Source organism: Roseateles sp. FW301-B2 (assembly GCF_058788955.1).
In genome coordinates, this window is sequence record NZ_JBYTBE010000043.1 from 1 (window position 1) to 41,403 (window position 41,403).

The 41,403-nt window shown below is 69.1% G+C and carries 36 protein-coding genes and 1 riboswitch; of the genes, 20 read left to right on the forward strand and 16 right to left on the reverse strand.

Annotated elements, in window-relative coordinates; genetic code table 11:
• Positions 1-184: 184 nt before the first annotated feature.
• The 3 genes from AC3WQY_RS21745 to AC3WQY_RS21755 all read right to left on the reverse strand — a co-directional run bounded on the left by AC3WQY_RS21745 (position 185) and on the right by AC3WQY_RS21755 (position 2,072).
• On the reverse strand, positions 185-490 hold the full coding sequence (locus AC3WQY_RS21745; protein WP_492710658.1) for a hypothetical protein: 306 nt from the start codon (positions 488-490) through the stop codon (positions 185-187).
• An 80-nt stretch (positions 491-570) separates the two neighbouring features.
• Positions 571-888 (reverse strand): contact-dependent growth inhibition system immunity protein, encoded by a 318-nt coding sequence (locus AC3WQY_RS21750; RefSeq protein ID WP_285235443.1) that lies wholly within the window; start codon positions 886-888, stop codon positions 571-573.
• 743 nt (positions 889-1,631) lie between these two features.
• On the reverse strand, positions 1,632-2,072 hold the full coding sequence (locus AC3WQY_RS21755) for a hypothetical protein (protein ID WP_492710660.1): 441 nt from the start codon (positions 2,070-2,072) through the stop codon (positions 1,632-1,634).
• A gap of 297 nt (positions 2,073-2,369) precedes the next feature.
• On the opposite strand from AC3WQY_RS21755, the gene udk reads away from it, so the two are divergent.
• The 8 genes from udk (at position 2,370) to AC3WQY_RS21795 (ending at position 12,506) form a co-directional block, all read left to right on the forward strand.
• Positions 2,370-3,011: a uridine kinase gene (gene udk / locus AC3WQY_RS21760; RefSeq protein ID WP_285235439.1), complete on the forward strand. Its 642-nt coding sequence runs from the start codon at positions 2,370-2,372 to the stop codon at positions 3,009-3,011.
• A gap of 191 nt (positions 3,012-3,202) precedes the next feature.
• Positions 3,203-3,580, forward strand: coding sequence for a hypothetical protein (locus tag AC3WQY_RS21765; protein WP_492710662.1), 378 nt, complete (start codon positions 3,203-3,205; stop codon positions 3,578-3,580).
• Between the two features lie 45 nt (positions 3,581-3,625).
• Positions 3,626-4,906 (forward strand): TolC family protein, encoded by a 1,281-nt coding sequence (locus tag AC3WQY_RS21770; protein ID WP_492710664.1) that lies wholly within the window; start codon positions 3,626-3,628, stop codon positions 4,904-4,906.
• 14 nt (positions 4,907-4,920) lie between these two features.
• Complete coding sequence (locus AC3WQY_RS21775; protein ID WP_492710666.1) at positions 4,921-6,216, forward strand: efflux RND transporter periplasmic adaptor subunit; 1,296 nt, start codon at positions 4,921-4,923, stop codon at positions 6,214-6,216.
• Between the two features lie 13 nt (positions 6,217-6,229).
• A complete protein-coding gene (locus tag AC3WQY_RS21780) occupies positions 6,230-9,403 on the forward strand; it encodes an efflux RND transporter permease subunit (RefSeq protein ID WP_492710667.1) in 3,174 nt (1,057 codons plus the stop codon).
• Entirely contained in the window at positions 9,400-10,338 is a 939-nt protein-coding gene (locus tag AC3WQY_RS21785; RefSeq protein WP_492710668.1) for an alpha/beta hydrolase, read from the forward strand. The genes AC3WQY_RS21780 and AC3WQY_RS21785 overlap by 4 nt, the downstream gene beginning before the upstream one ends.
• Before the next feature lie 78 nt (positions 10,339-10,416).
• On the forward strand, positions 10,417-11,718 hold the full coding sequence (locus AC3WQY_RS21790) for a hypothetical protein (protein ID WP_492710669.1): 1,302 nt from the start codon (positions 10,417-10,419) through the stop codon (positions 11,716-11,718).
• 41 nt (positions 11,719-11,759) lie between these two features.
• Positions 11,760-12,506: a substrate-binding periplasmic protein gene (locus tag AC3WQY_RS21795; RefSeq protein WP_492710670.1), complete on the forward strand. Its 747-nt coding sequence runs from the start codon at positions 11,760-11,762 to the stop codon at positions 12,504-12,506.
• 29 nt (positions 12,507-12,535) lie between these two features.
• Here the strand turns inward: AC3WQY_RS21795 and AC3WQY_RS21800 are convergent, their stop codons facing one another.
• The 3 genes from AC3WQY_RS21800 to AC3WQY_RS21810 all read right to left on the reverse strand — a co-directional run bounded on the left by AC3WQY_RS21800 (position 12,536) and on the right by AC3WQY_RS21810 (position 16,932).
• Positions 12,536-12,997, reverse strand: coding sequence for a chemotaxis protein CheW (locus tag AC3WQY_RS21800; RefSeq protein ID WP_492710672.1), 462 nt, complete (start codon positions 12,995-12,997; stop codon positions 12,536-12,538).
• Between the two features lie 31 nt (positions 12,998-13,028).
• Positions 13,029-14,573: a methyl-accepting chemotaxis protein gene (locus tag AC3WQY_RS21805; RefSeq protein ID WP_492710673.1), complete on the reverse strand. Its 1,545-nt coding sequence runs from the start codon at positions 14,571-14,573 to the stop codon at positions 13,029-13,031.
• Positions 14,574-14,758: 185 nt separating this feature from the next.
• Positions 14,759-14,854, reverse strand: a riboswitch (cyclic di-GMP riboswitch).
• Positions 14,855-14,958: 104 nt separating this feature from the next.
• Complete coding sequence (locus tag AC3WQY_RS21810) at positions 14,959-16,932, reverse strand: GumC family protein (protein ID WP_492710675.1); 1,974 nt, start codon at positions 16,930-16,932, stop codon at positions 14,959-14,961.
• A gap of 227 nt (positions 16,933-17,159) precedes the next feature.
• On the opposite strand from AC3WQY_RS21810, the gene AC3WQY_RS21815 reads away from it, so the two are divergent.
• On the forward strand, positions 17,160-18,212 hold the full coding sequence (locus AC3WQY_RS21815; protein ID WP_492710676.1) for an ethylbenzene dehydrogenase-related protein: 1,053 nt from the start codon (positions 17,160-17,162) through the stop codon (positions 18,210-18,212).
• A 39-nt stretch (positions 18,213-18,251) separates the two neighbouring features.
• Here the strand turns inward: AC3WQY_RS21815 and AC3WQY_RS21820 are convergent, their stop codons facing one another.
• On the reverse strand, positions 18,252-21,062 hold the full coding sequence (locus AC3WQY_RS21820) for a hypothetical protein (protein ID WP_492710677.1): 2,811 nt from the start codon (positions 21,060-21,062) through the stop codon (positions 18,252-18,254).
• Between the two features lie 172 nt (positions 21,063-21,234).
• Between AC3WQY_RS21820 and AC3WQY_RS21825 the strand changes: the two genes are divergently transcribed.
• From AC3WQY_RS21825 to AC3WQY_RS21850, 6 genes are all read left to right on the forward strand, one after another.
• The gene (locus tag AC3WQY_RS21825; RefSeq protein WP_285235427.1) at positions 21,235-21,828 is read left to right on the forward strand and encodes a 2-oxoacid:acceptor oxidoreductase family protein; all 594 of its coding nucleotides are present in this window, start codon (positions 21,235-21,237) and stop codon (positions 21,826-21,828) included.
• On the forward strand, positions 21,812-23,068 hold the full coding sequence (gene porA / locus AC3WQY_RS21830; protein WP_285235426.1) for a pyruvate ferredoxin oxidoreductase: 1,257 nt from the start codon (positions 21,812-21,814) through the stop codon (positions 23,066-23,068). Before AC3WQY_RS21825 ends, porA begins: the two co-directional genes overlap by 17 nt.
• Positions 23,069-24,100 (forward strand): thiamine pyrophosphate-dependent enzyme, encoded by a 1,032-nt coding sequence (locus AC3WQY_RS21835; RefSeq protein WP_492710678.1) that lies wholly within the window; start codon positions 23,069-23,071, stop codon positions 24,098-24,100.
• Positions 24,097-25,731, forward strand: a complete 1,635-nt coding sequence (locus AC3WQY_RS21840) for an NAD(P)-binding protein (RefSeq protein ID WP_492710679.1) — start codon at positions 24,097-24,099, stop codon at positions 25,729-25,731. Before AC3WQY_RS21835 ends, AC3WQY_RS21840 begins: the two co-directional genes overlap by 4 nt.
• A 331-nt stretch (positions 25,732-26,062) precedes the next feature.
• Positions 26,063-26,491: a PACE efflux transporter gene (locus AC3WQY_RS21845; protein WP_492710681.1), complete on the forward strand. Its 429-nt coding sequence runs from the start codon at positions 26,063-26,065 to the stop codon at positions 26,489-26,491.
• Between the two features lie 20 nt (positions 26,492-26,511).
• The gene (locus tag AC3WQY_RS21850; protein WP_492710682.1) at positions 26,512-27,588 is read left to right on the forward strand and encodes a tartrate dehydrogenase; all 1,077 of its coding nucleotides are present in this window, start codon (positions 26,512-26,514) and stop codon (positions 27,586-27,588) included.
• Here AC3WQY_RS21850 and AC3WQY_RS21855 read toward each other — a convergent pair.
• Complete coding sequence (locus AC3WQY_RS21855) at positions 27,585-28,097, reverse strand: Lcl C-terminal domain-containing protein (RefSeq protein ID WP_492710684.1); 513 nt, start codon at positions 28,095-28,097, stop codon at positions 27,585-27,587. The two genes, AC3WQY_RS21850 and AC3WQY_RS21855, sit on opposite strands and share 4 nt — an antisense overlap.
• A gap of 137 nt (positions 28,098-28,234) precedes the next feature.
• Between AC3WQY_RS21855 and AC3WQY_RS21860 the strand changes: the two genes are divergently transcribed.
• Positions 28,235-29,035 (forward strand): SDR family NAD(P)-dependent oxidoreductase, encoded by an 801-nt coding sequence (locus tag AC3WQY_RS21860; protein WP_492710685.1) that lies wholly within the window; start codon positions 28,235-28,237, stop codon positions 29,033-29,035.
• A gap of 4 nt (positions 29,036-29,039) precedes the next feature.
• Here the strand turns inward: AC3WQY_RS21860 and AC3WQY_RS21865 are convergent, their stop codons facing one another.
• The 7 genes from AC3WQY_RS21865 to rquA all read right to left on the reverse strand — a co-directional run bounded on the left by AC3WQY_RS21865 (position 29,040) and on the right by rquA (position 35,342).
• On the reverse strand, positions 29,040-30,191 hold the full coding sequence (locus AC3WQY_RS21865; protein WP_285235419.1) for an outer membrane protein assembly factor BamB family protein: 1,152 nt from the start codon (positions 30,189-30,191) through the stop codon (positions 29,040-29,042).
• A 454-nt stretch (positions 30,192-30,645) separates the two neighbouring features.
• Positions 30,646-31,281: a carbonic anhydrase family protein gene (locus AC3WQY_RS21870; RefSeq protein WP_285235580.1), complete on the reverse strand. Its 636-nt coding sequence runs from the start codon at positions 31,279-31,281 to the stop codon at positions 30,646-30,648.
• Between the two features lie 17 nt (positions 31,282-31,298).
• Positions 31,299-31,661 carry a fumarate reductase subunit FrdD gene (gene frdD / locus AC3WQY_RS21875; protein WP_285235418.1) on the reverse strand — a complete coding sequence of 121 codons (363 nt, stop codon included), beginning with the start codon at positions 31,659-31,661 and terminating at the stop codon, positions 31,299-31,301.
• Entirely contained in the window at positions 31,658-32,062 is a 405-nt protein-coding gene (locus tag AC3WQY_RS21880) for a fumarate reductase subunit C (RefSeq protein WP_285235417.1), read from the reverse strand. The genes frdD and AC3WQY_RS21880 overlap by 4 nt, the downstream gene beginning before the upstream one ends.
• Positions 32,059-32,826, reverse strand: a complete 768-nt coding sequence (locus AC3WQY_RS21885) for a succinate dehydrogenase/fumarate reductase iron-sulfur subunit (RefSeq protein ID WP_285235416.1) — start codon at positions 32,824-32,826, stop codon at positions 32,059-32,061. The genes AC3WQY_RS21880 and AC3WQY_RS21885 overlap by 4 nt, the downstream gene beginning before the upstream one ends.
• A complete protein-coding gene (frdA, locus tag AC3WQY_RS21890) occupies positions 32,819-34,600 on the reverse strand; it encodes a fumarate reductase (quinol) flavoprotein subunit (RefSeq protein ID WP_285235415.1) in 1,782 nt (593 codons plus the stop codon). Before frdA ends, AC3WQY_RS21885 begins: the two co-directional genes overlap by 8 nt.
• A 7-nt stretch (positions 34,601-34,607) precedes the next feature.
• The gene (rquA, locus tag AC3WQY_RS21895) at positions 34,608-35,342 is read right to left on the reverse strand and encodes a rhodoquinone biosynthesis methyltransferase RquA (protein WP_285235414.1); all 735 of its coding nucleotides are present in this window, start codon (positions 35,340-35,342) and stop codon (positions 34,608-34,610) included.
• Positions 35,343-35,483: 141 nt separating this feature from the next.
• Here rquA and AC3WQY_RS21900 point away from each other — a divergent pair, with 141 nt between their 5' ends.
• Positions 35,484-35,702, forward strand: a complete 219-nt coding sequence (locus AC3WQY_RS21900; RefSeq protein WP_285235413.1) for a SlyX family protein — start codon at positions 35,484-35,486, stop codon at positions 35,700-35,702.
• A gap of 4 nt (positions 35,703-35,706) precedes the next feature.
• On the opposite strand, the gene AC3WQY_RS21905 is transcribed toward AC3WQY_RS21900, so the two are convergent.
• A complete protein-coding gene (locus AC3WQY_RS21905; protein ID WP_285235412.1) occupies positions 35,707-36,837 on the reverse strand; it encodes a GGDEF domain-containing protein in 1,131 nt (376 codons plus the stop codon).
• Positions 36,838-36,929: 92 nt separating this feature from the next.
• On the opposite strand from AC3WQY_RS21905, the gene AC3WQY_RS21910 reads away from it, so the two are divergent.
• The 3 genes from AC3WQY_RS21910 to otnI all read left to right on the forward strand — a co-directional run.
• The gene (locus AC3WQY_RS21910) at positions 36,930-38,642 is read left to right on the forward strand and encodes an ABC transporter ATP-binding protein/permease (RefSeq protein WP_285235411.1); all 1,713 of its coding nucleotides are present in this window, start codon (positions 36,930-36,932) and stop codon (positions 38,640-38,642) included.
• A 14-nt stretch (positions 38,643-38,656) separates the two neighbouring features.
• The gene (locus AC3WQY_RS21915; protein ID WP_285235410.1) at positions 38,657-40,609 is read left to right on the forward strand and encodes an NAD(P)-binding protein; all 1,953 of its coding nucleotides are present in this window, start codon (positions 38,657-38,659) and stop codon (positions 40,607-40,609) included.
• A 3-nt stretch (positions 40,610-40,612) separates the two neighbouring features.
• A partial coding sequence (otnI, locus tag AC3WQY_RS21920; protein ID WP_492710688.1) for a 2-oxo-tetronate isomerase occupies positions 40,613-41,403 on the forward strand: 791 nt, incomplete at its 3' end.

Here is a 41,403-nt window from a genome sequence, read left to right on the forward strand (position 1 = left end):
CGCAAGACGCTCGGCTTCCAAACGCCCGCTGAGCGATTCAGCGAATGTGTTGCGATGACCGGTTGAATCCGCCAGCGGCAGCGGCCATACGACGGGACGAGATCGACGCCCGAAACCGGTCGCTCAACGTTGAACCTGAGCCGCGAGCGGCGGCTTGCCGACGCGAGTCGGCTCGAGCGACTGGTTAGGCGTCAGGCCTTGGAGAACTAGCATTTCTTGCGCCACGAATAGCTACAAAGACAGTACCGGCAAGGATAGCGGCACCAAGAAGCGCCGCTACAGCGCCGGCCACATATGCACTGGCAGCCTCGGAAATAAATGAGAATACAAAGGCAACGACATCCAGTTGCGGCGGCATGAAGCCTGGCCAACGTGCACCCGTAAAGGAGCAAAAGGCGCCGTACAACAAGTAGGCGCTGAACCCACAGCCAAGCAGCGCGCCACCAAGGCCGATTTCACCGTTCGACGAATGCTGAGGCTCCGCGCTCATGTGGGTTGACGCCTAACGTTAAAGATAAGCGGACGAGAAAGCGTAGCTGGCGCAGGTCCGCTCGAGCGCAGGGTTGGGCATCACTTCGCGGCTCCTTTGAAAAACCAAACCATCGACCCAAGAAACTCGCGAGCTTCGTGGGCATTGGCGAACCCGTGGCAGTGTGAGTTGGCATTCCAGAGTTCGAGAACCTCGTGGTCCTTCCTTGCGAGAAGTTCACTGATCTGAGCGGTAAGGCGATGCATTCCGTCTTCGCCTAGCCCTTCGACGATGCTCTGCCAGATGTCCTCGTCTGTCTCGAAGTCGAGGTAGGCGTCCTGGTGGTACCAGCCACCGATGGCGTTCTTGAGCGTAGCCAGTTCGCCCAAATCCGCGAGGTAACTAGGTTCTGCCTTCATGATGCCCAACGTTGAAGCTGAGCCGCGAGCGGCGGCTTGCCGACGCGAGTCGGCTCGAGCGACTGGTTAGGCGGCATTTTGCTTCCTCACTGCGGCCAGAACGCGGAGAAACGCAAGCCGGTGCTTGCATTTGGAGCAGTACGAATCCTTAGTGATTGCCAATGCTTCAGCGGGCCCAACCAAATGAAGCGGGTAGTCAGGCAACGTCCCCGCTGGCAGCCCCCAATGCCCCGGGAAGTAGGAGCCGAAGTCTGCATCGCAGAAGTCGCAAAGAACGAGCTCGTGACCCCAAAGCTCAAAGGAGTTGTATTCATGCTCGTCGCGCCTGAACTCATCCAACTCAGATTCGGAGTGGCCGCAGTCGAAACATGGTGCAACGTCACGTTCTGACAGTGACGTCGAGCAGATTGGGCAGAGAGTGGTGGCCATGACGCCTAACTAGGTTGTAGGGCGACAGATTTGCTGCATAACACCGGAACCTGTCTGCATAACATCGGACGCCTCCCCGGCCTGCATGCCGCGCCATTGCTGGATTATGACCAATGGGCCGTCAATTCACACTGCATGAACAGACCGATGAAACCGGCACGTGGTCAGCTCCATTTGAATCGCCCCGCACTCGGTTGGTACTGGTGATCGAATGGGCTGCCGCGGCACGATCTATGCCGCTTTGTCGGCCTGAAAGCGGTAATCGTTGAACGCCTGCCCTCAGCCTGATCCTGAAGTCCTCCGGGTTCGGCCGCTCATACCTTGGCGAGGAAAGCCGCCGCATCACCAGCTTCGCACTTCCAGTCTGCGAAGACCCCGACCAGATTGCATTCCACGCAGTGGCAAGCGACGTAGTACCAGCGCACGTCATGCGTGCCCTCGTACACGGAGACGCCGGACATCAGCTCGAACACCTCGTTCTCGCACACGCACTCGTGCGTCTCGGGCGCGGCTTCTTCAACGTAGTCTGCGCTGTCGCCCATCAGGTGTTCCTGCCCGCAGTCGGTGCAGGTGCGGATTGCCACACCGGCTTCTTCATCAGTCTGCAGCGCGAAGGTCCGGCACCCGCAATCACATTTGGACGCGGCAAACCTGACGGCCTCATGGCGATTCGCAATGCTGTAGCTGCGCAGTTCGGCTTGGGTGTCGCCGGACGTCGTCCCGTACCAGAACTCGCCCTTCTTCGTCAGTGCCATTGATGCTGCTCCATTCTTCAAGGTGGGCTTCCCGGCAGGCCTGATGCCAGGCTCGCCCCGATCATCTGGATTTTGCCTGCAGGCCCGGCGATCGTCGTCAAGGGCCCGGGTCGGGGTGGTGGCCGACAAGGGCTGCAGACATCCTTAATTAATTGCCGATCTTGGAGATCGCAGCCATCCGGTGGCCTCTCCGATTCGAACGGCTCCTATCAGCCTGATGCGGCCCCCGAGGCCGCTCAACATCTGCCCGCCAGCTTGTACATTTCCAGGCATCGCCCTAGCACGCACCACTTCCTCATGCCCAAAACCCCTCAAAAGCCTTTCGTCATCGGTGTCGCAGGGGGCAGCGGCAGCGGCAAATCGACGGTGACGCGCCAGGTGTTGGCCGCCATCGGGCCGGAGAAGGTGGCGGTGGTGATGCAGGATGACTACTACCGGGACCAGTCCCACATGCCGCCTGAGGACCGGCGCAAGCAGAACTACGACCATCCCGATGCCTTTGACTGGCCGCTGATGGCGCAGCATCTGGCCGCGCTGCGCAAGGGTGAGGCGATCGAGATGCCGGTGTATGACTTCTCGGCCGACAACCGCTCCAGCGAAACCATTACCGTGAAGCCCGCACCGGTGATCGTGGTCGAGGGCCTGTTCGCCTTGTACGACACCAAGCTGCGCAACATGATGTCGCTGAAGATTTATGTGGACACGGCCTCGGACGTGCGGTTCATCCGTCGGCTGCAGCGCGATATTTCGGAGCGTGGCCGCAGCACCGAGTCTGTGGTGCAGCAGTACCTGGAAACCGTGCGCCCCATGCACAAGCAGTTCATTGAGCCGACCAAGCGCAACGCCGACGTGATCCTGCCGCACGGTGCCAACGGTCCGGCGGTGGACATCATCACCACCAAGGTGATGAGCTTGTTGCACGATGACGAGCGTGGCTGAGCCCAGGCGCCCGTCGCTGCGGTGTCCTAGAGGCCGCCGCCGTGGGAGCAAGTAAGAAGTGAAAGCGCTGATCCTCCGCTTGAAAGCCGAAACGGGCTGAGTCACCCAGCACCAGCCACGCCTTGTCGCTCCCCTGCGCGCCGCTTGACACACATCAACCTTCACCGAGCTGCCCGCGCTAAGCTGCGTCCATGGCAATCTCAAAAGGCTTGCGGCGCTGGCTCAGCGGCGCCCTGATGGTGGCGATGCTGTTCATGCAGCTGGCCACCGCTGCCTATGCCTGCCCACAGCTGCAGGAAAGAAAAGACATGCCCGACTGCCAGGGCATGGCCGCCATGGCCGACCCCGCACAGCCCCAGCTCTGCAAGGCCCATTGCACCCAGGCGGCCCAGGCCAGCGCGGCGCATGCCCTGCCGGACCTGCAATGCAACCCCGCCGGCCTGCTGCTGGTGCAACCGCTGCCGGCCGCGCCGGCGCCGGGCTTGCAACTGCTGCAGCGCGCCGCGCCCCCGGCCAGCCACCCGGGTGACCCACCGCTCTACCTTGCGCTCCTGATCCTGCGGAATTGATCGGCGGCAGCGCTGCCTGCCGTTACGCATCAACCGAGGATCACCATGCCTGATGAAGAACTCTGCTTTCTTTTTTCCCTGAAGGCGCCGCGCTCTTGCCTGGCCATCGCCCTGCTGGCCTGCGGCCTGGGCGCCGGGGCGCAGGAGCTGCCGGCCCTGCTGGCGCTGGCGCGCGCGCAAAGCCCCGAAGTCGCGGCCATGCGGCTGGAGGCCGATGCCGCGGCCCAGCGCGTGCAGCCCGCCGGTGCCCTGCCCGACCCGGTGCTGCGCGTCGAGCTGATGGACGTCAACAACTATGGCAGCGAGCGCAGCCCCAACCTGCTGCCCTGGAAGGTCGGCGAGACCAAGTACACCTTGATGCAGACCCTGCCCGGCTGGGGCAAGCGCGAGCTGCGGCGCGAGCAGGCCGACGCCCAGGCCCGCGAGGCCGAGGCGCGCGCCGCGGCCAGCTGGGCCGAGCTGGCGATGCGCGTCAAGAGCAGCTATGCGGAACTCGCCCGCGCCGCCGGCAGCGCAACACTGACGCGTGAATTGCTGGCCCTGGGCGTGCGGCTGGAGCAGGCGGCCCAGCTGCGCTACGCGCAAGGCCTCGCCGGCCAGCAGGATGCCCTGCGCGCCCAGCTGGAGCAGACCGCCATGCGCGGCGAGCTGCTGATGCTGGAGGCCGAGCAGCGCCAGCTGCTGGCCAGGCTCAACGGCCTGCTGGCGCGCCCCGCCGCTACGCCGCTGGCGGACCCGCCCGCCCTGGCCCCGCTGCCGGTGTTGAGCACCGCCGACGCCGCCGGCCTGGCCGAGCGCGCCCGCCTGAACAACCCGCTGCTGCGCGCCGAGCAGGCCCGCCTGGCCGCCGCACGCAAGGGCCAGGAGCTGGTGGACCGCAACCGCTATCCCGACCTCAACGTCGGCATCTCGCCCTCGCAGATGGGATCGCGCATCACCACCTGGGGCCTGATGCTGGAGCTGAATCTGCCGCTGCAGCAGGGTGCGCGGCGCAGCCAGGAGCGCGAGGCCGCGGCCATGGCCGAGGCGGCGCGCGCACGCAGCGAGGCGCTGACGAACCAGCTGCTGGGCGAGCTGGCCGGCCGGCTGGCGGCACTGGAGGCGGCGCGCCAGAGCGAACAGCTGATCGCCCAGCAGATGCTGCCGCAGGCGAATCTGGCCCTGCAATCGGCGCTGGCCGGCTACGAGAGCGGCAAGGCCGAGTTCGCGATGCTGCTGGAGGCCCAGGGCCAGATCCGGCGCAGCCGGCTGGCACTGCTGAAAACCCAGGTTGAGGCCCGCATGGCCCTGGCCGAGATCGAACGCCTGTTGGGAGAAGAGTTGTGAGCAACAACAAGAGCATGCTTTTTTTCCTCGCCGTCATCCTGCTGGCTCTTGCTGCTGCGGGTGGCGGCTACTGGCTCGGCACCCAGACGCAGCATGGCGGCAGCAGCGTTGCCGCCGCGCCGGCCACCTCCGCCGTCGCCCCGGTACGCAAGCCGCTCTACTACCGCAACCCGATGGGCCTGGCCGACACCTCGCCGGTGCCCAAGAAGGATGAGATGGGCATGGACTACATCCCCGTCTATGCCGACGAAGACGAGGCGCCCGCGAGCAGCAACAACGCCGCCACGCTCAAGATCAGCACCGAGAAGATTCAAAAGCTGGGCGTGCGCAGCGAGGCCGCGGCCCTGCGCGTGCTGGGCCGCGGCCTGCGCGCCGCCGGCCGGGTGGAGGCCGACGAGCGCCGCATCGCCGTGGTGGCGCCCAAGTTCGAAGGCTATGTGGAGCGCCTGCACGTCAGCGCCACCGGCCAGTTCGTGGCCAAGGGTCAGGTCTTGTTCGAGGCCTACAGCCCCGAGCTGCTGGCGGCCCAGCGCGAGGTCCTGCTGGCCGCGCAGGGCGCGCAGGCCATGCAACAGGCGGGCAGCGATGCCCAGCGCGGCCTGCAGCAGCTGGCCGAATCCGGCCTGGCCAGGTTGCGCAACTGGGATCTCTCGCCCGCCCAAGTGGCCGCCTTGCAGCAGACCGGCCAGGTGCAGCGCACGCTCAGCTTTGCCTCGCCGGTGTCGGGCATCGTCACCGAGAAGAAGGCCCAACAGGGCATGCGCTTCATGGCCGGCGAGACCCTCTACCAGATCACCGACCTGTCCAGCGTCTGGGTGATCGCCGAGGTGTTCGAGCAAGACCTGGCCCTGGTGAAGCCCGGCGCTGCGGCCACGGTGAGCCTGGACGCCTACCCGAGCCGGCGCTTCACCGGCCGCATCGGCTACATCTACCCCACCCTGAAGGCCGAGAACCGCACCGTGCCGGTACGGGTGGAGCTGGCCAACCCCGGCGGCCTGCTCAAGCCCGCCATGTTCGCCCAGGTCGAGCTGGCGGTGGGCAGCGCGGCGCCGGTGCTGGCGGTGCCCGAATCGGCGGTGCTCGATACCGGCTTGCGCAAGCTGGTGCTGGTGCAGCTCAAGGAGGGCCGCTTCGAGCCGCGCGAGGTCGAGCTGGGCGCGCATGCGCAGGATTATGTGGAGGTGCGCAAGGGCCTGCGGGCGGGCGAGCAGGTGGTGACCTCGGCCAACTTCCTGATCGATGCCGAGAGCAATCTCAAGGCCGCGGTGCAGGGCATGGCGCCGGCCTCGGCAGCCTCTGCGGCTCATTGAGGAGGGCCCAGCCATGCTTCTCACCAAACTGATTCAATGGTCGGGGCGCAACCCGGTGCTGGTGCTGCTGGCCACGCTCTTCATCGTCGTGGCCGGCGTGCTGGCGCTGGCGCGCACGCCGCTGGACGCCCTGCCCGATCTCTCCGACGTGCAGGTGATCGTCTACACCGAGTACCCCGGCCAGGCGCCGCAGGTGGTGGAGGACCAGGTCAGCTACCCCCTCACCACCGCGATGCTGGCGGTACCGCGCTCGAAGGTGGTGCGCGGCTTCTCCTTCTTCGGCGCCTCCTTCGTCTACGTGATCTTCGAGGACGGCACCGACATCTACTGGGCGCGCAGCCGCGTGCTGGAGTACCTGAACTTCGCCGCGAGCCGGCTGCCCAAGGGCGTCACGCCCACGCTGGGCCCCGACGCCACCGGCGTCGGCTGGGTCTACCAGTATGTGCTGCTGGCCAAGAACAAGACCCTGGCCGAGCTGCGCACCATCCAGGACTGGTACCTGCGCTACCAGCTCACCAAGGCGCCGGGCGTGGCCGAGGTGGCTTCGCTGGGCGGCTTTGTGCAGACCTACCAGGTCACCGTCGATCCGATGCGGCTGCGCAGCTACGGCATCCCGCTGGCCAAGGTGGCGCAGGCGATCCGCGACTCCAACCGCGACGTGGGCGGCCGCGTGGTCGAGATGGCCGAGACCGAGTACATGGTGCGCGGGCGCGGCTATCTGCGCGGCAAGGCCGATATCGAGATGCTGGCGCTGAAGAGCGAGGGTGGCGCGCCCGTGCTGATACGCGACGTGGCGCGCGTGGAGCTGGCGCCTGACGAGCGCCGCGGCCTGGCCGAGCTGAATGGCGAGGGCGAGGTGGTGTCGGGCATCGCGATGTCGCGCTACGGGCAGAACGCGCTGGAGGTGATCCACAACATCAAGGCCAAGGTGGCCGAGGTGGCGGCCGGCCTGCCCGAGGGCGTGAGCATCCAAGCCGTCTACGACCGCTCGGAGCTGATCGAGCGCGCCATCGCCACGCTCAAGCGCACCCTGGTGGAAGAGAGCCTGATCGTGGCGGCCGTCTGCGTGGTGTTCCTGATGCATCTGCGCTCGGCCCTGGTGGCCATGCTGATGCTGCCGGTGGGCGTGCTGATGGCCTTCATCGCCATGCACGCGCTGGGCATCAATGCCAACCTGATGAGCCTGGGCGGCATCGCCATCGCGATCGGCGCGATGGTGGATGCGGCCATCGTGATGATCGAGAACGCGCACAAGCACCTGGAACGCCTGCCGGCGGGCCACACGCTGAAGCAGCGCAGCGCCGCCATGCTGGCGGCCTGCCAGGAGGTGGGGCCGGCGCTGTTCTTCTCGCTGCTCATCATCACCGTCTCCTTCCTGCCGGTGTTCACGCTGGAGTCGCAGGAGGGGCGCCTGTTCGCACCGCTGGCCTATACCAAGACCTTCTCGATGGCGGGCGCGGCCCTGCTCTCGGTGACCCTGGTGCCGGTGCTGATGCTGCTGTTCATCCGCGGCCAGGTGATGCCGGAGGCGCGCAACCCGGTGAACCGCTTGCTGATCTGGCTCTACCGCCCGGTGATCGCCTGGGTGCTGCGCTGGCAGAAGCTCAGCATCGCGCTGGCGCTGCTGGTGCTGGGCTGCAGCTGGTGGCCGGCCTCGCAGCTGGGCAGCGAGTTCATGCCCACGCTCAACGAGGGCAGCCTGCTCTATATGCCGGCCTCGCTGCCGGGCATGTCCATCACCAAGGCGGCCGAGGTGATGCAGACCCAGGACAAGCTCATCAAGAGCTTCCCCGAGGTGGCCTCGGTGTTCGGCAAGGCCGGGCGCGCCAACAGCGCCACCGACCCCGCGCCGGTGGAGATGTTCGAGACCGTCATCAACCTCAAGCCCGAGAGCGAGTGGCGGACCGGCATGACGATGGACAAGCTGATCGCCGAGCTGGACGGCGCGCTGCAATTTCCCGGCATCTCGAATGCCTGGACCATGCCCATCAAAGCGCGCATCGACATGCTCTCCACCGGCATACGCACGCCCATCGGCATCAAGGTGTTCGGCCGCGACCTGGCCGAGATGGAGCGCCTGGCGCAGCAGATCGAGCGCGTCGTGAAGGCGGTGCCCGGCACCACCTCGGCCTTTGCCGAGCGCCTCACCGGCGGCAGCTATCTGAACATCGAACCCGACCGCGAGGCGCTGGCGCGGCTGGGCGTCTCGGTGGGCGAGCTGCAGGAGCTGATTGCCACGGCGCTGGGCGGCGAGATGGTCAGCACCGCGGTGGAGGGGCGCGAGCGCTTCGGCATCACGGTGCGCTACCCGCGCGCGCTGCGCAGCAGCCCCGAGCAGATCGCGGCCGAGGTGATGGTGCCGCTGATGAACGGCGGCGTGGTGCCGCTGGGCCAGGTGGCGCGCGTGCAGGTGGCGCGCGGCGCGCCCGGCATCCGCACCGAGAACGCGCTGCTCTCGGCCTATATCTTCGTGGACATCCGCGGCCGCGACATCGGCTCCTATGTGGCCGAGGCGCGCCGCGCGGTGGCCGAGCAGGTGCTGTTCCCGCCCGGCTACTACATCAGCTGGAGCGGCCAGTTCGAGTACATGGAGCGCGCCATCGCCAAGATGAAGGTGGTGGTGCCCATCACCCTGCTGACCATCTTCCTGCTGCTCTACCTGAACTTCCGGCGCCTCACCGAGACCCTGATCGTGATGCTCTCGGTGCCCTTCGCCCTGGTGGGCGGGGTGTGGCTGATGTGGTGGCTGGGTTACAACCTCTCGGTGGCGGTGGCGGTGGGCTTCATCGCCCTGGCCGGCGTGGCCGCCGAGACCGGGGTGGTGATGCTGATCTACCTCGACCATGCCTGGCGCGACGCCCAGGCGCGCTGCGCGGCCGCGGGGCGCGCCGCCGGCGCGTCGGAGCTCTATGCCGCGGTGATGGAGGGCGCGGTGGAGCGGGTGCGGCCCAAGATGATGACGGTGGTGGCCATCATGGCCGGCCTCTTGCCCATCATGTGGGGCAGCGGCGCCGGCTCGGAGGTGATGAGCCGCATCGCCGCGCCCATGGTGGGCGGCATGATCTCCTCCACCGTGCTGACGCTGGCGGTGATACCGGCGCTGTATGCGCTGCTCAAGCGCTGGGAGCTGCGGCGCGGCGCTGCTAAGGTGGCGGACAGCGACACAGCAAGCCCCGCCCAGCCATGAAGCGATGCATCACCCTGGCCCTCGCCGCCACCCTGGGCCTGGGCGCACCCGCCCGGGCCGCCGACGCCCTGCCCCTGCCCGCGGTGGAGAGCGGCCGCATCGAGCGGCTGGAGAACTTCCCCTCCAAGTTCGTCGATGCCCGCCATGTGGACGTCTGGCTGCCCGAGGGCTACAGCCCCGCGCGGCGCTACCAGGTGCTCTATATGCACGACGGCCAGATGCTGTTCGATCCCAACACCAGCTGGAACCGGCAGGCCTGGCAGGTGGACCGCGCACTCGGCCGGCTGATGCAGCAGGGCCAGGTGCCCGACACCCTGGTGGTGGGCATCTGGAACAACGGCCGGTACCGGCATGCCGAGTATTTCCCGCAGAAGTTCCTGCCCTTCATGCCCGCCGACCTGCGCGAGCGCTACATCCGCGAGGCCTTGCAGGGCAAGCCGCTGGCCGATGCCTATCTGCGCTTTTTGGTCGAGGAGCTCAAGCCGGCGATCGACCAGCGCTATGCCACCCTGCCCGATGCCGCCCATACCTTCGTGATGGGCTCCAGCATGGGCGGGCTGATCTCGGTCTATGCGATGAACGAGTACCCGCAGGTGTTCGGCGGCGCGGCCGGCCTCTCCACGCATTGGGTGGGCGCGCACCGGCCCAATGCCACCCTGCCGCTGGCGGCCTACCGCTATCTGCAGGGCGCGCTGGCCGCGCCCGAGGGCCACCGCCTCTACCAGGACCATGGCACGACCGAGCTGGACGCGCTCTACGCGCCCTACCAGCCCTTTGTCGACGAGCTGGTGCGCGAGCGCGGCTATCGTGAGCAGGGCGAGCAGGGCGCGCAGGCCAATTTCCTCAGCCGCGTCTTCCCCGGCAGCGGCCACAACGAGGCCGCCTGGGCCGCGCGGCTGGAGATCCCGCTGCTGTTCCTGCTGGGCCCGCGCTGAGCCGCCGCAAGACAAGGGATTGACGCCGTGCATGCCGGCGGGCAAAAACATGGGGTCACTTGTTGCCAGGAGGATCCCATGACCAGAACTTCGCTTCGCCCGCTCGCCGCCGCGCTGAGCGCCGCCTTTCTTCCCCTGCTCGCGCTCGCGCAGGGCAACAGCCAGCAGGTGGTCAAGCCGCCGCAGGCCCAGGCCTGGATCGATCTCGCCACCTTCAGCGGCATGGGCATGCCGGGGGGCATGGGCGCGGGCGGTGGCGGCAATCCGATGGCGGCGCTGGGTGGCTTGTTCGGCGGCGGCGCCAGGCGCGACGAGGCGAACCGCTTTGGCCAGACCCAGACCATGGCGGCCGGCCGCTGGATGGACGTGACGCTGTACAGCCGCGCCAACCCCAAGCTGGCCGAGGCCCAGCAAAGCGTGCCGCCCGGCTTCATGAGCCCGGCACTCAAGCTGCAGAGCCCGCTGGAGACGCGCGGCGCGCCGCCCGAGCCGGGCGACGAGCGCGTCGTCGAGCCCGAGCAGGAACGCCCCAGGGGCAAGATGCTGCTGTACTGGGGCTGCGGCGACACGGTGCGCCAGGGCCAGCCGCGCGTGATCGATTTCGCCACCGCCACGCCGGCCGAGCTGGCCAAGTTCTTCCAGTCGCGCCGCGCCACCCAGCGCGGCAGCCATGCCGCCAGCGGCCGCCCGCTCTGGCCCAGCCGCGACGACAGTCGCATGGTCCCCGCCGCGGCCTCGCTGGTGGGCGAGCATGCCTACAGCGCCGCCGGCCTGCCCGAGGGCTTTCGCTTCCAGATCCCGGCCGCGCAGGACCTGATGCCCGCCATCGCGCTCAAGCAGCAGGAACAGGACGGCGCCACCCAGCTGAGCTGGCAGGCCCTGCCGACGGCGCGCGCCTACTTCATCTCGGCGATGGGGGCGCGCGACAACCAGGAGATGGTGATCTGGACCAGCAGCGAGCAGCCCGACATGGGCTTCGGCCTGCAGGATTACCAGACCAATGCCGCGGTGGACCGCTGGCTCAAGGAGCAGGTGCTGCTGGCCCCGCAGACCACGCGCTGCAACGTGCCCAAGGGCGTGTTCGGCAGCGGCCAGGGCGCGATGCTGCGCATGATTGCCTATGGCAGCGAACTCAACCTCGCGCACCCGCCGCGCCCCAGCGACGTGAAGATTCCCTGGGAGCCGCAATGGGCGGTGAAGCTGCGCCTCAAGTCGGTGGCCTCGGCCATGCTGGGCATGGACATGGGCGACATGATGATGGAGCAGCGCGGGCGCCCGGCCAAGGGCGACGATGCCGATGAGCCGGCCAAGGAAACGGCAAAGGAGCCGCCCAAGAAGCCCGGCGTGACCGATGTGCTGAAGGGTTTGTTCGGGCGCTGAGGATCAGCGGCGCGGCGATACTGTTGCAGGAGGCAAGCAAGATGCATCGTCGCGAGTTCATGGCGCTGAGCGGCCTGGCGGTGGCGGGCCGCGCGTTCGCTGCGCCCGCGGCCGCACTCATCCGCATGGCCTACTTCGACAAGTACGAGCCCTTCAGCCAGCGCGCGGCCGACGGCACGATGAGCGGGGCGCTGATCGACGGCATCGAGCTGCTGGGCCGCGCCTGCGGCATCGGCTTCGAGCACCACGGCTACCCCTGGGCGCGGGCCCAGCTGCTGGTGGAACGCGGCGAACTCGACGCCCTCTGCACCGTGCCCACGCCGGCGCGCCAGGCCTGGCTGGAGTTCTGCGGCACGCCGCTGGTGAGCCTGGCCTACGGCGTGTTCCACCGCAGCGACGATGCACGCGCCGCCCAGGCCCAGTCACTGGAAGATCTGCGCGCCCTGCGCCTGGGCAGCTACCGCGGCAGCGGCTACAGCCGCGGCCTGCTCAAGATGGACCAGGTGCAGATCGACAACGATGCCGAATCGGTGCTGCGCCGCATCGTGATGGGTTCGCTGGACATCTTCATGGAGAGCGAGCTGATTGCCGGCACGCGCATCAGGCAGCTGGGCCTGGCCGGCAAGATCGGCTTCACGCCCCTGCCCTTCCTGCCACCGGCGCAGTTCTGCTTCGGCCTGCGGCGCAGCCATGCCGATTGCAGCGCCATCGTGGCCCGCATGGAAGCGGCCACGGTGGCGGCGCGCCAATCCGGCGCGCTGCAGAACCTGCTGGCCAAGTACCGCTGAGCGCCTGTTGACGCTCGGCTCGGGCCGCCTCAAGCCGGCAATAGCGCAGGCACGGGCACGGGCGCGGGCGCGCGCGGCGCCTCGCCCAGCAGGGCCGCCACATCGGTGAGCAGGATGCGGCGCTCGCCCAGCAGCGCGATGCTGGCGGCAAGCCCGCCGCCGTTCATCTCGGGTGCGGGCCGGATCGTCTCGGGCGCCAGCTTGACGACATCGTGCACCGCATCGACCACCAGGCCCACCAGGCGGCCGCGCAGATTGGCGATCACCACCACCGTCTGCGCCAGCGGTGCCTGCTCCTCGACGCCCAGCAGCACGCGCGGATCGAGGATGGGCACGATCTGACCCCGCAGGTCGATGATGCCCAGCACATGCAGGGCCGAATTGGCCAGCCGCGTCGGCAGCTCGAAGCTGCGCAGCTCCTGCACGTCGAGGATGGGGATGCCGTACTCCTCCGCGCCGAGGCGGAAGCTCAGGATTTCGTCGTGTTGCATGGGGCGCTCGCTCGCTTGGATTCGCTTGGATTCAGGATGCGGTGTGCACGCGGAAGGTCTGCACCACCGCCGACAGCTGCGAGGCCTGCTCGCTCATGCTGGTGGCGGCGGCGGCACTCTCTTCCACCAGGGCGGCGTTCTGCTGCGTCATCTGGTCCAGCTGGGCCACGGCGGCATTGATCTGGTTCACGCCCTCGGCCTGCTCGGTCGCCGAGCTGGCGATCTCGCCGATGATGTCGCGCACCCGGCTGACGTTCTGCACGATCTCCTGCATCGAGGCGCCCGCCATATTGACCAGCTCGGAGCCGGCGCTGACGCGTTCCACGCTGTCGCTGATCAGGGTCTTGATCTCCTTGGCCGCCTGCGCGCTGCGCTGCGCCAGCGTGCGCACCTCGGCGGCCACCACCGCGAAGCCGCGCCCCTGCTCGCCGGCGCGCGCCGCCTCCACCGCCGCATTGAGGGCGAGGATATTGGTCTGGAAGGCGATGCCGTCGATCACGCCGATGATGTCGCTGATGCGGCGCGAGGACTCGTTGATCTCGCCCATCGTGCTGACCACCTGGCCGACCACGCGGCCGCCCTGCTCGGCGCTGGCGCCGGCCGTGCTGGCGAGCTGATTGGCGACGCGGGCCGAGTCGGCGGACTGGCGGATCGCGCCCGACATCTGCTCCATGCTGGCCGCCGTCTCTTCCAGATTGCTGGCGGTCTGCTCGGTGCGCGCGCTCAGGTCATGGTTGCCGGTGGCGATCTCGCGGCTCGCCACATTGATGTTCTCGGTGCCGGCGCGCACCGCCGCCACCAGCTTGCGCAGCTGGGCCTGCGCCTCGTTGAGCGCCAGCTGCAATTGCGCCAGCTCGTCGTCGCCGCGCACCACGATGTCCTGGGTCAGGTCGCCATGGCCGAAGCGGCGCGCCGCCTGCACGGTCTCGCCGATCGTGCGGGTCAGCTGGCTGACGAAGCGCCAGCACACCACCACCGCCAGCAGCACGGCCGCCAGCGTGAGCGCACCGGCCAGCATGAAGAGCTGGCCGAAGCGCGCCTCCACCTGCGCCTCCAGCTCGTGCAGCTGGCTCAGCTGGGTGTCGGCCAGGGCCTGTACCGCGGCCACGTACTTGTCGGTAATGGGCAGGAACTTGGAGGCGATCAGCGCCTTGGCGGCGGCATCGTCGCCGGCCGTCTTGGCCTTGTTGATCTCCTCGCGCATGGCCAGCCACTCGGAGCGCACCCGGCCCACCTCCTCCGCACCCTGCTTGGACGCGGGCAGCACGGCCCGTTCGTTGAAGCGCTTCTGCGTCTCGGTGGTGCTGCGGCTGGTGGCCGCCATGGCCTCCTTGAAGAAGTCCAGCAGCTGGCTGCCGTCGGCCTGGGCCACCGCCAGCGAACGCGCCGAGTTCTGGCGCACATCGCCCAGCCATTGGTCGGCCAGCTTGAGCAGCTCGGCCTCGCGGTTCATGTCGGCCGTGGCCTCCATCACCTGGCGTGCGCTGAATGCCGCGCTGCCCAGCACGACCAGGAAGATGCCGACCACGAGCGCGAAGCTCAGCGCCAGCCGGGTGGAAAGGTTCAGGGACTTCATGTCGCGTCGCGGCCGCAGCGCGGGAGGCTGGGCATTCCGGTTCGGTCGGCCGCGGTCCGCGCGGCTGCGGTGCCAGCCCTGAGGCCGGCCGGCACGCGCGCATGAAGCATGGGGGAACAAAGGGCGTGATAACGCCTTGACGAGGCGGCCCGGCCCATGCGCGCGGGCGCAGGGGCAGCAACTACCACGGCAACCCCGCTATCGTTTCCCGCCCGAGAGGGCGGAAGGCAGACCGGAGGCTTTGCGACCCTGGCTTTCGCGCAGGTGTGCCAAGCGGCGAATTCTGGTGTTTACCCTGATAGGCGTCAATGCCGGGCGCGATACATCGGCTTACATCCGGCGCACAGCGGCAATATTGCACGCTTGGGCGGGTGCGGCGCCCGCCTCAGTCGCGCAGCGCCGGCAGCAGTGCTTCGATGTCCTCGATACCACGCCGCTCGCTGGCAGGCGCCAGCGGCGCCAGGGCATTCAGGGCCTCGCTGCTGAGCCGCCCCACCAGCTGGCCCAGCTCGCTGAAGCGCAGGCCCTGGCGCACCAGGAAAGCGATGTAGCTGTGGCGCAGCATCTCGGCCGTGAGGGCGTCGGCGCCGTCGAGCTGCGCGTCGTGCGCGGTGGCGGCGACGATCATGTGCACCTCGTCGGCCTGCAGGGCCCGCCCGCTCGCATGCTGCAGCAGCGGCAGCTCGGCCGCGCCACCGGCATTCAGCGCCCAGGCCGCGCGCAAGGGCGCCGCCAGCGGCAGGCGGCGCGCGTCGGCACCCGGCACCTGCAGCTGGCCGCGCTTGGCGTCCACATGCTGCAGCTGCAGGGCCAGCAACTCGTCCACCGTCAGGCCGCACAACAGCGCCGCCAGCACCGGCTTGTGCTCGGGCGTCGCGGCCGCGAGCAATTGCCCGACCTCGCCGGCCTGCAACTCGCGCGGCGGTGCGCCGGCCAGCAAGGCCCGCTCCGGCGCCGCGGGCAGCACGGCCTGCGGCGGCATGCCGGCCTGCCCCTGCAGACCCATCATGGCCGGGGGGATCACCACCGTGGTGCTCACCGGCGCGGCCGCCTCGCTGCGGTTGAAGAACTCGACGAACCAGACCGCCAGAAAGCCCAGCAGCAGCGCGCCCGCCAGCACCAGGCCGGCATCGCGCCAATAGGCCGGGCTGCTGGGCGCCGCCGGCGTCACCGCCGGCTCCAGCACCAGCAGCTGCGGCCGCCGCGCGCGCTCGCTGGACTCCAGCGCCAGCAGCTTCTGCCTGGCCGTTTGCAGCAATTGCTCCAGGCCGTGGACCTCGGCCTGCATGACCTGGTAGGCGCCCAGCTGCTGGCTGGCGGACTGCACTTCCTGGCGATCGCCGCTGAGTTGCTGCTGCAGGCGCTGCACCGTGGTCTTGGCGGAGGCCAGTTCCTCGCGCGCCTCGGCCAGGGCCATCTGCTGCGACTTGCTGCGCTCGGCGTCCAGCTGCTGTTCCAGATTGGCGATGCGCGCCTTCAGCGCGCGTGCGCCCGGGTCCATGTCCAGATACTGCGGCGTGTATTGGCGCTCCATGCCGCGCCAGTCCTCGCGCGCCTGCGAGAGCCGCGCCTCCAGGCCGGCCACCGTGGGGTTGTCCCGGGCCTGGGGCAGGCGTGCGCCGCGCGCCACGGCCTGCTCCAGCGCCTGCACCTTGCCCTCGCTCACCGCCTGGCGGTCGGTGGCCTGCTGCAGCGAGGTGTTCAGGCCCTTCAGGCGTGCGAGCGCCTGGCTCTCGTCGCGCTCGCTGGACACGATGTGGTTCTGCTGCCGGTAGCTCTCGGCGGCGTGGCGCTTGTCCGCCAGCCTGGCCTCGATCACGCGGATCTCCTCGCGCGCCGCATCCAGCTTCTCGTTCGAGGCCAGGCTGCCGCTCTCGCTCTGGGCGCGCCGGTACACCTCCACCAGGGTGTTGACCAGGGGCGCCACCAGTGCGGCGTCCGGGCTCTGGGCCTGCAGCTGCAACAGCTGGCTGTCGGCCACCGGCCGCACCGAGAGCAGCTGCTGCACCGCCAGCACCGGGTCATCCGCCCCCGCCTTGATCAGCCCCTGGGCGCTCAGCTGCTCAACCGCCTGCTGCACCAGGGCGCGGCTGCGCAGGATCTCGCCCTCCAGCTGCAGCGCCGGTGCCACCGGCGTCAGCGTGGCCGCTGACGAGGCCGCACCCGCCACCAGGCCCGGCGCCGGGATGATCTGCAGCTTGGCACTGGCCGTGTAGACGGCGCTGCGCATGAAGTCCAGGCCCAGCCCCAGCAGCAGGCCAAGGCCGAACACCGCAACGAAGACCTGGAGGCGACGGCGCATGGCCAGGCTGCGCGGCGCCGGCGCGGCGAAACCGGCGCCGTGATGCAGGCTTGCCATATGGAGTGTGCGATGCGGCATGAAGATTTTTGCGGGCACCCGGAGCGGGCGCGTAGCTGCGACTATAGACAAGCGGGCCCGGCCACGTGCGAGCGGCCCGCCTTGACATGGCGCAAGCCCCTCCCGCCCCGGCAGATCGACACTGCAAGCAATCCCCTTGGGGTGCCGCTTGGGTTCAGGCGACGATGCAGTCAACCACGGGGTTCAATCCTGATCGGGAGATCTCCATGTCGAAGAACGTCCTTCATGCCATTGCACTCGCCGGCCTGGCGCTGAGTCTGGCTGGCTGCCAATCGGCACGCGAAGAAGCCATGCCACCTAACACCCTGGTGGCCCTGCAGGCCAAGGCCGCGCCCAATCTGCAGGCCGGCGCCGCCGACCCCGCCTGGGCCCAGGCCAGGCCGCTCAGCGTGGCGCTGACCGATGGCGCCAATTTCGGCGGCAAGGGCGACACCCAGGCCACCCTGAAGGCGGTCTACGCCGGCGACTCGGTCTACTTCCTGATCCAGTACGCCGACCCCACCCACTCGCTGCGCCGTGGCCCCTACCAGAAGCAGGCCGACGGCAGCTGGAAGAAGCTCAAGGACCCGGCCGACAAGGGCGGCGACGACAACATCTATTACGAAGACAAGTGGGCCATGATCTGGCCGATCGGTAACTCCATCCCCGGCTTCGACAAGCAGGGTTGCGCCGCGCTATGCCATCTGGACCAGGGCAAGCCCTATGGCAACAAGTACAGCGCCAAGGAGGGCGAGCTGGCCGATATGTGGCATATGAAGGGCTCGCGCACCGCACCCTTCGGCTATGTGGACGACCAGTACGTGGACCACACCCGCTACGACGCCAAGGCCAGCCCGAACGCCGGCCGCAAGAGCGATCCGGGCACGGCCACGGGCGAGTACAACGCCGTGCCCCTGGTGGATGGCAAGCCGCAGTTCATGAGCCGCGAGGCCAAGGCGGGCAATGCCGGCGGCAGCTACTTCATCAAGCGCGGCGAAGAGGTGGCCTTCGACGACAGCAAGTTCAAGCCCGGCGACGAGGTAGCCTCCTACATCATCAACCCGCTGCAGGGCGACCGTGCCGACATCCGCGTCGCGGTGAGCTGGAAGAACGGCATGTACACCTCGGTGGTGGCACGCAAGCTGGTCACGGGCAGCAAGTACGACGTGCAGTTTGCCGACCTCGGCGCGCGCTACGGCTTCGGCTTTTCGGCCTTCGACAACGCCCAGGTGCGGCACGCCACCTCGGAAGACCCGCTCTACCTGGTGTTCCGCAAGTAGTCGCGCCGCGCGCGGACCACACCCGCTGCCGCTCAGGCCCTAGCTGAGCAGCAGCGGCACCGGCTGCGCATCGCCCGGCCCGGCCGCCATCAGCAGAAAGCCCGGCGGCAGCTGCCCGATCAGATCGGCCATGGCGAGGATGAAGGTGTTGAAGGCCCAGGTCATGCCTTCGTCGAAGGTGCCGATGCCGATGCCGCTCATGGTTTCGCTGGCCACCGCCACCGCTTCCAGCGCGTCGCGAATCTCCATCAGCAGCGGCTCGATGCCGGCGCGCAACGCGGCCGGCGGCCCCAGCACGGGCTCGGCCAGCAGAATGGCGCGCAGCCTCGGCCCGGCGGCATGCAGGGTGCGGGCGCAGCGCAGCACGGCGGCGAAGCGATGGAACACCGACAGGCGGCGGCTGCCATCCGTCCATGTGCCGCTTTGCACCGCGATGCCGACACGGTTCGCAGCGTCGAGATCCGGGTTGCGGGCCGAGACATGGCCCGGCCGGTACAGGCCCAGGTAGGCCAGCATGCGGGCCTGCTGCGAGCCGCCGCCCTTGAAGTTCTCGTCGGCCAGCTCCTTCAAGACCTCGCTGGGCGAGGTGTGCGAGAAACCCGCCATGCCCGCGTAGTACTGGTCCAGGCAATCCAGCCCATGCGCCAGGAAGCAGGCCTGCACCTGGGCAGGGTCGAGGGTCTCGAAGCGGCGCCAGGCCGGCGCATTCAGCGCCACCGGCAGGGTCAGCACGAGGTCGCGCCAATAGGCCTTGGCGTTCTCCGGCGCCACCGGCGGGTTCAGCAGCAGGCCGACATCGCGGTGCGTGCGCGCGCCCAGCAGCGCCGCGTAGTCGTCCACCACATGCTGCACAAAGGCCTTGGTGGTGGCCTTGCCGCGCGCCGCGTAAGCCCCCTTGAGCGACAGGCTCAGCTCGGCCTGCCCGTCGCGCTGCGCCAGGCTCACATACACGCCCAGCGCGACGCTGCGCTGCAGCCACTGGTTCTTGGTGACGGCCTCGATGTCGACATTGGCATCGGCGGCGCTCAGATGGCCCCAGAGGTCGGCCTTGAAGCGCATGCCGATCAGGCTCACGCGCGAGCTCGAGAAATCCCGCCCGAACAGGCTCAGCAGGGCCGACTCGCTGTCGACCAGCTTGCTGGTCTCCGACAACCAGCCGCTACCCAGCTCGAAGCAGCCCCCGGCGCTTGCGGCATCCACCAGCTCGCCCAGCAGGCCGATGCGGCCGCTGCACAAGGCCTGGTAAAGGCGCTGCGCGGCCGCCCGGTCGCCGTTCGGGCCGAACCAGCCCTCGAAGGCCAGGCTGGCATTGCGGCTGCGCTGTACCTGCTCCGACAGCGTGATGCCCAGCCTGGCCTTCTTGGCCTCGCTGAGCGCCGCCAGCAGCCCGGCGCGTGCGTCGTTATAGGCCTGCAGCGCCTTGGCGATGGCCGTGGACACCGGGTTCTGATCAAGCTTGGCGAGCTCCTCGTTGAGGCGCGCGCCGAAGGCACCCAGCGGCGCCAGCAATGTGTCCAGCGCGTCGCTGGCGCCCGCCTTGACCTTGGCCTGCGCGGCCTGGACCTCGCCATCAAGCTTCTTGAGCTCGGCGGCCAGGGCGCTGCTGGCGGCCTTGAGCGCGGCATTCGCGGCCTTGGCGACCGACGGCTTGCCCAGCAGGGTGTCGCCAGCCGCCTTGCCCAGCAGGCGCTCCATCCAGTCGCTGGCGAGCTGCGCGGCATCGGCCGACTGGCTGGCCAGCTGCTGCGAGGCGTTGTCCAGCGCGTCCACCAGCGGCGCCGTGAGGCGGTCCACCAGCTGGCGCTCGACATCCGGCAGCGCGCGCTGGCCGAACAGCAGCAATGCCAGTTGCTCCAGCTCCGGATTGGCTATCTTCGCCCTCAGCAGCTCGCCCAGTTGTGCGCCCAGGGCCGTGCCGGGCTGGGTCAGCGCGCTCAGCCTGCCGGCATCGAGCGCGGGCCAGCCGGCGCGCAGCGCGCGCTCGGCGCTGGCGGCCAACGCACGCAGATCCAGGCCGGCGCTGAGCGTCACACCGAAGCGCTCGTCATGCGCGTCCAGAGTCTCCAGCTCCAGCTTCAGGCCCCAGGCGCCGCCGCGCTGCTCGGGCCGCACATGCAGGCGCATGCCACCCTGGTGCTGCAGCTGCAGGCGCGCATCCATGCCCACGCTCAACCCGACGCCGGCACGCGCGCCATCCAGGCCGTAGGTCCAGGCGGTCCAGCCGGCTTTCGCCCCCACGCTCAGGCCCGCCGTCAGCTGGGCCTTCAGGTCCAGGCGCAGGCCCCAGAACATCGGATCGGGGGCGAGCCTGAGCAGGCCCTCCAGGTCGTTGGGCAGCAGCCAGTAGCGCGCGGCGTCTGCGGCCGCGTCGACCACGCTGGCCCTGTTCTCGGCCTGCACATACCACCAGAGACGGGCATCGGTGCCGGCCGAGAGATTGGCGCTGGCCTGGCCCCATGCGCCGATGCTCTGCTGGCCGCCCAGCCCGGCCGAGAGGCTCAGCGCCGCGCCATAGGACATCACGACATGGCCGTCGGCCGGTGCTATGCCCAGCTGCCGGTTCTCCTCGGCGTCCAGCATGGGGGCGATGCTGAGGCCCAGGGAGGCATCGGCCTGCGCCGACCATTCCCAGCCGAGCTGCGTGGTGGCGGTCTTGCCGGCGGCGTCGAGCAGCTTGGCGCTGAGCTCCGGCTGCTGCTCGTTCTTCAGCTCACCCAGCGGCGTGACCAGCAACTGCACGTCGTGCGGGGCGCCCACGGCAGCCAGCAGCGGCGGCAGGCCGGCGGCGGGGTTCTTGCGAAAGGCGTTGGCGGCGTCAAGCAGCTTGGGGTCGACCTGGAGCAAGGGCATGGCAGTGAGCGGGCAGTGGGGGCCTCGAAGCGTAGCCAGCCCGGCCGGGCCCGGCATCCTCGACCTGGTGGATGCGGCGCCGGAGCAAGGCCGAGGTTGATATTCGTCATGTCGCCGGGCCTTGCGCGGGCGAAGAATAGGCAGCACCCACTCAAGGGAGGGAGCGCCCCCGATGTTGCAGATCCGTATTCACGGCCGTGGTGGCCAGGGCGTGGTGACGGCGGCCGAGCTGCTGTCGGTCGCCGCTTTCGAGCAGGGCCGCCATGCCCAGGCCTTCCCCAGCTTCGGCTCGGAGCGCACCGGCGCGCCGGTGGTGGCCTTCTGCCGCATCGCGGAGCGCGAAATCCGCCTGCGCGAGCCCATCCTGGCGCCCGATGTGCTGATCGTGCAGGACCCCACGCTCCTGCACCAGGTGGATGTGTTCCAGGGGCTCAAGCCGGATGGCTATGTGCTCATCAACAGCCGGCGCAGCTTCGACGAGCTGGGCCTGGCCGAGGTGGCGGCGCGCTTCCGCCACGAGCGCCTCACCACCGTGCCGGCCACCGAGATCGCGCTCAAGCATCTCGGTCGGCCGCTGCCGAATGCGGTGCTGCTGGGCGGCTTTGCGGCGCTCTCGGGCCTGGTGTCGCTGGCGGCGGTGTCGCATGCCATCCAGGCCAAGTTCAGCGCCAAGCTGGCTGCCGCCAACATCGCCGCAGCCGCCGAGGCCTTCGAGTTCGTCAGCCAGGAAATGCAGGAGTTGGCCCACCATGCTCAAGCAATGTGAAGGCTCGCACGCCGTGGCCGAAGCGGTGGCGCTGTGCCGCCCCGAGGTGATCTGCGCCTACCCGATCTCGCCGCAGACGCATATCGTCGAGGGCCTCGGCGAGCTGGTGAAGGATGGCACGCTCACGCCCTGCGAGTTCATCAATGTGGAGAGTGAATTCGCGGCCATGAGCGTGGCCATCGGCGCCTCGGCGGCCGGCGCGCGCAGCTACACCGCCACCGCCAGCCAGGGCCTGCTCTTCATGGCCGAGGCGGTCTACAACGCCTCGGGCCTGGGCCTGCCGATCGTGATGACGGTGGCGAACCGCGCCATCGGTGCGCCCATCAATATCTGGAACGATCACAGCGACTCGATGAGCCAGCGCGATTGCGGCTGGATCCAGCTCTTCGCCGAGACCAACCAGGAGGCGGTGGACCTGCACATCCAGGCCTTCAAGCTGGCCGAGGAACTCTCCATGCCGGTGATGGTGTGCATGGACGGCTTCATCCTCACCCATGCCTACGAGCGCGTGGACATCCCGGCGCAGCACGAGGTCGACGACTTCCTGCCGCCCTACGAGCCGCGCCAGCTGCTGGACCCGGCCGAGCCGGTGTCGATCGGCGCGATGGTCGGGCCCGAGGCCTTCATGGAGGTGCGCTATCTGGCGCATGCCAAGCAGCTGATGGCGCTGGAGGTGATCCCGCGCATCGCCGAGGACTATGCGGCGCGCTTCGGCCGTGCCTCGGGCGGGCTGGTGCGCGGCTACCGCTGCGAGGACGCCGAGACCATCGTCGTCGCGCTGGGCTCGGTGCTGGGCACGCTCAAGGACACGGTGGACGGCCTGCGCGAGCAGCAGGGCTTGAAGATCGGCGTGCTGGGCATCCATTCCTTCCGCCCCTTCCCGCTCGCCGCGGTGCGCGCCGCGCTGCAGGGCGCGCGGCGCGTGGTGGTGCTGGAGAAGAGCTTCTCGGTGGGCCTGGGCGGGGTGGTCTCCACCGACGTGCGGCTGGCGCTGTCGGGCCTGCAGCTGCATGGTTATACCGTGGTGGCCGGCCTGGGCGGGCGCGCCATCACCCAGGCCTCGCTGCAGCGCATGCTGCTGCAGGCGGTGGCCGATGCGCTGCCGCCGCTGAGCTTCCTGGACCTCGACGAGCGCATCGTGCAGCGCCAGCTGCAGCGCGAGGCGCAGATGCGGCGCAGCGGCCCGATTGCCGAGAACCTGCTGCGCGATGTGGGCACGGTTGCTTCAAAGGTGGCCTGAATGAATGCTCCCCAGATCAAGTTCTACCAGACCGGCACCTTCACGGTGGGCAACCGCCTGCTGGCGCCCGAGCAGCGCAGCGTGCAGTCGTCCAGCGAGCGCAGCAACTCGATCAACTCGGGCCACCGCGCCTGCCAGGGCTGCGGCGAGGCGCTGGGCGCGCGCTATGCGGTGGACGCCGCGATGCGCGCCACCCGCGGCCAGCTGATCGCCGCCAACGCCACCGGCTGCCTGGAGGTGTTCTCCACGCCCTACCCCGAGAGTTCCTGGCAGCTGCCCTGGATCCATTCGCTGTTCGGCAATGCCGCGGCGGTGGGCACCGGCATCGCTGCGGCGCTCAAGGTCAAGGCCCTGAAGGCCGGCATGAGCGAAAGCGCCACGCGCGTGATCGCCCAGGGCGGCGATGGCGGCACCACCGACATCGGCTTCGGCTGCCTCTCGGGCATGTTCGAGCGCAACGACGACGTGCTCTACATCTGCTACGACAACGAGGCCTATATGAACACCGGCGTGCAGCGCAGCTCGGCCACGCCGCCGGCCGCGCGCACCGCCACCACCATGGCCGTGGGCGTGCAGCCCGGCGCGTCCTTCGGCCAGGGCAAGAACCTGCCGCTGATCGCGATGGCGCACGAGATCCCCTACGTGGCCACCGCCACCGTGGCCGATCTGCGCGACCTGGAGGCCAAGGTCGAGCGCGCCATGAGCTTGCGCGGCGCGCGCTACCTGCACATCCTGGTGCCCTGCCCGCTGGGTTGGGGCGCCGCCAGCCAGGACACCATCAGGCTTGCCAGGCTGGCGCGCGAGACCGGCATCTTCCCGGTCTTCGAGGCCGAGCATGGCGAGATCACCAGCGTCACCAAGATCCGCCACCGCGTGCCGGTGGCCGAATACCTGAAGCCGCAGAAACGCTTTGCCCATCTATTCGCCCAGCCCGGCCAACCCGGTCACCCCGAGATGCTGGCGCGCATCCAGGCCGATGCTGACAAGAACATCCGCCGCTTCAAGCTGCTGGACGAAGAGGTGACGGTATGAAGGACGCACGACCTTTCGCGATCACGCTGGATCCCGGCTCCTCGCTGGCCAACAAGACCGGCTCCTGGCGCACCGAGCGCCCGGTCTATGTGGACCGCCTGCCGCCCTGCAATGCGCAATGCCCGGCCGGCGAGGACATCCAGGGCTGGCTGTTCCACGCCGAGAGCGGCGCCTACGAGGCGGCCTGGCGCCATCTCACGCGCGACAACCCCTTCCCCGCCACCATGGGCCGGGTCTGCTATCACTCCTGCGAGGGCGCCTGCAACCGCGGCCAGCTCGACGCGGCGGTGGGCATCAACTCGGTGGAGCGCTTTCTGGGCGACGAGGCCTTGAAGCAGGGCTGGCAGTTCGCGCCGCCGGCGGATGAGTCGGGCAAGCATGTGCTGGTGGTGGGCGCCGGGCCCTCGGGCATGTCGGCCGCCTATCAGCTGCGCCGCCTGGGTCACCGCGTCACCGTGCTGGAGGCCGGCCCGATGCTGGGCGGCATGATGCGCTTCGGCATCCCCAAGTACCGCCTGCCGCGCGAGGTGCTGGAGGCGGAGCTGCAGCGCATCGTCGCGATGGGCGTGCAGGTCAAGCTCAACTGCAAGGTCAGCGACCTGGCCGAGACCATGCGCATCGGCGGCTATGACGCCGCCTTCCTGGCGGTGGGCGCGCATATCGCCAAGCGTGCCTTCATCCCCGCCAAGGACGGCGCACACATCCTCGACGCCGTCGCGCTGCTGCGCTCGATGGAGGGCGCCGAGCGGCCCATGCTGGGCCGCCGCGTGGTGGTCTATGGCGGCGGCAACACCGCCATCGACGTGGCGCGCACCGCCAAACGGCTGGGCGCCACCGAGGCCATCATCGTCTATCGCCGCACGCGCGCGCAGATGCCCGCGCACGACCTCGAGGTCGAGGAGGCGCTGGAGGAAGGCGTGATGGTGAAGTGGCTCTCCACCATCAAGCACGCCAGCGAGGGCGCGCTGATGATCGAAAAGATGACGCTGGACGCGCAGGGCCGCCCCCAGCCTACCGGCGAGTTCGAGATGCTGGAGGCCGACTCGCTGGTGCTGGCGCTCGGGCAGGACGTGGATCTTTCGCTGCTGGACCGCGTGCCAGGTCTTGCCGTGCAGGACGGCGTGGTGCAGGTGGACCCGGCCACCATGATGACCGGCCATGCCGGCATCTTCGCCGGCGGCGACATGGTGCCGGCCGAGCGCAATGTCACGGTGGCGGTGGGCCATGGCAAGAAGGCCGCCCGCAACATCGACGCCTGGCTGCGCGGCCACGCGCTGAACCTGCCGCCCAAGCATGAGCCCGCCAGCTTCGAGCGCCTCAACCCCTGGTACTACAGCGACGCGCCCAAGACCATGCGCCCGCAGCTGGACCTGGCGCGCCGCAGCAGCAGCTTCGACGAGGTGCAGGGCGGGCTCACCGCCGAGAACGCGCTGTTCGAGGCGCGCCGCTGCCTGAGCTGCGGCAACTGCTTCGAGTGCGACAACTGCTACGGCGTCTGCCCCGACAACGCCGTCATCAAGCTGGGGCCTGGCCAGCGCTTCGAGTTCAACTACGACTACTGCAAGGGCTGCGGCATGTGCGCGGCCGAATGCCCCTGCGGCGCCATCGAGATGCGGCCCGAGCAGGTTTAGAGCGTGTTTACGATCCCGTCATAGTGCCCGCAAGGCAGCCCAGGGGCGCAATCTAGGCGCACGCCGCAGGCCAGGCTCGCCGCCTGGCCAAGGTGGGCAACGACGAGTGCGCCCCTGGGCTGCCTTGCCCTTCGGGTTGCCCCGCAAAGACAGCGTCTGCGGCGTTGCAAATCCTCGCCGGGTGTCCAACCCGGCTGCGGTTTGCGCCTTGCATCCCCTGCCTTTGCGGGGCAACGGGCACTATGACGGGACCGTAAACACGCTCTAGGGCGCATGAAGCGGCTAGCATCGCGCGTCTGTGTTGTTGTTCGCGCGTGCCGCGCATCGCCCCATGCACCCCAAAAGTCCCAGAACGCGCCGCATCGTCCAGGCCCTGCTCTATGAAGCCATTGCCGTGGCCGTGGTGGGCCCGCTGCTGAGCCTGGCCTTCGAGCAGCAGGCCGGCTCCACGCTGGCGCTGGCGCTGCTGATGTCCTCCATCGCGCTGGGCTGGAGCTATCTGTTCAACAGCTGGTTCGAGCGCTGGGAGGCTCGCCAGGCGCGGCGCGGGCGTTCCGTCTGGCGCCGCCTGGCCCATGGCATCGGCTTCGAGGGCGGCCTGGTGCTGTGGCTGGTGCCCATCATGGCCTGGTGGTTGCAGACCTCGCTGTGGAACGCCCTGCTCGCCGACCTGGTGCTGCTGGCCTTCTTTTTTGTCTATTCGATCGCCTTCACCTGGGGCTTTGACAAGGTCTTCGGCCTGCCCGCCTCGGCCGCATGAGCAAAGAAAGCAACCCACGCATGAGCAAGCACAAGCCCTTCAGGGTCGCCGTCATCCCCGGCGACGGCATCGGCCGCGAGGTCATGCCCGAGGGCCTGCGCGCCCTGCAGGCAGCGGCCGCGCGCTTCGACATCGCGCTGGAACTGACCCACATCGACTGGGCCAGCTGCGACTACTACCTGGCCCATGGCCAGATGATGCCCGCCGATTGGAAGGCGCAGCTGCAGGGCATGGACGCGATCCTGTTCGGCGCGGTGGGCTGGCCGGCCACGGTGCCGGACCACATCTCGCTGTGGGGCTCGCTGCTGAAGTTCCGCCGCGAGTTCGACCAGTACATCAATCTGCGCCCGGTGCGCCTGTTCGAGGGCGTGCCCTGCCCGCTGGCCGGCCGCCAGCCCGGCGAGATCGACTTCTTCGTGGTGCGCGAGAACACCGAGGGCGAGTACACCAACCTGGGCGGCCGGCTGTTCGAGGGCACCGAACGCGAGCTGGTGATCCAGGAGTCGGTGTTCACCCGCCATGGCACCGAACGCGTGCTGCGCTATGCCTTCGAGCTGGCGCGCGCGCGTGCGCGCAAACAGCTCACCGTCGCCACCAAGAGCAATGGCATCGCCATCAGCATGCCCTGGTGGGACGAGCGCGCCGCCGAGATGGCGCAGGCCTACCCCGAGGTGGCGGTGGACAAGCAGCACATCGACATCCTCTGCGCCCGCTTCGTGCTGCAGCCGCAGCGCTTCGACGTGGTGGTGGCCTCCAACCTGTTCGGCGACATCCTCTCCGACCTGGGCCCCGCCTGCACCGGCACCATCGGCCTGGCGCCATCGGCCAATCTCAATCCCGAGCGCAGTTTTCCCTCGCTGTTCGAGCCGGTGCATGGCTCGGCGCCCGACATCTATGGCAAGAACATCGCTAACCCGGTGGCGATGATCTGGTCGGCGGCACTGCTGCTGGACTTCCTCGGCTGCCGGCCCGCGCATGACGCCATGCTGGCGGCGATCGAGCAGGTGCTGGCCCGCGGCCCACGCACGCCGGACCTGGGTGGCAGCGCCAGCACCACCGAGATAGGGTGCGCGATCGCGGAGCTGATCGCGGGCTAATCCAGAGTGCGCACCAGCCGCACCAGCAGGCGGCTGCTCTTGCTGACGTCGCCATGCGCCGCGCCGCTGCCCAGATGCACGGCCCAGCCCAGCATGGCGGCGCTGGGCGCCTCGCCGCCGCTGCCACGCATCACCGTGCCGTAGTTGTAGGGGTTGCTGGCGCGCCCGCCGAGCTGGGCCGTGGCGCTCCAGAACAGCTCGCGCGGCGTATCGGGAAACAGCAGCGGGTCCGGCCCGACGGGCCTGGCCGCTTGCTTTCCCCTCTCCACCAGCCGCTGCAGCTCCTGGACGCGTGGCAGGCGCCAGGCCAGGCCATCGGCCTGGCTGCGGCCACGCGCATGGGCCAGCGCCTGCGGCAGGCTCATCAGCTGGGGCGTGCCGCGGCAGAACTTGCCGGTCCAGGCCATGCCTTCCACGCAGCGCGCCCAGGCCAGCCTGGCCTGCGGATCCAGCACCGCGGCACCGTCCGCCGAGATGCTGGGCCTAGCCGGCAGAGGTTCGGCCGCCAAGGCCGGCCCCAAAGCCAGCAACCCTGCCAGCGACCCTGCCAGCAAGCCGACCAGCCAGCCGAGGGCGCGCCGCCCAGTGATTCCGAGGGTTACGCGCTTGGCATCGCTGGCATGGCACATGGGCGTAGTATGGCCGCATGACAGCCCCACGCACATTGACCGCCCTCATCACCGGCGCCTCCTCGGGCATAGGCGCGGCGCTGGCCCGGCGCTTTGCGCGTGGCGGTTTCAACGTCGTGCTGGTAGCGCGCAGCGCCGACAAGCTCGAGGCCCTGGCCAAGGAGCTGGCGGCCGAGCATGGCGTGAAGGCCTGGGCGGTGGCGGCCGATCTCGCCCGGCCCGACGCCGCCGCCAACCTGGCCAGCGCGATGAAGCGGGCGCGCCGGCCCATCGACCTGCTGGTGAACAACGCCGGCGTGCTGGCCCATGGCAGCTTTGTGGAGCTGCCGGCGCAGCGCCACCAGCAGCTCATCGACCTGAACGTCAGCGGCCTCACCGCCATGCTGGCCGCCTTTGTGCCGCCTATGGTGGCGCGCGGCCAGGGCCGGGTGCTCAACGTGGCCTCGATCGCGTCCTTCCAGCCGGTGCCCAGCCTGGCCAGCTATGCCGCCACCAAGGCCTATGTGCTCTCGCTCACCGAGTCGCTGTCGGAGGAGTTGAAGGGCACGGGCGTGAGCATCACGGCGCTGTGCCCCGGCATCACCGCGACGGGCATGCTGGAGCAGGCGCGCGCCGAGCATGCCGAACTCGCCAGGCTGCCCGGCTTTGTGATCGGCAGCGCCGAGGCGGTGGCCGACGAGGGTTTCGAGGCCTGCATGCAGGGCGAGGTGATACGCGTGCCGGGCGTGCTCAACCTGGCCACCGTGCTGGCCGGCCGCGCCACGCCCAAGTGGCTGCTGCGGCGCGTCAGCGGCGCGCTGACGCGGCAGCTGAAATAGCGCGCTAGGGCTTCGCGACGCGCCAGTCGCGGAACAGATCCAGGTCCACGCCGTCCGGGTAGTTCAGGTAACCGGGCAGGTGGCCTTTCACGCCCTTCACCCCGTACTGCCAGATGATGGCCTTGGTCTGGCGGTCCACCACGATGACGCGGTCGTGCAGGTCGTCCACCACCAGCACGTCGCCGGTGTCGGGCAGCTCGCGGGCGATGGAGGGATGGTCCAGCATGCCCTCGCCCTCGCGCACGAAGTATTCCCAGCTCGGCTTGCCGCTGGCGGGGTCGAAGATCACCACGCGGCCGGGCTTGCTGAAGTCGGCCACGATCAGCTGCTTGCCGTCCACGGTAGGAAAGGTGTCGGAGGGATAGCGCACATGCGGGGCGCGCACGCTCCACAGCACCTGGCCGGCGCGCGTGATGCGCGAGACCCAGGCCTCGCTGATCTCGGTCACCAGGATGTCGCCGTTGTCCATCGGCGTGGCACCGTTGGGATGGCCCAGGTACTGCGGCGGCTGGTGCTTGCAATGGCCGGGCTGGCCCCATTGGGTCTTGATGCTGCTGTCCTTGGGATCGACGATGAGCACGCGGCAGTTGCGGATGTCGGCGGTGAGGAACATGCCGTCGGCCAGCAGGTGCGCATCGTCCGGGTAGTTGAGCAGATTGCCCTTGCTGCCGCGCGTGTCGGGCACGCCATAGGTCCAGGTGATGGCGCGCTGCTCATAGTCCACCAGGTGCACGTCGAAGTTGTCCTCCTCGCTGACCGCCAGCTGGCGGCCATCGGCCGAGAAGTTCACGTCCTCGTTGCCGCGGTAGAGCTTGAGATTGGGCGAGGGGAATTCCCAGACGATGCGCTTGTCGGGCGCCACCTCGATGAGCCGGTTGTTGCGCCGGTCGGCGATCACGATGGGATAAGGCAGCGGCTTGCCCCAGGAGGCCACCGGCTTGCCCCGGCTGCCGGTGACGGGCGGAATCGGCGGCAGCACCGTGCCGCTGGACACCATGCCGGCGCCCAGCATCTCGCTCGTGACCTCGACCGGTGTGCCCGGCGCGTCGGGTCGCTGAGCTGGCTTGGGCGCCTTGGCAGCGGCCGGCTCGCACAGCAGCATCAGCGCCGCGAGGGTGAGAAAAGAAAGGCAATGGCGGGGTATGAGCAGCTTCATGGCGTCACCATGCCCGAGTGCGCTCGGCGCGGCTTTGACCGCGGGCAAAGGGGCTGACAAAGGTGCTTCACCAGTAGGCGTGAAGCTCCCAGAATTTTGGCAGCGAAGTGCGTTCGCGCCGCGGCCCGTGGCACGAGGGGCGCGCACACCGATCGGTGTTGGCAAAGCACGGGGCGGGTGGTTGCGGCGGCCCTCTTGCGCTGCCGAGGAGCACAGGGCCTTGCGGCCGCGCGCGTACCCGCGCGCTTCAAGCACTGGAATGGCGCACTCTGTCTGAACGCAGCGAGCCGTAGGTGAGCGCAGTGAGTTGTGCGCCAGGCCGCAAGGGCCGAGCACCGCAGGGGAGCCCGAGCATTGCGAGGGCCTGCGCATCCGGGCCGCAGCGGCCACCCGCCCAGGGCTTTGCCGTCCGCCCACCTTGGCGGTCGCTTTCCCACATCGATGAAGAACCTTGCTACAGACTCTCGCGCACCGCCCGGCCATTCAGCGGCTGCGGCGCGCGTGCATTGGGCGCTATCAAGCTTGCCAGCCGCTGCAGTTGCGCGGCCGAGAGCGTCTGCGGCTGTTGCGCAAGCAGCCATTGCACGCCCTCGGTGCAGGGCGGCGCGGTGAGCGAGCCGGTGTAGGCAAAGTAGCCGCGCTCGCCGGGCAGCAGCGCCGCCGCGTCCAGCGCCAGCCGGCGCTCGGCCTCGCCCTGCGCCGGCAGCTCGGGCAGCAGCCTGGCCAGGGCCGGGTGCTCGGCACCCAGGCGGAACCACAGCACCAGGGCCAGCAGCTGGCCGCTGCGACTCTTGTGCAGCAGATGCATGGCCATGGGGAAGTCTTCGCCGCGCAGGCGGTCGCCACCGGGCAGGTGGAAATGCAGCTGCTGCAGGGCATAGGGCTGGCCACCGATCAGCAGCCGGCTGCCGGCGGCCACGCGCAGCCGCACCGTATGGCCGTCGTGCTGCACGCGAGCCGGGCCGGCGCGGTAGTCAAAACGCAAGGTCGGCATGGTATGGCGCTGCGGGGCGACGATGTCCACCGGCGATTGCTGCCGGCCGCTCTCGCACAGGCCGGCATGGGCCGGCAGGGCCAGCGCCAGCAGCACCGCGAACAACGAAATGTTCAGAAGCCGACCCGCAGTAGATTGACCGCCGCCACCACGCTGATGGCAAAGGCGCTGCCATAGCAGCAGAGCTTGGCCACCAGGCCCTTGTGGATGCCGATGTCGTGCAGGCTGCAGAGGATGCGGTGCGCGGCATGCCAGGCGAACAGCGCGATCACCGCCAGCAGGAAGAGCTTGCCCAGGCCATGCTGCGCCAGCGCCAGCACGCGCGGGTAGCTCAGCAGCTCGGGCGAGTAGAACCAGCCCAGCGGCACCGCCAGCCCGGTGATGAAGACCAGGGCCGTGCCCAGCAGCGCCGACAGCATGCCGCCGGCACCAAACATCAGCCAGAAGATCGGTGCATTCGAACGCGGCTTGCTCATGATTGCCACCATGCGGCGAGGGCCAGGACCAGCACCGTCGCGATGGCGGCGGCGCTCCAGCCGGTGCGCTGGATGGCACCGGCGCTGACTTGCTCACCGCCCATTTTGATCATCGGCAGGGTCTTGGGCATGATCTGGAACCAGCTGTAGGCATGGATCACGAAGGCGATCAGCAGCACCAGGTGCAGCAGCAGCGAGAGCGGCGAGCGCAGCGCCTGCAGCCAGCCGTTCCAGGCCGCCTCGCCCTGCGCCAGGCGCACCACGCCGACGCACAGCACGATGGCGTAGGCGGCCACCGCGAAGGCGGTGGTCTCGCGCAACATATAGCGCATGAAGAAGGGATCGCGCTTCCACCAGCCCGTCATCGGGCGGCGGTAGGGCGGATGGCGTTTGACGTTCATGGCTTGCCTCCTCGCTTGGAGCCGGGCAGCAGAAAGCGCTTGAAGTAATCGGTGGCGCTGTTCATCTTGTTCTGGTTCACCGCACGCGCCGGGTCCACGCCCTTGGGGCAGACCTCGGAGCAATAGCCCACCGCGGTGCAGCTCCAGACGCCGTCCTGCGCGTTCAGCACCTCCATGCGCTCGGCCTGGCCGCCGTCGCGCGAGTCGGCGTTGTAGCGGTGCAAGAGGGCCAGCACGCCGGGGCCGGTGAACTCGGGGTCGATGCCGAACTGCGGGCAGGCGGCGTAGCAGAGCATGCAGTTGATGCAGGAGCTGTACTGCTCGATGCGCTCCAGCTCCTCGGGCGTCTGCAAGTACTCGCCCTGCGCCAGCGCGCGCGGCTCCTTGGGAATGATGTAGGGCTTGACGCTCTCGAGCTTCTTCACGAAGGGCTCGACGCTCACCACCAGATCGCGCTCGATCGGCAGATGCGCCAGCGCCTCGACGCGGATCGGCCCGGGGGCGAAGTCGCGCAAAAAGGTCTGGCAGCTCAGCATGGGCTTGCCGTTGATCATCATGCCGCAGCTGCCACAGATGGCCATGCGGCAGGACCAGCGGAAGCTCAGGGAACCGTCCTGGTCGTCCTTGATCGCCTGCAGGCCCTGCAGCACCGACATGTCGTCGGTATAGGGCACGGTGAAGCGTTCCCAGACCGGCTCGCTTTCCTGCTCGGGCCGGTAGCGCATCACTTCGATGACGATGCTTTTGGTGATGGTTTCAGACATGGCGCGCCTCCGCATCCGCTTTCTCGCCCGCCGCGCCATAGGCGCGCGTGCCCGGCGGCGAGCTGGTGATCTTCACGTCGCCGTAGGCGATGCGCGGTGCCTCGGCGCCAGCGTAGTAAGCCAGGCTGTGCTTGAGGAAACGCGCGTCGTCGCGCTCGGCGAAGCCGTCCAGGCGCTGGTGCGAGCCGCGCGATTCCTCGCGCTGCAGGGCCGAGTGGGCGATCGCCTGAGCCACGTCGAGCAGATAGCCCAGCTCGATGGCCAGCAGCCACTCGGTGTTCCAGGCGCGCGAATGGTCGTCCAGGTGCAGGTGCTGGTAGCGAGCTTTCAGCTCGGCCAGCTTGGCGCAGGCGGCGCGCATGGTGTCGGCGCTGCGGTAGATGCCGCAGCCGTCTTCCATGCATTGCGCCATCTCCTTGCGCAGGGTGGCGATGCGTTCCCCGCCGCTGGGCCGCGTCACCAGCGAGAGCGCATGGCCGCGCACTTCCTCGGCCAGGGCGCCGATCGCCGCGGCATCGCCATGCCCATGCTTGCGCGCGAACGCCGCGGCCTCGGTGCCGGCCAGCTTGCCGAACACCAGCAGCTCGGTGAGCGAGTTGGAGCCCAGGCGGTTCGCGCCGTGGATGCCCACGCTGGAGCATTCGCCGGCCGAGTACAGGCCCGGCAGCGGCGCCGCGGTCTTGCCGTCGGCCATGATGCCGCCCATGGTGTAGTGCACCGCCGGCAGCACCGGGATCGGTTCCTTGGCCGGGTCCACGCCCAGGTATTCGACGGCCAGCTCGTAGATCTGCGGCAGGCGCTCGCGCAGCTTCTTCTCGCCCAGATGGCGCAGGTCCAGGTGCACCACATGGCCATGCGGGCCCTGCACGGTGCGACCCTTCTGCTTCTCGTGCCAGTAGGCCTGGCTCAGGCGGTCGCGCGGGCCCAGCTCCATGGCCTTGTTGCGCGGCTCGGGGGTGGCGGGGCCGAGGCCGTAGTCCTGCAGGTAGCGGTAGCCGTCCTTGTTGAGCAGGAAGCCGCCCTCGCCGCGGCAGGCCTCGGTGAAGAGCAGGCCGGTGCCGGGCATGCAGGTGGGGTGGTATTGCACGAACTCCATGTCGCGCAGCGGCACGCCATGGCGGTAGGCCAGGGCCATGCCGTCGCCGGTGACGATGCCGCCGTTGGTGTTCTCGCGGAACACCCGGCCGGCGCCGCCGGTGGCGATGATCACCGCCTTGGCCTGGATGAGCTTGAACTCGCCGCTGGCGATCTCGATCGCCACCGCCCCCTGCACGCGGCCGTCGTGCACGATCAGGTCCACGCAGAAATGCTCGTCCAGGCGCTCGATCTGCGGGAACTGGATCGAGGTCTGGAACAGCGTGTGCAGCATGTGGAAGCCGGTCTTGTCGGCGGCGAACCAGGTGCGCTCGATCTTCATGCCGCCAAAGGCGCGCACGTTCACATGGCCGTCGGGCCGGCGGCTCCAGGGGCAGCCCCAATGCTCCATCTGCACCAGCTCTTCATGGGCCTGGCCGACGAAGTACTCCACCACGTCCTGCTCGCACAACCAGTCGCCGCCGGCCACGGTGTCGTGGAAATGGGCTTCCAGGCTGTCATGCGCCTGCGTCACCGCAGCGGCTCCGCCCTCCGCCGCCACCGTGTGGCTGCGCATCGGGTAGACCTTGGAAAGCAGCGCCACCCGGGCGCTCGGGTCGGCCTGGGCCACCGCGATCGCCGCTCTCAGCCCGGCGCCACCGGCACCGATGATGAGCACATCCGTCTTGTAGCTGTCCATGATGGTGTCAGCGTGTCAGCACCAGTTTCTGGTACAGGCCGCCAAAGTAGGTTTGATGATCGGTCGATGCAAACTGCACGCCGGACGGCAGAAATTCCCGCAGCGGGTGGTTCCACAAGTCCATCGCGAAGGGCTCGAGCTTGCGGAACACCTGGCGCATGAGCGGACGCAGCGGATGCCAGCGCACCGGCTGGTGGTAGTCCACGATCACCAGCTTGCCGCCCGGCTTGAGCACGCGCAGCGCCTCGGCCAGGGTGCCGCGGCGCACGGCCTCGGGCTGCTCGTGCAGCAGGAAGAACATCAGCACCTGGTCGTAGCTGGCATCGGCCGCGGCCAGGGACGAGGAGTCGCCCTGTATCAGCTTGATGCGCTCGTCGGCCGGCAGCTTCTGTGCCAGGTTGTTGAGCTGCACCGGCAGGATGTCCAGCACGTCCAGGCTGGCATCGGGGGCCAGGTTTTGCCTCAGGCGCGGGGTCAGGTTGCCATAGACGCAGGCCACCTGCAGATTGCGGCCGTGGATCGCCGGGCTGCCCAGCTCGGCCAGGGCCAGGTCGCGCAGGCGGGCGTAATTGCCAAAGAGGATGGCATTCACCAGCCACTCGCGCTCGAAGGTCTGTACCGCCTTGGGATGCACATAAGCCCACCAATACACCTGTTCCAGGTAGCGCGGCACCATCGGCGCTGGCGGCGGGCTGAAGGCCTCGAGGGTCAGATCGGCAGCGCGGGGGGTGGGCGGCGTCATGCGGCGATTCCTTGTTCTCTTGTTTCCGATGTCGGCGCTGCCAGCCTAGGTCGCTGACTGGGCGGCGCACTTGATCTAGATCAGCCCGGCCGTGAAAGCCACAGCCGGACCGGGCGGACAAATCTGGCGTCCAATACGGGCATGGACATTCAGCAGCAGATCGATGCCCGGCTCACCGAGCTTGAAATCAAGGCCAGCTACACCGAAGACGCGGTGGAGCAACTCAACGCGGTGATCGTGCGCCAGCAACAACAGATCGACCTGCTGCTGCGTGAGCTGATGCACCTGCGTCAACAGGCACCCGAGCCGGGCTCGACACCGTTCCGCAGCCTACGCGACGAATTGCCGCCGCACTACTGAGGGTTCACCCCAGTTCGACGCGGTCGCGTCCCGCCTGCTTGGCGCGGTAGAGCGCCCGGTCGGCGCGGCCGAACAGGCTGTCCGCGCTGTCGCCGGCCTGCCACAGCGCGATGCCGAAGCTGGCCGAGATGGCCGGCTCGCTGGCCGAGCCGGGGCGCGCCACCAGGGTGCGCAGGCGCTCCGCCAGGCGCAGCACGCCGGCCGCATCGCTATCGGGCAGCAGCACCGAGAACTCTTCACCGCCATAGCGGAAGGCCTGGTCCTGGGCGCGCAGCCCGCTCTTCAGCCGCGCGGCAAAGGCGGCCAGCGCGAGGTCGCCCTCGCGGTGGCCGAAGCGATCGTTGATGGACTTGAAGTGGTCGAGGTCGGCCATCATCACCGCGAAGCTCGGCTGCTCCTGGCGTTGCGCGCGCGCCAGCATGCGCGCCATCGCCTCGTCCAGCGCGCGCCGGTTGCCCAGGCCCGTGAGCCCGTCGGTGAGCGCCTGCTCGCGCACCTCGGCCTCGGCCCGCATCTTGCACAGCTGCAGAAAGCCCAGATTGGTGACGATGATGTAGACGAAGCCGAAGATGTAGATCGGCTCCTGCCAGGCCGGCGGCAGGTCCAGGTAATGCAGCTGCGCCCCGGCCAGCAGCAGGCCGGCGGCACGCAGCGGCAGCACCAGGCCCATCAGCAGATAGAACAAGGCCACCAGCCTTTGCATGCGCCCCAGGCCCGGCCGGCCGGCGCGCCACAGCACGCGCGCATTCATCAGCTCCACCAGGCCGTAGACAAAGCCGTTGAAGATGGTGGCGCCGACGTAGTTGGCGCCGGCGATGAAGCCGATCAAGGTGACGGCCAGGCACATCGCCGCCAGCCAGGCGCGGCTGTAGGGCAGGCCGAGGAACTGGCGGATCGCGATATAGAAGCCCGCCACGCTCAGGCTGCCCAGCGCATTGCCCAGGCCGCCCGAGAGCAGCGCCGGCAGGCGGCCCGCATTGGCCAGCAGCAGATAGGCCAGCCCCTGGCAGCTGATCGCCAGCATCCAGGTGCGCAGGCCATTGCGCTCGTCCGCTTGTGCGCGTGCCGCCCACAGCATGGCCGCACTCGTCACCAGGGCGAGGGTCTGGGCCAGGAACAGGGTTCGAACGTCCACGATGCGAAGAGTAGGAAGAAAGGAAGAAAGATTTCAGCCATGCGGGCAGCCGCGCATCGTAGCCGCAGCACGAACAAGGCAAGATAAGCGGAATGAATGGCATTGAGCAACCCGGCTTCAACACCCGGCTATGGCGCCGCTTCCTGGCCATGGCAGCCCCCTACTGGCGTTCCGACGAGCGCTGGCGCGCGCGCGGCATGCTGGCCCTGCTGATCGTGCTGCTGCTGGGCCAGACCGGTTTCAACGTGCTCTTCAACCACGAGACCGGCGAGTTCACCTCGGCGCTGGCGGCGCGCGACGCCGAGCGCTTCTGGGCCTCGATCTGGCGCTGCCTAGCCCTGCTCTCGGCCGCCGTGCCGATCTACGGCCTCTACTACTTCGTGCGCGACACCCTGGGCCTGCGCTGGCGGCGCTGGCTCACCGAGGACTTTCTGCAGCGCTACTTCGGCCGGCGCGCCTACTACCGCCTCAACACCATCACCGGCATCGACAACCCGGACCAGCGCATTGCCGAGGACATCAATGCCTTCACCCAGCAGTCGCTCTACTTCTCGATGATCCTGCTCGGCGCGGTGCTGCAGCTGAGTGCCTTTGCCGGCGTGCTGTGGTCGATCTCGCGCACCCTGGTCTACTTTCTGCTGGGCTATGCGGTGTTCAGCACCCTGTTCACCGCCGGCGTGTTCGGCCGCCAGCTGATCGGGCTGAACTTCCGCCAGCTGCAGCGCGAGGCCGACTTCCGCTTCAACCTGGTGCGGGTGCGCGAGCATGCCGAGCCGATCGCCTTCCACCGCGGCGAGGCGCGCGAGATGTCGACGCTGCAGCGCGTCTTCGCCGCCATCTATGCCAACTACCAGCAGGTGCTGCGCTGGCAGTTCAAGCTCAATCTGTTCCAGTATGCGCACAGCTTTCTCACCACCGTGCTGCCCAGCGTGATCGTGGCGCAGCAGGTGCTCGAGGGCGAGCTGGAGGTGGGCCGCGCCATCCAGGCCGCCGGCGCCTTTGCCGCCATCCTCAGCGCGCTCACCGTGGTGGTGGAGCATTTCGAGAGCCTGAGCCGCTTCTCCGCCGGCATCGACCGCCTGCATGGCTTTGCCAAGGCGCTCGCGGCGCCGGACGCGGACGACGCGCAGCAGATCCGCCGCCAGGACGGCTTCACGCTGGAGCTGCAGCAGCTCAACCTCTACACGCCGGGGCACGAGCATCTGCTGCTGCGCGATCTCAGCCTCGGCGTGGCGCCGGGCGCGGGCCTGCTGATCGTGGGCGCCAGCGGGGCCGGCAAGAGCTCGCTGCTGCGCGCCATCGCCGGGCTCTGGACCAGCGGCTCGGGCCTGGTTCGGCGCCCGGCCGGCCACGACATGCTGTTCCTGCCCCAGCATCCCTATCTGCCGCTGGGCGATCTGCGCTCGCAGCTGCTCTACCCCCAGCTCAGCCAGGACACCTCGGACGCCGAGCTGCAGCAATGGCTGGAGCGCGTCAACCTGGGCGACCTGGCGCAGCGCTTCGGCGGCCTGGACGCGGTGCAGGACTGGGCCAAGCTGCTCTCGGTGGGCGAGCAGCAGCGCCTGGCCTTTGCGCGCGCCCTGCTCGCCAAGCCGCGCTACCTGCTGCTGGACGAAGCCACCAGCGCGCTCGACGCCGACAACGAGGCGCGCCTCTACGCCCAGCTGCAGGGCCTGTCCATCACCGCCATCAGCGTCAGCCACCACGCCGCGCTGCTGCAATACCACCAGCAGGTGCTGGAGCTGCAGGGCCAGGGGGCCTGGCAGCTGCGGCCGGCGGCCGGCTACCGCTGGCCCAGCTTGTGAAGGGGCGCGCCCACATGCCAAGCGACCAGCAACTGGGCATGGACCGCGCCATCACACGGCGCGACTTCATCAACGGCATCGCCGTGGCCGCGGGCGGCCTGGCGGCCCCAGCCTGCCCGCATGCGCAGGCGCAGGAGGGGGCGGGCGCGGCAGGTGATTTCGGCGGCCAGTCGCTCGCCGCCGCCGCGCCCCTGCACGCGCGCCGCGATGGTGCGCCGCTGCCCGCTTGGTCCGAGTTTTCCGACGACGGCGAGCGCTTCGATCTGGTGGTGGTGGGCGCCGGCATCAGCGGCCTGGCGGCCGCGCAGATGTACCGTCAGCATGCCGGGCGGCCGGTGTCCATGCTGATCCTCGACGCCGCACCCGAGCTGGGCGGCCACGCGCTGCGCAATGAATTCACCGCCCGCAACGGCCGGCGCCTGATCGGCTATGGCGGCTCCGAGTCGCTGGACTCGCCCGGCCTCTGGTCGCCCGCCGCGCATGCGCTGGTGCGCTCGGTGGGCATCGAGCTGGAACAGTTCAAGGACTATTACGACAGCGGCTGGCAGGCCCGCCACGGCCTCACGCAAAGCGCCGCCTGGTATGCGCCCCAGCTGTGGGGCGAGGGCCGGCTGGTGCGCCACGCCCCGGGCGAGCCGGCGGCCGACTGGGTGGCGCGCACGCCGCTGCTGCCCGCGGCGCAGCGCGACCTGCTGCAGCTGCTGCAGGCAAGACATGACCCCTGGCCGCAACTCACGCGCGCCCAGAAGCGCGCCCGCCTGGCCGGCCTCAGCTACGACCGCTTCCTCACCGAGGTTTTGGGCCTGCACCCGCAGCTGACCCTGCTCTACCGCAACCGCACCAGCGGCTACATCGGCGTGGGCAGCGACGCCTGCAGCGCGCTCGACGCCTATGCCCTGGGCCTGCCCGGTTTCGCCGGATTGGCGCTGGGCGAGGCGGTGGACGCGCTGATGAGCCCCAGCGGCCGCCAGGCCAAGGGTGGGCGGGACGACTACATCTACCACTTCCCCGATGGCAATGCGGGCCTGGTGCGCGCGCTGCTGCGCAGCCTGATCCCGGCCGCCCTGCCCGGCAGCGGCATGGAGTCGCTGGTGCTGGCCGAGCGCGACGACGCCCAGCTCGACCGCCCGGATGCGCCACTGCGCATCCGCCTCAACAGCCCGGTGCTGCGCGTGCAGCACGCCGCCGGCGGCATGGCGGTGGACATCGGCTACCGCGGCGCCGATGGCGGCCTGCGCCGGCTGCGCGCCGGCCAGGTCGTGCTGGCCTGTTTCCACCGCGTCATTCCCCAGCTCTGCCCCGAGCTGCCGGCGGCGCAGCGCGAGGCGCTGAACGACCAGGTCAGGGTGCCGCTGATCTACGGCAATGTGCTCTTGAGCCATTGGCGGCCCTTCCAGCGCGCCGGCATCGCCGGCCTCGGCCTGCCCGGCCATCTGTTCGACAGCCTGCGCATCGACTTCCCGGTCAGCATCGGCCGCTACCGCTTCCCCGACTCGCCGGACGATCCCATCCTGCTGCACCTCAGCAGCGTGGTGCTGGACGGCCCGGCCGGCGCGCCTGAGCGCGTGCAGGCCGCGGCCGGCCGGCGCAAGCTGCTGGGCCTGGGCTTCGCCGAGTTGGAACGCGAGATCCGCAGCATCCTGCAAGGCGCGCTGGGCCCCTTCGGCTTCGACGCCGCCGCCGACATCGAGGCCATCACCCTGAACCGCTGGGCGCATGGCTATGCCTACGAGTACATGCGGCCCTGGGACAGCTTTTGGCCCGCCGGCCCCCTGCCCATGCACAGCGCGCGGCGCGGCTGGGGCCGCATCGCGATCGCCAACAGCGATGCCGGCGCCTACGCCTATGCGCAGGGCGCGATCGACCAGGCCACACGCGCCGTGGCCGAGCTGCTGCCGCAGGCGCACCTGCCGCGCTTCTGGCGCGAACCCGGGCCCTCGGCCCGACAACTGAAACTGCCCCGCTGATCGATGCCAAAATTCGCCGCCAACCTCAGCATGCTCTACCCCGAGCATGAATTCCTCGACCGTTTTGCCGCCGCCGCCCGCGACGGTTTCAAGGGCGTGGAGTTTCTCTTCCCCTACGAACATCCGGCCGACGAGCTGGCCGCGCGGCTGGGCGACGCCGGCCTGGAGCAGGTGCTCTTCAATGCGCCGCCGGGCGACTGGGCCGCCGGCGAGCGCGGCCTGGCCTGCCTGCCCGGGCGCGGCGCCGAGTTCCGTGCCGGCATCGCCCAGGCGCTCGCCTACGCCGAGGCGCTGGCCTGCCCGCGCATCCATGTGATGGCCGGGCTGGCGCCCGCGGGCGTGGAGCGCGCGCGGCTGCAAGCCACCTACGAGGCCAATCTCGCCTGGGCCGCCGAGCAGGCCGCGGCCGCCGGCCGCCGCATCCTGATCGAGCCCATCAACCCGCGCGACATGCCCGGCTACTTCCTGAACCGGCAGGACGAGGCGCATCGGATCGTGAACACGCTGGCCGAGCCCGCGCTGCAGGTGCAGATGGACCTTTACCACTGCCAGATCGTCGAGGGCGACCTGGCCACCAATCTGCGGCGTTATCTGCCCGGCGGCCAGGTCGGCCATCTGCAGATCGCCGGCGTGCCGGACCGCCACGAGCCCGACCAGGGCGAGCTGAATTACCCCTGGCTGTTCGAGCTGATCGACCAGCTGGGCTGGCAGGGTTGGGTGGGTTGCGAATACCGGCCAAGGCGCGGCGCGGTGGCGGGCGGCACGCGCACCCGCAACCCGGTGCTGGCGGCGCG

Coding starts and splice junctions, on each gene's coding strand:
- AC3WQY_RS21745 (WP_492710658.1), bottom strand. CDS start 490: ATGAGCGCGGAGCCTCAGCATTCGTCGAACGGTGAAATCGGCCTTGGT.
- AC3WQY_RS21750 (WP_285235443.1), bottom strand. CDS start 888: ATGAAGGCAGAACCTAGTTACCTCGCGGATTTGGGCGAACTGGCTACG.
- AC3WQY_RS21755 (WP_492710660.1), bottom strand. CDS start 2,072: ATGGCACTGACGAAGAAGGGCGAGTTCTGGTACGGGACGACGTCCGGC.
- udk (WP_285235439.1), top strand. CDS start 2,370: ATGCCCAAAACCCCTCAAAAGCCTTTCGTCATCGGTGTCGCAGGGGGC.
- AC3WQY_RS21765 (WP_492710662.1), top strand. CDS start 3,203: ATGGCAATCTCAAAAGGCTTGCGGCGCTGGCTCAGCGGCGCCCTGATG.
- AC3WQY_RS21770 (WP_492710664.1), top strand. CDS start 3,626: ATGCCTGATGAAGAACTCTGCTTTCTTTTTTCCCTGAAGGCGCCGCGC.
- AC3WQY_RS21775 (WP_492710666.1), top strand. CDS start 4,921: ATGCTTTTTTTCCTCGCCGTCATCCTGCTGGCTCTTGCTGCTGCGGGT.
- AC3WQY_RS21780 (WP_492710667.1), top strand. CDS start 6,230: ATGCTTCTCACCAAACTGATTCAATGGTCGGGGCGCAACCCGGTGCTG.
- AC3WQY_RS21785 (WP_492710668.1), top strand. CDS start 9,400: ATGAAGCGATGCATCACCCTGGCCCTCGCCGCCACCCTGGGCCTGGGC.
- AC3WQY_RS21790 (WP_492710669.1), top strand. CDS start 10,417: ATGACCAGAACTTCGCTTCGCCCGCTCGCCGCCGCGCTGAGCGCCGCC.
- AC3WQY_RS21795 (WP_492710670.1), top strand. CDS start 11,760: ATGCATCGTCGCGAGTTCATGGCGCTGAGCGGCCTGGCGGTGGCGGGC.
- AC3WQY_RS21800 (WP_492710672.1), bottom strand. CDS start 12,997: ATGCAACACGACGAAATCCTGAGCTTCCGCCTCGGCGCGGAGGAGTAC.
- AC3WQY_RS21805 (WP_492710673.1), bottom strand. CDS start 14,573: ATGAAGTCCCTGAACCTTTCCACCCGGCTGGCGCTGAGCTTCGCGCTC.
- AC3WQY_RS21810 (WP_492710675.1), bottom strand. CDS start 16,932: ATGGCAAGCCTGCATCACGGCGCCGGTTTCGCCGCGCCGGCGCCGCGC.
- AC3WQY_RS21815 (WP_492710676.1), top strand. CDS start 17,160: ATGTCGAAGAACGTCCTTCATGCCATTGCACTCGCCGGCCTGGCGCTG.
- AC3WQY_RS21820 (WP_492710677.1), bottom strand. CDS start 21,062: ATGCCCTTGCTCCAGGTCGACCCCAAGCTGCTTGACGCCGCCAACGCC.
- AC3WQY_RS21825 (WP_285235427.1), top strand. CDS start 21,235: ATGTTGCAGATCCGTATTCACGGCCGTGGTGGCCAGGGCGTGGTGACG.
- porA (WP_285235426.1), top strand. CDS start 21,812: ATGCTCAAGCAATGTGAAGGCTCGCACGCCGTGGCCGAAGCGGTGGCG.
- AC3WQY_RS21835 (WP_492710678.1), top strand. CDS start 23,069: ATGAATGCTCCCCAGATCAAGTTCTACCAGACCGGCACCTTCACGGTG.
- AC3WQY_RS21840 (WP_492710679.1), top strand. CDS start 24,097: ATGAAGGACGCACGACCTTTCGCGATCACGCTGGATCCCGGCTCCTCG.
- AC3WQY_RS21845 (WP_492710681.1), top strand. CDS start 26,063: ATGCACCCCAAAAGTCCCAGAACGCGCCGCATCGTCCAGGCCCTGCTC.
- AC3WQY_RS21850 (WP_492710682.1), top strand. CDS start 26,512: ATGAGCAAGCACAAGCCCTTCAGGGTCGCCGTCATCCCCGGCGACGGC.
- AC3WQY_RS21860 (WP_492710685.1), top strand. CDS start 28,235: ATGACAGCCCCACGCACATTGACCGCCCTCATCACCGGCGCCTCCTCG.
- AC3WQY_RS21865 (WP_285235419.1), bottom strand. CDS start 30,191: ATGAAGCTGCTCATACCCCGCCATTGCCTTTCTTTTCTCACCCTCGCG.
- frdD (WP_285235418.1), bottom strand. CDS start 31,661: ATGAGCAAGCCGCGTTCGAATGCACCGATCTTCTGGCTGATGTTTGGT.
- AC3WQY_RS21880 (WP_285235417.1), bottom strand. CDS start 32,062: ATGAACGTCAAACGCCATCCGCCCTACCGCCGCCCGATGACGGGCTGG.
- AC3WQY_RS21885 (WP_285235416.1), bottom strand. CDS start 32,826: ATGTCTGAAACCATCACCAAAAGCATCGTCATCGAAGTGATGCGCTAC.
- frdA (WP_285235415.1), bottom strand. CDS start 34,600: ATGGACAGCTACAAGACGGATGTGCTCATCATCGGTGCCGGTGGCGCC.
- rquA (WP_285235414.1), bottom strand. CDS start 35,342: ATGACGCCGCCCACCCCCCGCGCTGCCGATCTGACCCTCGAGGCCTTC.
- AC3WQY_RS21900 (WP_285235413.1), top strand. CDS start 35,484: ATGGACATTCAGCAGCAGATCGATGCCCGGCTCACCGAGCTTGAAATC.
- AC3WQY_RS21910 (WP_285235411.1), top strand. CDS start 36,930: ATGAATGGCATTGAGCAACCCGGCTTCAACACCCGGCTATGGCGCCGC.
- AC3WQY_RS21915 (WP_285235410.1), top strand. CDS start 38,657: ATGCCAAGCGACCAGCAACTGGGCATGGACCGCGCCATCACACGGCGC.